The 57,671-nt window shown below is 42.8% G+C and carries 50 protein-coding genes and 1 pseudogene; 41 read left to right on the top strand and 10 right to left on the bottom strand.

What is annotated here, in order from left to right; all coding sequences use genetic code 11:
* Window positions 1-45 precede the first annotated feature (45 nt).
* From D8793_RS10370 to D8793_RS10310, 13 genes and pseudogenes are all read left to right on the top strand, one after another.
* Window positions 46-588 (top strand): annotated as a pseudogene (locus D8793_RS10370) (GNAT family N-acetyltransferase).
* 415 nt (window positions 589-1,003) lie between these two features.
* Window positions 1,004-1,675, top strand: coding sequence for a CPBP family intramembrane glutamic endopeptidase (locus D8793_RS10365; RefSeq protein ID WP_125371797.1), 672 nt, complete (start codon window positions 1,004-1,006; stop codon window positions 1,673-1,675).
* A gap of 238 nt (window positions 1,676-1,913) precedes the next feature.
* Window positions 1,914-3,683, top strand: coding sequence for a glycoside hydrolase family 13 protein (locus D8793_RS10360; RefSeq protein WP_125371796.1), 1,770 nt, complete (start codon window positions 1,914-1,916; stop codon window positions 3,681-3,683).
* Window positions 3,684-3,796: 113 nt separating this feature from the next.
* Complete coding sequence (locus D8793_RS10355) at window positions 3,797-4,108, top strand: hypothetical protein (RefSeq protein WP_125371795.1); 312 nt, start codon at window positions 3,797-3,799, stop codon at window positions 4,106-4,108.
* A gap of 312 nt (window positions 4,109-4,420) precedes the next feature.
* The gene (locus tag D8793_RS10350) at window positions 4,421-5,308 is read left to right on the top strand and encodes a DUF4300 family protein (RefSeq protein ID WP_125371794.1); all 888 of its coding nucleotides are present in this window, start codon (window positions 4,421-4,423) and stop codon (window positions 5,306-5,308) included.
* A 75-nt stretch (window positions 5,309-5,383) separates the two neighbouring features.
* Window positions 5,384-5,827: a hypothetical protein gene (locus tag D8793_RS10345; protein ID WP_125371793.1), complete on the top strand. Its 444-nt coding sequence runs from the start codon at window positions 5,384-5,386 to the stop codon at window positions 5,825-5,827.
* A gap of 134 nt (window positions 5,828-5,961) precedes the next feature.
* Complete coding sequence (locus D8793_RS10340; protein WP_125371792.1) at window positions 5,962-6,474, top strand: DUF6630 family protein; 513 nt, start codon at window positions 5,962-5,964, stop codon at window positions 6,472-6,474.
* 192 nt (window positions 6,475-6,666) lie between these two features.
* Entirely contained in the window at window positions 6,667-8,094 is a 1,428-nt protein-coding gene (locus tag D8793_RS10335) for an AcpB/EbpR/MafR family transcriptional regulator (protein WP_125371791.1), read from the top strand.
* A 157-nt stretch (window positions 8,095-8,251) separates the two neighbouring features.
* Window positions 8,252-9,760, top strand: a complete 1,509-nt coding sequence (gene glpK, locus D8793_RS10330) for a glycerol kinase GlpK (RefSeq protein WP_125371790.1) — start codon at window positions 8,252-8,254, stop codon at window positions 9,758-9,760.
* Window positions 9,761-9,801: 41 nt separating this feature from the next.
* Window positions 9,802-11,628, top strand: a complete 1,827-nt coding sequence (glpO, locus tag D8793_RS10325; RefSeq protein ID WP_125371789.1) for a type 1 glycerol-3-phosphate oxidase — start codon at window positions 9,802-9,804, stop codon at window positions 11,626-11,628.
* Window positions 11,629-11,698: 70 nt separating this feature from the next.
* Window positions 11,699-12,403 carry an MIP/aquaporin family protein gene (locus tag D8793_RS10320; protein WP_125371788.1) on the top strand — a complete coding sequence of 235 codons (705 nt, stop codon included), beginning with the start codon at window positions 11,699-11,701 and terminating at the stop codon, window positions 12,401-12,403.
* Between the two features lie 191 nt (window positions 12,404-12,594).
* The gene (locus tag D8793_RS10315) at window positions 12,595-13,632 is read left to right on the top strand and encodes a M42 family metallopeptidase (RefSeq protein WP_125371815.1); all 1,038 of its coding nucleotides are present in this window, start codon (window positions 12,595-12,597) and stop codon (window positions 13,630-13,632) included.
* Between the two features lie 188 nt (window positions 13,633-13,820).
* Window positions 13,821-14,702, top strand: coding sequence for an alpha/beta fold hydrolase (locus D8793_RS10310; RefSeq protein WP_260471123.1), 882 nt, complete (start codon window positions 13,821-13,823; stop codon window positions 14,700-14,702).
* 72 nt (window positions 14,703-14,774) lie between these two features.
* Here the strand turns inward: D8793_RS10310 and D8793_RS10305 are convergent, their stop codons facing one another.
* On the bottom strand, window positions 14,775-16,223 hold the full coding sequence (locus D8793_RS10305; protein ID WP_125371786.1) for an alpha-amylase: 1,449 nt from the start codon (window positions 16,221-16,223) through the stop codon (window positions 14,775-14,777).
* A 179-nt stretch (window positions 16,224-16,402) separates the two neighbouring features.
* On the opposite strand from D8793_RS10305, the gene D8793_RS10300 reads away from it, so the two are divergent.
* From D8793_RS10300 to D8793_RS10285, 4 genes are all read left to right on the top strand, one after another.
* The gene (locus D8793_RS10300) at window positions 16,403-19,438 is read left to right on the top strand and encodes a CocE/NonD family hydrolase (RefSeq protein ID WP_125371785.1); all 3,036 of its coding nucleotides are present in this window, start codon (window positions 16,403-16,405) and stop codon (window positions 19,436-19,438) included.
* Between the two features lie 125 nt (window positions 19,439-19,563).
* On the top strand, window positions 19,564-21,177 hold the full coding sequence (locus D8793_RS10295) for a M20/M25/M40 family metallo-hydrolase (RefSeq protein WP_125371784.1): 1,614 nt from the start codon (window positions 19,564-19,566) through the stop codon (window positions 21,175-21,177).
* 110 nt (window positions 21,178-21,287) lie between these two features.
* A complete protein-coding gene (locus D8793_RS10290; RefSeq protein ID WP_125371783.1) occupies window positions 21,288-22,031 on the top strand; it encodes an ABC transporter ATP-binding protein in 744 nt (247 codons plus the stop codon).
* On the top strand, window positions 22,021-23,661 hold the full coding sequence (locus D8793_RS10285) for a hypothetical protein (RefSeq protein ID WP_125371782.1): 1,641 nt from the start codon (window positions 22,021-22,023) through the stop codon (window positions 23,659-23,661). The genes D8793_RS10290 and D8793_RS10285 overlap by 11 nt, the downstream gene beginning before the upstream one ends.
* Before the next feature lie 119 nt (window positions 23,662-23,780).
* On the opposite strand, the gene D8793_RS10280 is transcribed toward D8793_RS10285, so the two are convergent.
* The 3 genes from D8793_RS10280 to D8793_RS10270 all read right to left on the bottom strand — a co-directional run bounded on the left by D8793_RS10280 (window position 23,781) and on the right by D8793_RS10270 (window position 25,823).
* A complete protein-coding gene (locus D8793_RS10280) occupies window positions 23,781-24,539 on the bottom strand; it encodes a CPBP family intramembrane glutamic endopeptidase (protein WP_125371781.1) in 759 nt (252 codons plus the stop codon).
* A 191-nt stretch (window positions 24,540-24,730) separates the two neighbouring features.
* Window positions 24,731-25,378 carry a PAQR family membrane homeostasis protein TrhA gene (trhA, locus tag D8793_RS10275; protein ID WP_125371780.1) on the bottom strand — a complete coding sequence of 216 codons (648 nt, stop codon included), beginning with the start codon at window positions 25,376-25,378 and terminating at the stop codon, window positions 24,731-24,733.
* A complete protein-coding gene (locus D8793_RS10270; RefSeq protein WP_185761057.1) occupies window positions 25,362-25,823 on the bottom strand; it encodes a DUF1836 domain-containing protein in 462 nt (153 codons plus the stop codon). Before D8793_RS10270 ends, trhA begins: the two co-directional genes overlap by 17 nt.
* A gap of 155 nt (window positions 25,824-25,978) precedes the next feature.
* Here D8793_RS10270 and yaaA point away from each other — a divergent pair, with 155 nt between their 5' ends.
* Window positions 25,979-26,707, top strand: coding sequence for a peroxide stress protein YaaA (gene yaaA, locus D8793_RS10265; RefSeq protein WP_125371779.1), 729 nt, complete (start codon window positions 25,979-25,981; stop codon window positions 26,705-26,707).
* 279 nt (window positions 26,708-26,986) lie between these two features.
* On the opposite strand, the gene D8793_RS10260 is transcribed toward yaaA, so the two are convergent.
* The 4 genes from D8793_RS10260 to coaA form a co-directional block, all read right to left on the bottom strand.
* Window positions 26,987-27,715 carry a TraX family protein gene (locus D8793_RS10260; RefSeq protein WP_005590134.1) on the bottom strand — a complete coding sequence of 243 codons (729 nt, stop codon included), beginning with the start codon at window positions 27,713-27,715 and terminating at the stop codon, window positions 26,987-26,989.
* 301 nt (window positions 27,716-28,016) lie between these two features.
* Window positions 28,017-28,535 carry a DNA topology modulation protein gene (locus D8793_RS10255; protein WP_125371778.1) on the bottom strand — a complete coding sequence of 173 codons (519 nt, stop codon included), beginning with the start codon at window positions 28,533-28,535 and terminating at the stop codon, window positions 28,017-28,019.
* Between the two features lie 67 nt (window positions 28,536-28,602).
* Window positions 28,603-28,839 (bottom strand): 30S ribosomal protein S20, encoded by a 237-nt coding sequence (gene rpsT, locus D8793_RS10250; RefSeq protein ID WP_001274000.1) that lies wholly within the window; start codon window positions 28,837-28,839, stop codon window positions 28,603-28,605.
* A 70-nt stretch (window positions 28,840-28,909) separates the two neighbouring features.
* Entirely contained in the window at window positions 28,910-29,830 is a 921-nt protein-coding gene (coaA, locus tag D8793_RS10245; protein WP_125371777.1) for a type I pantothenate kinase, read from the bottom strand.
* 93 nt (window positions 29,831-29,923) lie between these two features.
* Here coaA and D8793_RS10240 point away from each other — a divergent pair, with 93 nt between their 5' ends.
* The 8 genes from D8793_RS10240 to D8793_RS10205 all read left to right on the top strand — a co-directional run bounded on the left by D8793_RS10240 (window position 29,924) and on the right by D8793_RS10205 (window position 37,691).
* Window positions 29,924-30,511 carry a class I SAM-dependent methyltransferase gene (locus D8793_RS10240; protein WP_125371776.1) on the top strand — a complete coding sequence of 196 codons (588 nt, stop codon included), beginning with the start codon at window positions 29,924-29,926 and terminating at the stop codon, window positions 30,509-30,511.
* A 2-nt stretch (window positions 30,512-30,513) separates the two neighbouring features.
* Window positions 30,514-31,791 carry a pyrimidine-nucleoside phosphorylase gene (locus D8793_RS10235; protein WP_125371775.1) on the top strand — a complete coding sequence of 426 codons (1,278 nt, stop codon included), beginning with the start codon at window positions 30,514-30,516 and terminating at the stop codon, window positions 31,789-31,791.
* 17 nt (window positions 31,792-31,808) lie between these two features.
* Window positions 31,809-32,471, top strand: a complete 663-nt coding sequence (deoC, locus tag D8793_RS10230; RefSeq protein ID WP_125371774.1) for a deoxyribose-phosphate aldolase — start codon at window positions 31,809-31,811, stop codon at window positions 32,469-32,471.
* On the top strand, window positions 32,458-32,847 hold the full coding sequence (locus D8793_RS10225; RefSeq protein WP_125371773.1) for a cytidine deaminase: 390 nt from the start codon (window positions 32,458-32,460) through the stop codon (window positions 32,845-32,847). The genes deoC and D8793_RS10225 overlap by 14 nt, the downstream gene beginning before the upstream one ends.
* A gap of 71 nt (window positions 32,848-32,918) precedes the next feature.
* A complete protein-coding gene (locus D8793_RS10220) occupies window positions 32,919-33,974 on the top strand; it encodes a BMP family lipoprotein (RefSeq protein WP_061911253.1) in 1,056 nt (351 codons plus the stop codon).
* Between the two features lie 136 nt (window positions 33,975-34,110).
* Window positions 34,111-35,625, top strand: a complete 1,515-nt coding sequence (locus tag D8793_RS10215; protein WP_125371772.1) for an ABC transporter ATP-binding protein — start codon at window positions 34,111-34,113, stop codon at window positions 35,623-35,625.
* A 13-nt stretch (window positions 35,626-35,638) separates the two neighbouring features.
* The gene (locus tag D8793_RS10210) at window positions 35,639-36,733 is read left to right on the top strand and encodes an ABC transporter permease (RefSeq protein WP_125371771.1); all 1,095 of its coding nucleotides are present in this window, start codon (window positions 35,639-35,641) and stop codon (window positions 36,731-36,733) included.
* A gap of 1 nt (window position 36,734) precedes the next feature.
* Window positions 36,735-37,691, top strand: coding sequence for an ABC transporter permease (locus D8793_RS10205; RefSeq protein WP_061911259.1), 957 nt, complete (start codon window positions 36,735-36,737; stop codon window positions 37,689-37,691).
* Between the two features lie 101 nt (window positions 37,692-37,792).
* Here D8793_RS10205 and D8793_RS10200 read toward each other — a convergent pair whose 3' ends face one another.
* A complete protein-coding gene (locus tag D8793_RS10200; protein WP_125371770.1) occupies window positions 37,793-38,725 on the bottom strand; it encodes a polysaccharide deacetylase family protein in 933 nt (310 codons plus the stop codon).
* Window positions 38,726-38,857: 132 nt separating this feature from the next.
* On the opposite strand from D8793_RS10200, the gene D8793_RS10195 reads away from it, so the two are divergent.
* The 8 genes from D8793_RS10195 to D8793_RS10155 all read left to right on the top strand — a co-directional run bounded on the left by D8793_RS10195 (window position 38,858) and on the right by D8793_RS10155 (window position 47,508).
* Window positions 38,858-40,144, top strand: coding sequence for a homoserine dehydrogenase (locus tag D8793_RS10195; protein WP_125371769.1), 1,287 nt, complete (start codon window positions 38,858-38,860; stop codon window positions 40,142-40,144).
* A gap of 1 nt (window position 40,145) precedes the next feature.
* Complete coding sequence (gene thrB / locus D8793_RS10190) at window positions 40,146-41,012, top strand: homoserine kinase (RefSeq protein ID WP_005590150.1); 867 nt, start codon at window positions 40,146-40,148, stop codon at window positions 41,010-41,012.
* 165 nt (window positions 41,013-41,177) lie between these two features.
* Complete coding sequence (gene murB, locus D8793_RS10185; protein ID WP_125371768.1) at window positions 41,178-42,080, top strand: UDP-N-acetylmuramate dehydrogenase; 903 nt, start codon at window positions 41,178-41,180, stop codon at window positions 42,078-42,080.
* A gap of 203 nt (window positions 42,081-42,283) precedes the next feature.
* Window positions 42,284-43,441 (top strand): ABC transporter ATP-binding protein, encoded by a 1,158-nt coding sequence (locus D8793_RS10180; protein WP_125371767.1) that lies wholly within the window; start codon window positions 42,284-42,286, stop codon window positions 43,439-43,441.
* Window positions 43,422-44,228 carry an ABC transporter permease gene (locus D8793_RS10175; RefSeq protein ID WP_048763122.1) on the top strand — a complete coding sequence of 269 codons (807 nt, stop codon included), beginning with the start codon at window positions 43,422-43,424 and terminating at the stop codon, window positions 44,226-44,228. Before D8793_RS10180 ends, D8793_RS10175 begins: the two co-directional genes overlap by 20 nt.
* The gene (locus D8793_RS10170; protein ID WP_005590157.1) at window positions 44,225-44,998 is read left to right on the top strand and encodes an ABC transporter permease; all 774 of its coding nucleotides are present in this window, start codon (window positions 44,225-44,227) and stop codon (window positions 44,996-44,998) included. Before D8793_RS10175 ends, D8793_RS10170 begins: the two co-directional genes overlap by 4 nt.
* Window positions 44,995-46,065, top strand: coding sequence for an ABC transporter substrate-binding protein (locus D8793_RS10165; RefSeq protein WP_125371766.1), 1,071 nt, complete (start codon window positions 44,995-44,997; stop codon window positions 46,063-46,065). Before D8793_RS10170 ends, D8793_RS10165 begins: the two co-directional genes overlap by 4 nt.
* Window positions 46,066-46,356: 291 nt before the next feature.
* Window positions 46,357-47,508 carry an iron-containing alcohol dehydrogenase gene (locus D8793_RS10155; protein WP_125371765.1) on the top strand — a complete coding sequence of 384 codons (1,152 nt, stop codon included), beginning with the start codon at window positions 46,357-46,359 and terminating at the stop codon, window positions 47,506-47,508.
* Window positions 47,509-47,621: 113 nt separating this feature from the next.
* Here D8793_RS10155 and D8793_RS10150 read toward each other — a convergent pair whose 3' ends face one another.
* Window positions 47,622-48,437, bottom strand: a complete 816-nt coding sequence (locus D8793_RS10150; protein ID WP_125371764.1) for a Cof-type HAD-IIB family hydrolase — start codon at window positions 48,435-48,437, stop codon at window positions 47,622-47,624.
* Window positions 48,438-48,574: 137 nt separating this feature from the next.
* Here D8793_RS10150 and proB point away from each other — a divergent pair, with 137 nt between their 5' ends.
* The 7 genes from proB to D8793_RS10115 form a co-directional block, all read left to right on the top strand.
* Window positions 48,575-49,684: a glutamate 5-kinase gene (gene proB, locus D8793_RS10145; protein ID WP_125371763.1), complete on the top strand. Its 1,110-nt coding sequence runs from the start codon at window positions 48,575-48,577 to the stop codon at window positions 49,682-49,684.
* A gap of 96 nt (window positions 49,685-49,780) precedes the next feature.
* Window positions 49,781-51,043, top strand: coding sequence for a glutamate-5-semialdehyde dehydrogenase (locus tag D8793_RS10140; protein ID WP_125371762.1), 1,263 nt, complete (start codon window positions 49,781-49,783; stop codon window positions 51,041-51,043).
* Window positions 51,044-51,045: 2 nt separating this feature from the next.
* Complete coding sequence (proC, locus tag D8793_RS10135; RefSeq protein ID WP_125371761.1) at window positions 51,046-51,846, top strand: pyrroline-5-carboxylate reductase; 801 nt, start codon at window positions 51,046-51,048, stop codon at window positions 51,844-51,846.
* Window positions 51,847-52,173: 327 nt separating this feature from the next.
* On the top strand, window positions 52,174-52,785 hold the full coding sequence (locus D8793_RS10130) for a TetR/AcrR family transcriptional regulator (protein WP_125371760.1): 612 nt from the start codon (window positions 52,174-52,176) through the stop codon (window positions 52,783-52,785).
* 18 nt (window positions 52,786-52,803) lie between these two features.
* On the top strand, window positions 52,804-54,570 hold the full coding sequence (locus D8793_RS10125) for an ABC transporter ATP-binding protein (protein ID WP_125371759.1): 1,767 nt from the start codon (window positions 52,804-52,806) through the stop codon (window positions 54,568-54,570).
* Window positions 54,563-56,308: an ABC transporter ATP-binding protein gene (locus D8793_RS10120; RefSeq protein ID WP_125371758.1), complete on the top strand. Its 1,746-nt coding sequence runs from the start codon at window positions 54,563-54,565 to the stop codon at window positions 56,306-56,308. The genes D8793_RS10125 and D8793_RS10120 overlap by 8 nt, the downstream gene beginning before the upstream one ends.
* A gap of 115 nt (window positions 56,309-56,423) precedes the next feature.
* The coding region (locus D8793_RS10115; RefSeq protein WP_142999381.1) for a P-loop NTPase fold protein at window positions 56,424-57,671 on the top strand (1,248 nt) is incomplete at its 3' end.

Raw genomic sequence — 57,671 nt, 5'->3', positions numbered from 1 at the left:
AACCTAGGAAAAAGAAATAATTAAATTAGAATTTAAGGGGGAAAAATGATTTTAGAAACGGAAAGATTGATTCTTCGCCCATGGGAAGAAAGAGATGCCAATGATTTATTCCAATATGCCAGTAATCCAGAGGTTGGTCCGATTGCAGGTTGGCCTGTACATACCAGTGTTGAAAACAGTAGGGAGATTATAAAAAGTCATTTTTCCGCACCTGAGACATACGCCATAGTTTTAAAAGAAACAATGCAGCCAGTGGGTAGCATAGGATTGATGATGGGCTCTGCAAGTAATATAGGTATTCCTGATACTGAGGGGGAGATTGGTTACTGGATAGGAGTTCCGTATTGGGGTCAGGGGCTTATACCGGAAGCAGTTCGTGAGATTATGAGACATGGATTTGATGACCTGAATCTGGAGAAAATGTGGTGAGGTTATTTTGACGGCAATACAAAGTCAAAGAGAGTTCAGGAAAAATGTAGTTTCCGTTATCATCATAAAAAAGAGAATGTTACATGTGCATTGGAAGGTGTTCTTTGCACAGAACGCATAACCTGTCTTTCAAAGGCAGAGTGGATTTCATTTAAGTAAATCCCAGTTTGTCGAGGGAATACCTTTTAACGATAACCTTTTGCTATCGTTAAAAGGTTTATAGATATGTTTCTATATGCAGACAGGTTCACTTGACATACTTAGTGTTCACTCGTTTCATGTTGAGGCGGTATCACTGCTTGTACGAGCTGATTCATCATCCAAGTTGAAGAGATATTCTTCTCAGGCGACAACAGCGAATTGTTGAGTGTGCAACTTTGCTCGTGAAAGCCCATAGACCTTTTAGCGAAAGTTTTTTTAAGTCTTGAATTGTGCACTTAATTTGATAATTCAAGATACAAAAAATTGTTATAAAGTAAGATTTGTTAATATTGATTCCGATTCGAGAATTGGATTTATATTATTCAACAAAAGAATAACCATGTCGCCCTACTAACGTTAAGGAGAAATATTTATGCTTGATTTTGCTAAAATAGATAAAAAGTCTATATATACTACAATCATTGGTTTGTTTCTAATGGCAGTATTGTCTTTGACAAAGATAATACCTGAACTTTCTTTATCAGGTCTCACCGTACTGATTGGTATTCTCTTTTTCTTTGTTCTTGAACATTTTGATAAAAAATCACATATAGAATCAGGTTTGCGCTTTAAATCATTTTTTGATGATCTGAAAAAACAAGGGGTAATTATTTTGGTTTTACTCCCGATAGGAACTGCTGTAGCAACGTTAATTATTGGCGATTTGGTATTTAAGGGTGCATTCACCAGTCATATTGTTGGAAGAACGGATTCTATGTTATCTTTCGATAAAATACCACTCCTTATGGTTCAAGTAATAATTGCGGCTTTAGGAGAAGAAATCGCATGGCGAGGTTTCTTTCTTGGTAAGTCAATGACAATTTTTCCATTTTGGCTTTGTGCTATTGTGTCGTCTTTATTGTTTGCGGTAGCCCATATTGCTAGTGGAAGTTTTGAACTTGTTAGCTATGATGTTTTGATGATTTTTGTTGATAGTATCATCTATTCCATTATTTATAAAAAGACTAAAAATTGTTTGATTACAACCTTGTCACATATTCTGGCCAATACAATAGGTATTGTTTTTCTAATGTTTCATATGTAAAATATCTATTTAACTTTGGACTTCACTATATAGGATAGAGCCGATAACTGTCGCATACATTTCTTGAGTAATATGATTCATGTAAGTATATGGTAAAAGCCTTGTTCTCAAGGCTTTTTACTATATATCCAAAAAACACCTTGCAATCGTTTTTTTAAAGTGATATACTACTACTAGGTTTTGAAATCGTTTGCATAGGGTTCCGATGAGCTTTTAATGAGAAATCTAGGAGAGAAATATGGAATTGTCAGCTATTTACCACAGGCCAGAGTCGGAGTATGCTTATCTTTATAAAGATAAGACAATGCACATTCGCATTCGGACGAAAAGGGGAGATATCGAAGGTATAGCTTTGCACTATGGAGATCCTTTTATTTTTATGGAGGACCATTATGAAGAGAGTAAGGAAATGGTCAAAGTCACCTCCGATGCTTTGTTTGATTATTGGCAGGTAGAGGTTTCAGTCAGCTATGCGCGACTTCAGTATCTCTTTGAGATTAAGGATAAGCAAGGCCAGAGTATCTTGTATGGCGATAAAGGGTGTGTTGAAAACACGCTAGAAAACCTTCATTACGAGGGGAATGGCTTTAAGCTTCCTTATATTCATGAAATTGATGCTTGTCATGTTCCTGACTGGGTTTCAAAGACGGTCTGGTATCAGATTTTTCCAGAACGCTTTGCCAATGGCAATCCTGAGATTTCACCAGAAGGCTCTCTAGCTTGGGATTCGTCAATCACTCCTAAAAGTGAGGATTTCTTTGGTGGAGATTTACAGGGAATTATTGACCATCTGGATTACTTGCAGGACTTGGGTATTACAGGCCTTTATCTCTGTCCGATCTTTGAATCCCCAAGCAATCACAAGTACAATACGACGGATTATTTTGAAATTGACCATCATTTTGGAGACAAGGAAACTTTCCGTCAACTGGTGGATGAGGCCCATCAGAGAGGCATGAAAATCATGCTGGACGCTGTTTTCAACCATATCGGAGACCAATCTCCACAGTGGCAGGATGTTCTCAAACATGGAGAAAATTCAGTTTACAAAGACTGGTTCCACATTCAGGAGTTCCCAGTGACAAAGGATAAGCTTGCAAATCCAAGAAAGCTCCCTTACCATACCTTTGCCTTTGAGAGCTATATGCCCAAGCTTAATACAGCAAATCCTCAAGTGAGGGACTATTTGTTGAGCGTTGCGGCCTACTGGATTGAGGAGTTTGACATCGATGCTTGGCGCCTGGATGTGGCCAATGAAGTGGACCATCAATTTTGGAGAGATTTCCGTAAGGCTGTCTTGGCTAAAAAGCCTGACCTTTATATTCTTGGAGAAGTCTGGCACACGTCTCAGCCTTGGCTAAATGGTGATGAGTTCCATGCGGTCATGAACTATCCTCTCTCTGATAGTATCAAGGATTATTTTTTGCGTGGGGTCAAGAAGACCAGTCAATTCATTGATGAGATTAATGGTCAGTCTATGTATTATAGAAAGCAGATTTCGGAAGTGATGTTTAATCTTCTGGATTCGCATGATACGGAGCGTATTCTAGCTACTGCCAAGGGAGATGTCCAACTCGTTAAATCTGCCCTTGCCTGCCTCTTTTTACAAAGAGGAACACCGTGTTTCTACTATGGAACTGAGCTAGAATTAGACGGAGGACCAGATCCAGATTGTCGTCGCGTTATGCCTTGGGAACGTGTTTCCGAAAGCAATGACATGCTTAATTTCATGAAGAAGTTGATTCATCTTCGTAAGGATGCTTCAGGCATTATCCAGCATGGGAAATATGGTCTAGAAGAAATCAAGCCTGATGTGCTATCTCTGGAATGGAATTACGATGGACAAAAGGTCCAAGCTATTTTTAACCAATCAACTGAAAACTATCTTGTAGAAGACAGTGATGCTGTAGCTCTAGCAAGTCATTGCCAAATCTTGTCTGGGCAGCTTCATATCTTACCAAAAGGCTTTGTGATCTTTGCGGAAGATTTGGAATCTGCTACAAATTAATTTTTGGAAATCTAACTTAAAGACTTGTCAGAGTTACTCAAATTTCAAAAACCCAATCTAAGAGCAGTCTATTTAAGAAGAGCAAGTAACTTAGTAGAAAAGAGGAGTTCAGTATGGAATTAAAAGATTTTACCGAAAAAGAGCAGGAGCAGATCAAAGAGGGGCTTAGTACAGCCGTCATTAGCGATAAGGAAGCAGCTAAAAAGATTTTGGCGCTGGTACCACAAGAATGGCTTAAGCAAATTCCTTTCCTTGTGAGAGGGCATGCAACGACCAAGACGGTTGAGCGAGTTGCCAAGCAATACCCAGAACTTTACGCTGTGGCCAAGCAAGCAGGAGAGCTTCCTGAAAAGGAGCGTGAAGAATTGCGCGCCATCATGACGGCTATCTTCGAAGAAAAGATGAACAAGCACAAGATTAAGTAAACTTACCAGTGTATAGTGATTCATTTTCTTTAAGTTGGCATTTGGAGTTAGCTACTCTATCTTGTTCATTAATTCATAAATCAAAGTGACTGCCGTTGATAAAAGTGCAGTCATTTTTTGCTTAGGGGAAATAGCTCCATTGACTCTTGTGTTTGTTTTATAATGTTGCTCTTTCAGTTCAAATGTGATTTCAAGAACAAGGAAGTTTCTAATCAAATTAGATCTTTTCTTTCTGTTTTTCAGTATTTCTTGATATAATAACAAGAGGAACCTTTGAAATCACCTTAGTAAAAATGCAAACAGGACGAAAGAATGAAGAAAGTAAAACAGATTATGTTGATGAGTGCCTGCACTTTGGCAGTTCTTGCTTTAGCCGCATGTGGGAAGGCACAAAAGCAATCAAGCGGGAGTCAAGAGAATCCAGCAGTTGGTCAGACTAGCTCGGAAACATATCCATGGAAGGCCACTTATTCAAATATAAATAGTAAAAAAAGTGTCGAAGAAGTTAAGAGTTTACTGGCTGCCGACTTGGATAAAGACAGTGTCGATAGCTTTGTCAATCTAGTCAATGACTACAACGGTCTTGTTGGCTCGACTGGTTTAACAGGCGATTTCACTAAATTTACCAAAACCGAATATGACGTAGAAAAAATCAATCCTCTATGGCAGGCAAAGAAGGGCGATTTTATCGGGACAAATTGTCGGATTAATACCTATACTTTGCTGAAAAATAGCATCGAAATTCCTCAAATGGCAAAGGACGACGAACTCTTGTTCATCGATAATGATTCGATTGACAAGGGGAAACTCTTTGATGCCAAGGATAAGGAAGAATTTAATATCCTATTCTCAAGAGTCAAGACTGAAGCGACTCAAGATGTAAAAGTCCATGCTAAGAAGATGGAGGAATACTTCAAACAGTTCAAGTTTAATGAAAAGGCTCGGATGCTTTCTGTCATAGTTCACGACAATCTTGACGGAGATTCTCTCTTTGTAGGGCATGTCGGCGTCTTGGTTCCAGATAAAGACGGCTATCTGTTTGTCGAAAAGCTGACCTTTGAAGAGCCGTATCAGGCCATCAAGTTTGCGACCAAGGAAGATGTCTACAAATACTTGCAGACAAAATATAAAGACTACACAGGAGAAGGATTGGCCAAGCCCTTTATCATGGACAATGATAAGTGGGTAGAGGGGAAATAGAGGAAAGTTGCAACCAATCATTTTCTGCTACTTTTATTATTTTAGTGCTGATTTTAAAAAAGGAAATACTTGCTAATGGAGTTTAGTAAAGACGATTTAGAAATTATTTTATGGGAATTTATTGCTCATCAATTAGAGGAATTGTCCGTCTTCAAAGCATTATCTGAGAATTTGCCCTATCTTAATAGAGAAAAGCTAGATATGGTTGATTCATCCGAAATTCATGATAGCGACGGTCTTACTATTGTAGACTTGCAGCAGAATGATAGAGAATTGTTCATTCGCTTTGAAATGGACGTTCAACTAATGGGCTGGACATCTGCTAGCAATGACTATGCAGCCTATATCCAAGCGACTCTTGTTGGAAGTTGTCAAGTTGACTTGAAAGCAGAGCTTGCTTTTTCTGACAAGAATGTAAATTCTCTCACTAAAGCTCAATTATTGGAATATGGCGAAAAATTGATTTCAGATTTAGAATTCCACTACCGAGATGTTGAAGGTTCTGAACACTATGGATGATGAAACATTCTTAAACGAATAAGCGATAATTCCCTAAACGATCAATCCCGTGACTAAGATTAGTCGGGATTATAGATAAAATTCTTTTCAATAACGTTAAAAATATGTCCTTATGGACAAGAAAGGAGTCAGTTATGACAAATGAACTGAACAAAGAAATTTTTATGAGCATGGTTGAACTGCTTACAGAGGACACCTCTGTCCGTTCGGCTATAGAAGCTTGTCTTGCCTCACCGTGGGACTACTTTGATGAAAATCTTGAAAGGTATGACGATCGTGGGATAGAGGACGATGAATCAGAAGATACCATCGTTTGGATCGGGATTGCGGATGAGTTAATTGAGAGTGGTGATGCCATTGAGCTAGATTGGAATGCTGAGTTAGAGGATTTCACCTATTTCACGAAAGAATTGGCAGGTCAAAGGAATCTCCCGCTGCAAGATGAGTGGCTAGATGAAGATGGAGACATTCCATCATGGTGCAAGGTCTTGGATGAAAAATGGGAGGAAGCAGGCTACTGCGTCGGAGCAATGGACATTGATAGCGACAGCTATGTCATGTTTGTCTGTCGCAGGGGGACTTTGACTGAACTGACTCAATTAGGTCAAAAGGTTGGGTTCCGTTTGGATTTTGCAAAGAATATGTAAATACCATGCTTAAAAAGGTGAACTAATCCTGATGATACATAAGGAAGCCTGAGACAGCTGGGAAAAGTATCCCGCTGGTTCAGGTTTCCTTTTTTCGCTTATGCTTAAAAGGATGTGGCAGATGAAGCAGATTGCTTCGTCTTTTTTTCTTTTTGTGTTAAGCTAAGATTAGCAAACTGAAAGGGTTTTCGAATGTATCTAGCAGACTTAATGGAAAAGAGTGAAGCGGGGCAGTTTATTGTCCTGTCTTATTTACAGCAGCATTCTACATCCAGTTTGAGGGACGTTATGACTGAAACCGGCTTCTCGAAAGCAACCTTGACCAAGTACATTAGCTTGATTAACGACAAGGCTATAGAACATCATGCAGCCTTATCCATCCAGCTTCAGGACGAAACGCTCAGTCTATTTGTCGGACCTGATACCAAGGGACGAGATATTCGCAGACTCTTTTTAGGCAATGCCGTCAAATACGAGATTTTAAACTACCTGCTCTATCATCAGCAGTTTTTAGCTCATCAATTGGCCCAAGAGCTGATGATTAGCGAAGCGACCCTCGGCCGCCATATAGCTGGTCTAAATCAGATTTTATCAGAGTTTGAGCTATCTATCCAAAATGGTCGTTTGAAAGGGCCTGAGCACCAGATCCGCTATTTTTATTTCTGCCTCTTTCGCAAGGTTTGGTCCAGTCAAGATTGGGAAAGAGAACTTCAAAAATCGGAAAGAAGGCAGGAAGTTGCCGTCTTAGAAGAACTCTGTGGAGCCCAGCTCTCGCAAGGACAGCGATTGGACTTGACTCTTTGGGCGCATATTACTCAGCAGCGCCTGCGCGTCAATGCCTGTCAATTTCAAAACATTGAGCAGAAGATGCGGGGTTATTTTGAAAATATCTTTTATCAGCGTCTGCATCGCCGGACAAATGATTTCTTTGCCGGACAGCACATCACCCTGAGTCAGGAAGACGGGGAAATGATGATTTTCTTTTCATTTCTCATTTCCCATCGGATTCTGCCCTTGCACACCATGGAATATATTCTGGGATTCGGCGGTGAAATTGCCAGTCTGATTACGCAAATCATTCAAGAGATGAAGTCTCAGGACTTACTAGGTGACTACATCGAAGATCAAGTGACCTACGAACTCAGTCAGCTCTGCGCCCTTGTCTTTCTTTTCCGAGGCTATCTCTTGCAAGACAAATACAAGCATGATTTGGAATTGCGCCATCCTTACTTATGGAGCGAAGACGATTATCGACAAGTGGCAGACACTATTTTTAGCAAACTGCCTATTTTCCAGCAGGGAACATCTCTGGATAAAAAGGTGTTGTGGGAATGGCTCCAGCTGATGGAATACATTGCTGAAAATGACGGTCAAGTCATCAAGATAGGCATGGACTTGATAGATAGCTTTATAGTTGTTTCCAGGATGACAGCCATTTTAAGGCGGTACTTAGAGTACAATCGCTTTATTACGATTGAATCCTACGACCTTACCAGAAATTATGACCTCATCATCACCAACAATCCCATTCATCAGACCCAGCAGGTTCCCGTCTATTATTTAAAAAATGACTTAGATTTGGAAGATTTGGCTCAAATCCGTCACATGATATTTCATTAAGAAACTTGGAGAAATCCAGGTTTCTTTGTGATTTTCGCACAATCTCCTCAGATTTTTTTAAAATTTAAAAAAAGTTGATAAAAAAGAAAGCGTTTTATTTTATATACTAGTTACTGTAGAGGAAACATCCTCAAGATTTTTACTAGGAGGACAGTTCATGTCACAAGAAAAATACATCATGGCCATTGACCAAGGAACAACTAGTTCCCGCGCCATCATCTTTAACAAAAAAGGAGAAAAAGTTAGCTCCAGTCAAAAAGAATTTACTCAGATTTTCCCTCAAGCTGGATGGGTTGAGCACAATGCCAATGAAATTTGGAACTCAGTGCAGTCCGTTATCGCCGGTGCCTTCATCGAAAGTGGAGTCAAACCCAACCAAATCGAAGCCATCGGTATCACCAACCAGCGTGAAACAACTGTCGTCTGGGATAAGAATACAGGTCTTCCTATCTACAATGCTATCGTTTGGCAATCTCGCCAGACTGCTCCTCTGGCTGAGCAACTGAAAAGCCAAGGCTATGTGGAAAAATTCCACGAAAAGACTGGTTTGATTATTGACGCTTACTTCTCTGCTACCAAAGTTCGCTGGATTTTGGACCATGTAGAGGGAGCACAAGAAAGAGCTGAAAAGGGCGAATTGCTCTTTGGTACTATTGATACCTGGCTGGTTTGGAAATTAACTGACGGAGCGGCTCACGTGACTGACTACTCAAATGCTGCCCGTACCATGCTCTATAACATCAAGGAACTCAAATGGGACGACGAGATTTTGGAAATCCTTAACATTCCAAAGGCTATGCTTCCTGAAGTTCGCTCTAACTCAGAAATCTATGGAAAAACAGCTGCCTTCCATTTCTATGGTGGAGAAGTTCCAATCTCTGGTATGGCTGGTGACCAGCAGGCGGCTCTCTTTGGACAGCTAGCTTTTGAGCCTGGCATGGTCAAGAATACTTACGGAACTGGTTCATTCATCATCATGAACACTGGCGAAGAGATGCAGCTGTCTGAAAACAACCTCTTAACAACCATCGGCTACGGTATCAATGGAAAAGTTTACTATGCTTTAGAAGGTTCTATCTTCATTGCCGGAAGTGCCATTCAATGGCTGCGCGACGGTCTTCGGATGGTTGAAAATTCACCAGAATCTGAAAAATATGCCCTCAATTCTCACAACAATGACGAAGTATATGTCGTACCTGCCTTTACAGGTCTGGGCGCTCCCTACTGGGATCAAAATGCACGTGGATCTGTCTTTGGCTTGACCCGCGGAACCAGCAAGGAAGACTTTATCAAGGCTACTCTGCAATCCATCGCTTACCAAGTACGCGACATCATCGACACCATGCAGGTGGATGCCAAGACTGCTATTCAAGTCCTCAAAGTCGATGGCGGTGCTGCTATGAACAACTTCCTCATGCAGTTCCAGGCTGACATATTGGGAATCGATATTGCCCGCGCTAAAAACTTAGAAACAACTGCTCTCGGTGCAGCCTTCTTGGCAGGACTGTCAGTAGGCTACTGGAAAGACTTAGACGAACTCCGCACTCTCAATGAAACTGGAGAACTCTTTGAGCCGTCTATGAATGAATCCCGCAAGGAACAACTCTACAAAGGATGGAAAAAAGCTGTCAAAGCAACTCAAGTCTTTGCGGAAATCGATGACTAATACTGAAAGAATAAAGCGACTCAGTTAGAAAGTGTGTAAATATGGAATTTTCAAAGAAAACACGTGAATTATCAATTAAAAAAATGCAGGAACGCACCTTGGACCTCTTGATTATCGGTGGTGGGATTACAGGTGCTGGGGTAGCCTTGCAAGCGGCAGCTAGTGGACTGGAGACCGGTCTGATTGAAATGCAGGACTTTGCTGAAGGGACTTCTAGCCGTTCTACCAAACTGGTCCATGGTGGCCTTCGTTACCTCAAGCAATTCGACGTAGAGGTGGTCTCAGATACAGTTTCAGAGCGTGCTGTGGTTCAGCAAATTGCCCCTCACATTCCAAAGCCAGATCCAATGCTCTTGCCAGTTTACGATGAGGATGGAGCGACATTTAGCCTCTTCCGTCTCAAAGTGGCTATGGATCTCTATGACCTCTTGGCTGGTGTTAACAACACTCCTGCTGCCAACAAGGTCTTGAGCAAGGAAGAAGTGCTAGAACGGGAACCTGAACTCAAGGAGGAAGGCCTGGTCGGCGGCGGTGTCTATCTTGACTTCCGCAACAACGACGCACGCCTCGTGATTGAAAATATCAAACGCGCCAACCAAGACGGTGCCCTCATTTCCAACCACGTCAAGGCAGAAGGCTTCCTCTTTGATGAAGCTGGAAAGATTACTGGTGTTGTTGCGCGTGACCTCTTGACTGATGAAGTCTTTGAAATCAAGGCTCGCCTAGTCATCAACACAACTGGACCTTGGAGTGACAAGGTGCGCAATCTTTCAAATGATGGTGAGCAATACTCACAAATGCGTCCAACCAAGGGTGTTCACTTGGTTGTTGACTCTAGCAAGATCAAGGTTTCTCAGCCAGTCTACTTTGATACAGGCTTGGGAGACGGCCGGATGGTCTTTGTTCTTCCACGTGAAAATAAAACCTACTTTGGTACGACAGACACTGACTACACTGGTGACCTGGAGCATCCAAAAGTAACACAAGAAGATGTGGATTACCTCTTGGGAATTGTCAATAATCGCTTCCCAGAAGCAAAGATCACAATTGACGACATCGAAAGCAGCTGGGCAGGTTTGCGTCCTCTGATTGCAGGCAATAGCGCTTCTGACTACAATGGCGGAAACAACGGTACCATTAGCGACGAAAGTTTCAATGCACTGATTGCGACTGTTGAGAGCTATTTGGCTAAAGAAAAATCTCGTGAGGATGTCGAAGCGGCTGTTACTAAGCTTGAAAGCAGCACTTCTGAAAAACACTTGGATCCATCTGCCGTGTCACGCGGTTCCAGTCTGGAACGTGATAACAATGGCCTCTTGACCCTTGCTGGTGGTAAGATTACGGACTATCGTAAGATGGCAGAAGGCGCTATGGAGCGCGTGGTTGACATCCTCAAAGCGGAATTCGACCGCAGCTTCAAGCTCATCAACTCCAAGACCTACCCTGTTTCAGGCGGAGAACTCAACCCAGCTAATGTGGATTCCGAAATCGAAGCTTTTGCGCAACTTGGTGTATCACGCGGCTTAGACAGCAAAGAAGCCTTCTACCTTGCCAACCTTTATGGTTCAAATGCTCCTAAAGTCTTTGCTCTCGCTCACAGCATCGAGCAAGCGCCAGGACTTAGCCTAGCGGATACCTTGTCACTCCACTATGCGATGCGTAATGAATTAGCACTCAGCCCAGTAGACTTCCTTCTTCGCCGGACAAATCATATGCTCTTTATGCGCGATAGTTTAGATGCGATTGTAGAGCCTGTTCTGGATGAAATGGGACGATTCTACGACTGGATAGAAGAAGAAAAAGCAGCTTATCGCAATGACCTAGAAGCTGCCCTTGCAAATAATGATTTAGCAGAATTGAAAAAATAGAAAATAGAAGAAGAGGTGGCGGACCAGTTCTCCTGTCTAGCCTCCCCTTCTTTTAAATGGAGTAATATAGATGATGAAAGAAATATTTGGTGAATTTTTAGGGACCCTGCTCTTGCTCCTTTTGGGAAATGGCGTCGTTGCAGGCGTGGTGCTTCCCAAAACTAAGAGTCACAATTCTGGCTGGATTGTGATTACCATGGGATGGGGGATTGCCGTTGCCATCGCTGCTTTTGTATCTGGCAATCTTGGTCCAGCCCATCTGAATCCTGCCCTAACCATCGGAGTAGCTCTCAAAGGTGATTTGCCTTGGGCATCTGTTCTTCCGTACATCCTTGCGCAGTTTGCAGGGGCTATGGTCGGACAGTTCCTCGTCTTCCTGCAGTTCAAGCCTCACTATTTGGCTGAAGAAAATCCAGCTAATATCCTTGGCACATTCAGCACTGGCCCAGCTATTAAAGATACCTTCTCGAACCTGATTAGCGAAATCCTTGGAACTTTTGTTCTAGTGCTGACTATCTTCGCTCTTGGACTTTATAAGCTGCAAGCAGGCATTGGCACTTTTGCAGTCGGAACCTTGATTGTCGGAATTGGTCTCTCACTTGGTGGAACGACTGGTTATGCCCTCAACCCCGCTCGTGACTTAGGACCTCGCATCATGCACAGCCTCCTTCCGATTCCAAACAAAGGAAATGGTGATTGGAGCTATGCTTGGATTCCAGTTGTCGGTCCAATCATTGGTGCCGTCCTTGCAGTAGTAGTCTTCTCCCTATTTTAGAATAAAATAAACCAATCCTCTTCTCTAAGATTGATACATGCTTGGAGAAGAGTATTTTTGTATAGATTTTCAAATTTCATCGAAGACTTTGCTAAATCAATCTAAAATCAGGAGAAAAGAGCCAGTCAGGACGATATTTGACAGCGGATTTATGCTATAATTGACAGTATAAATGATCTAAAGGAGTTATGATGAATCAAACTGTTCAATATTTACAAGAATTAACGGCTATCCCTTCTCCAACAGGCTTTACGGCTGAGGTGGCGGATTATCTGGTGAAGACATTAGAAGTCTTGGGCTATGAGCCTGTTCGGACCAATAAAGGCGGCGTTCATGTTGTGGTTAAGGGTGCAAATGATGCCCAGCATCGGGTAGTGACTGCCCATGTGGATACTCTGGGTGCTATCGTGCGTGCGGTTAAGCCAGATGGTCGTCTCAAGCTGGATCGAATTGGCGGTTTCCCTTGGAACATGATTGAAGGAGAAAACTGTCTAGTCCATGTGGCAAGTAGCGGTAAGACTATCAGTGGGACTATTTTGGTTCACCAGACATCCTGCCATGTCTATAAGGATGCAGGGACGGTTGAACGTACTCAGGACAATATGGAAGTCCGTTTGGATGAAAAGGTGACAAGTGAGAAAGAAACTCGCGATTTAGGAATCGAAGTCGGTGATTTTATTTCCTTTGACCCCCGTACCACAGTTACCGAGTCAGGCTTTATCAAGTCCCGCTTTCTGGATGACAAGGTCAGCGCAGCTATTTTGCTCAATCTTTTGCGCGTCTACAAAGAGGAAAATGTTCAGCTACCAGTGACGACTCACTTTGCTTTCAGTGTCTTTGAAGAGGTTGGTCATGGGGCTAATTCCAGCCTGCCTGAGCAAGCGGTAGAGTATTTGGCGGTTGATATGGGTGCTATGGGTGACGACCAGCAGACAGATGAGTATACGGTTTCCATCTGTGTTAAGGACGCTTCAGGCCCTTATCACTATGGCTTCCGCCAGCATTTGGTAAATTTAGCCAAGAAGCAGGACATTCCTTACAAACTGGACATCTATCCATTTTACGGGTCAGACGCCTCTGCAGCTATGAGCGCAGGAGCAGAAGTCAAGCATGCCCTGTTAGGCGCTGGCATCGAATCCAGCCACTCTTATGAGCGTACCCATATTGATTCAGTTGTCGCTACGGAGCGTATGGTGGATGCTTATCTAAGAAGTGGCTTGGTGGAGTAGGAGTAGGGCATCTAGCCTTGAATAAGAGGCAGAAATCTGAGTATCCTATGGGAATCAGAATGGCTGTTCTTGTTCAATTGGTTAAATTTTCGTAGATGCCTAAAGATATTTGGAAAGTTATGATGTTCAGGTATTTGAAGAAATTCTTTCTGTGTTTGCTTTTTACAATCATAAGTGCTCTGGTCTTAATGTTTACATATCATCAAATCTGCCTGACTAAAGAGCAAAAATTGCTTGATAATCCCTCAGGTCGCCCGATTCAAGTAGACGGCAAGAATATGAATGTCTATGTAACTGGTCAAGGAAATAAGACGCTGGTCTTTTTGGCGGGTGGTGGCACAACGTCCCCTATTCTTGACTTTAAGACCCTCTATTCAAGATTGGAAAAAGATTATCGCATAGTTGTGGTCGAACGCTTAGGCTATGGCTTTAGCGATGACAGCCAAGGAGATAGTAGAGACATTGATACGGTACTTGCCCAGACGAGGCAGGCTTTACAAAAGGCTGAAATCACAGGCCCATATACTTTGGTAGCACACTCTATGGCCGGACTAGAAGCGCTTCATTGGGTTGCAAAATATCCAGAAGAAGTCCAAGGCATTATCGGACTGGATATGGCTTTGCCGAGTTCTTACACTGATCTGAGGCTCTATCCTTTAGCTTATAAAGGCTTACAAATGGCTGCTCATTTAGGATTAAGTCGGGTATTTTATGATGTTGACAAGCAAGTTCCCGCTCTTGCGGCTGGTGATTTGACAGCAGAAGAAAAGCAGATATACAAGGCTCTTTTCTATCGTCGTCCATTGTCAAATGCTGTTTATGAAGAGGTCATGCAGGTTAAGCAAAATGCTGAGCTAGTTTCGAAGGAAAAGCTTCCTGAACGACCAATCTTGCTCTTTTATTCAAATGGCCAAGGGACTGGCTATAGTCAGGGAAAATGGCAGAGCTTCCAGAAGGATTTTGCAGAGCAGTATTCACAGACAGAGCTAATTCTACTAGACTGTCCTCACTATGTGCATGATTATGCTAGTGATGAGTTGGCAGAAAAAATAAAGCAGTTTTTAAAATAGCAAGTTTTATAGAAGCTTGAAATACTAAAAAAAGGAGAGGGAAAAATTCCCTCTCCTTTTTGAATATACAGATTATTTGACAGACCAGACACTGACTGACTTTTCCTCCACTGGAAATTCTCCCCAGCCTTCTTCGTCAATGGTCACGATTTGAGAGCTCTTGCCCAGATAATCGCTGAATTCTCTACCAGCCCATTCTGAGCCGACCAGCATACGTTTGCTACTGGCTTGGTCATTGCTGACAACAACAGCGATTGGCTGACCACCGTCCTTGCCTTGACGAGTCCAGCCAATACAGTTGGCATCGTCAAAGTAGTCAGTCTGCTCACCGTAAGCTAGGTTGAGACGAATATCCAACAGTTTATCCAGTACGTCTTGGAAGCTCTCTTGGGCAAATTCCCCACTAATACCATAGTAGTCGCCGTAAAAGACGCAAGGCAGTCCTTCTTCTCGAAGCAGGATGAGAGCATAGGCTGCTGGCTTGAACCATTCTTCGACGGTGGACTCCAGAGCTTGTCCTCGCTGGGTGTCGTGATTGTCCACGAAGGTCACGGCTGATTCAGGATGATTCTTGGCAAGCGTCTGATCAAAAATCGTCCGTAGGTCAAAGTCTGCCCCAGCTATGCTAGCGTCAAAGAAATTATGGTGGAGCTTGACGTCAACAAGATCAAAGCGGTATTCAATATTTTTGAGATAATCGTTATTAGCCGTCTCATCGCTATTCCAAAATTCTCCAAAAACATAGAAATCCTCACCGTATTTTGCAGTTATATCTCGGATAAAATTTCTCATAAAGAAGGAGTCAATATGCTTGACAGCATCTAAACGAAATCCTTGAACGCCCGTTGTTTCGATAAACCAGTAAACCCAGTCGTAGAGGTTTTGAATAACCTCTGGATGCTTGAAGTCAATATCGGCATACATGAGATAGTCATAGTTGCCGTTTTCATTGTCCACAAGCTCATCATCTGCCCAGCCTTTATTGTCTCCTTGGATAAGGAAAATGCCTGACTTGTTGTTTTTGGCATCATAGTCTGTACCGGTAAAGTGGTACCAATGCCATTCAAAGTCATTGTAGGTTTTATTGCGGCCTGGGAAAGTAAAATGCATCCACGCTTCTATTTCAAATGGTTTTGAGATTTCTATGTTTCGGTCGTTGGGATCTACTTCAACGACAGTAAAACGCTCTTTGTAGTCCGCAGCTGCTTTGTGATTGAGGACTACATCAGCCATGGGTTCAATGCCATTGGCTTTGAGAGTTTGGATAGCATTTAGGTAGTCTTCTTTAAACCCATATTTGGTGCGGACAGTTCCTTTTTGGTCAAACTCGCCTAGGTCGAAGAGATCATAAACTCCATAGCCGACATCATTTGAGCCTGTTGCTTTGAAAGCTGGCGGCATCCAAATTTTGCGGATGCCTTTTGATGCTAGATGAGAAGCATCCTCCGCCAAGCGATTCCAATGTTGTCCATCATTTGGTAAGTACCATTCAAAATATTGCATTAATGTTTGATTTTCCATACGAGATACCTCACATTCTTGGGATGGGTCTATTTTACCAAAAGAAGAATGATGACACAAACGTTTATATAAGTTAATTTTATATTTTTTGCTCATAAGATAAAACTAGCATTGAAATTGAAACGCTTACATAGTATAATGGACAAGTAATATACTTTATAAAAAGAAAGGGGCTCTTTATGAAAAAGAGAGGACTAGTGAGGTTACTCTTATCAGTCTCGATATTTGCACCTTTTGCCTTAGGCCAGGTTGTTCAAGCCGATGAGGCAAGTCAGGCGAATGTCGAAAGCAAGGAAATTCTTCAAACAGAAGCTGTCGCAAAGCCGTCTGAACCGGTATCTTCAGTCCATCAGCCAGCAGTTTTAGAGGTTGAAAGCAAGGAATCGTCGGATTCTGCAAGGCCAGAAAAGCAAGAAGGGGAGTTGGTCACTGTTGAAAGACCAGATGCGAGTCCTGAAATAGCTGCTTCGTCACTGGAGTCTCCGCCTTTAGCTTGGGCTCAAGATGCTAGCTTAGTACCTTCTGCTGTGCCTGCCACTGCTAAAGGACAAGACCTGTCTGCTTATACGGGGAGTCTTTCAAATCCAGCCTTGGCTGATAAGGAATTGACCTTGCAAGAAGCAGTCGATGAACTACTGAAATGGGCAGCCGTCAATGAATCTCAGCTAGGCACCAGTGCTCAAGATAGAGTGAATCTAGCCAAGAGCATGGGAATGATTGACAAAGAGGCTGATTTGACAGCTCGCGTACAGGGAAGCAATCTGCAGACTATGTATGCAGTTGCCAAGCGCCTGCATGATGCCTATCGTGCTGAAAAGAAAGCACCGCTCTTTTTGAATGGTCGGGCACAGCCAATTTTCCCATACAGCAGTGGGGCTAAGGAAGATAAAGACTATTCGTATGAGAAAAGCGATATCGTCCGTTTTCCTGTCTATGTTGAGACGGATCATGACACGGATGGAGACGGAAAGCGTGACCTCGTCAAGGCTATCGTACAACTTCCTAAAGCAGTAGCCCAAGGTGATTTTAAGGCTTCTACAATTTTAGAAGCTCGTCCTTATGTCGCAGGGACTTTGGATGAAAACTATGTGACCTTGGAAAGTCTCAATCTGCCGACAAACGGTTCTTATGATATGAAGAGTTTGCACAATAAGCCTGCTAAGCGCCAACCGGTTTCTAGCATGGGCAGTATTGATGCGGCGAAGAAGGCCAAAGCTTCAGATTGGTACTATTATAGCCCTTATGAAGGGATTCATGATTACGAGAATTTGAACTGGTATGATTACTTCCTAGTGCGCGGCTATGCTTTTGTTTCCAGCGCTGGTCTGGGAACTAAAGGCTCAGAAGGCTTCAATACAACTGGATCTGATTTAGAAGTAGAAGCCTTTAAAAATATTGTTGAATGGGTTAACGGTAAACGGACAGCCTACACAGACAGAACTAGCAATATTGAAATCAAGGCTGACTGGGCCAATGGCAAAGTCGGCATGACTGGCCTATCTTGGGCCGGTACGACAACTTTCGGTGTGGCAACAACGGGTGTAGAAGGCCTGAGAACTATCGTTCCAGCCGCAGGAATTGCTAGCTGGTATGATTATTTCAATAGTCAAGGAACAGCCTACAGCAATCCGCCATACAGTGATCTGTCTTGGCTATCACTCTATGTTTCTACTCGGATGCTTGATCAAGACGATTGGGCTTCAATCTGGAACAAGTATGCTGATTACATTAATCAGCTAAACAAGGACCAAAAAGCTCACGGTCGCAATTATAGCCAAGTTTGGCGGGAACGCGATTATACCCTAAATTCAGGAAAGATAAAGACTAGCGCCCTGCTGGTACATGGCTTAAATGATGACAACGTCAAAACAAAACAATTTGAGCTTATGTATGATGTCTTGAAAAAAGCGGGACAAAATGTAAAACTCTATCTCCACCAAGGAGACCATGTCCATCCGGCAGCTATCTCTCGAGGGTATGGCATCAAGGCCAACAATCAAGATTTCTACGACTTGCTCAATATTTGGTTCTCTCATTATCTTTACGATGTCAAGAACGATGTTAGCAAGCTTCCTGCTGTCTTGGCACAAAATAACTACGATCCAAATAAATGGACGAGCTATGATAACTGGAAAAGTAATAATCGTTTGATTTTGACAGCTAAGTCCAAACGTCTAGAAGAAACCATCTCCAGTGACTATGCGGGGGCTGGGATTGACACTAGCAAGCGAGATGAGGCAGTCAGTCAAGGATCTTCTAAGGCTAACATGACCTTTATGACAGAAGTCAAAGAAGACACGACTATCAAGGGCCATATTCCAGTTCACTTCAAGGCAGCTTTAGCCAAGGGAAGTGGCAAAAACTTGCAGGTCAATGCACTCTTGGTAGATGTATCAGACCAAGAGTTTGATGTTGTTGGAAATGGTGCTGCTAGTGATGACAGCAAGGCTGGTGACTTCTGGATGGGTAGCAATCTCAGCAATCTGGATGTTAAAAACTTTGCGACAACCAAAACCAAATACAAGGTCATTGCTAAGGGCTGGCTAAACTTAGCCAATCCAGAATCAGGCTATACACCGTCTAGTTCAGAAAAGAGCATTAAGCCAAAAGTCGGTCAATTCCATGATTACACCATGTATTTGCAGCCGAATCTTTACACGGTGAAAAAAGGCCACAAGCTGGCTCTGGTCTTCAATACCTATGACCCTAGTGACTTGACGATTAAGCGTCAGTATGAGGTGACTTTCAAGACGGATTCTATTAGTGCGCTAGTACCGACTGTAGAAGCTAGTCGTTCTCAAAAAGCTGATTATGTAGCAAGTGCACTTGATACGGAATATGCCAACTTACCTGAAATTCTTGGGGAAAAACTAGTTGCACCAGAAATCAGAGAAGTCCCAGAATATATCTTTGATAGACAGGATCCGAAACAAGAAGCTCCGTCAGTCGATTCGAGGGTTAGAAGTAAAGAAGAGCAGCAAGGAACGACTGACCATGTGCAGCAATTAGGCAGTCAGAAAGTGGTGCCTCAGGTGCAGCAATTGGCTAGTCAACCAGAAGCGTCTCAAGTGGAGCAGGCAGCTGTTCAACAAGCTCCAGCTTCCTTGCCAAAAACTGGTAGCCATTCAGAAAAAGGAATGTTCTATCTAGGATTGGTGCTTTTTGTCAGCACATTCGGCATGTCTGGCCTCGTTAAGAAATATTCTCATCGTTAGTCATTACAAGAAAAAAGCAGCCAAACATTTCTTCCTAGGTAAAGATTGGCTGCTTTTGCCTTATCGTCTTTCAGCTGGCCTTGGCTTGCAAGTCAGAAGTGCCAGCAAACAGAGAGGTAGAAAGAATGAAAAATCATATTCAAGATATTTTTGACCAAAGTATGGTGATTGAAAGTTTTACCCATACTAGTTCTGAACGGAAGATTGAAGCCTTTCTTCAGGAACGGATAGGGGAGATTCCTTATTTTCAGGAGCATCCAGAACAGTTTGGCTGCTATCAGATTCCAAATGATTTTTATAACCGCAGTGTCAACTGGGCTCTGGTCAAGCGAGATACAGCTGATACCGTGATTCTTTTTCATCATCATGATACAGTGGATATTGAGGACTTTGGCAGTCTCAAAGACTGGGCTTTTGATAATCAGACTCTTAAAGAAAAACTGCCCTCCATTTCTTCAGATTCAGATCTTTTAGCAGATATTGCGTCGGACAAATGGCAGTTCGGTCGAGGCTCTTGCGATATGAAAGCTGCTCTGGCCTTGCAGCTGGGAGTGGTGGAAAGATACAGTAAGATACAGTCTGGTCAGGTCAATTTGCTTTATCTTTCGGTCGGGGATGAGGAGTCCTATTCCCAAGGCATGCGGGCAGCAACAGCCTTGCTTGCTGAACTGAAGGAGCGTTTCCAGCTTCATTACCTTCTGGCCGTGGATTCTGAGCCTTTTGAGAGTCAGTCAGCGGAGGAAAAGGTGCTTCATATAGGAACAGTCGGCAAGTTGATGCCAGTTGTCGTGACTCAGGGCATCCTTTCGCACATGAAAGAGCCGCTCAAGGGGATCAATGCCCTGTCCTTGCTAGCCAAGGTTGCTGAAAAAATTGACCTCAATCCAGCTCTGTCTGACATGGCCTATGGAGAACGTTCGTCTCTGCCATCATGGTCCTATCTGCGTGATTTGAAGGACAATTACGATGTATCAACAGTGCTGCGTGCTGCAGGCTATTTCAGCGTCCTTTATTTAGAAAAGAGTCCAACAGAGCTGCTGGCGACCATAAAGAATCTCAGTCAGGAAGCAGTGGAGGACTTTTATCAAAACTACTGTCAGTTGCAGAAGGTTTATGAAGAAAGCAAGCATGTACCGAAACCGCGCGTGCTGACCTATCAGGAATTACTGCAAGAATGCCAAGAAAAAATCGGTTTTAAAGCCACTTTGCAGCAAATTTATGAAGAAGCGCAGCAGGCTCTGCAAGAGGGTGCCTCCTATCAGGAAATCAGCATTCAAAATATCCAGAAGGTTTTAGATTTCTACGACCGTAAGGAAGCTTTGGTTGTCCTAGCAATCGCGCCGCCTTACTATCCATCAATGAATTGTCGTCGTCTGTCGGACAGTCCGATTAGTATTGAAAAGGTCGTTCAACTTTATGGGGATTTTCTGGACAAGGAAGCTGGTTGTCAGCTCCAAGTGGACGAATTTTTCATGGGAATCTGTGACCTTAGTTACTGTGCCTTAGAGAAGCCTGCCGCTGAATACCAAGACCTGATTGCCAGTATGCCTGTACCTGAGAATCTCTATCATCTGGATTTCCCAGAAATTGTGGCTAATCATATCCCCGGTATCAATCTCGGTCCATGGGGCAAGGACTTGCATCAGCTTACTGAGCGTGTCTATGAGCAGGATATGCTGGAAACCATTCCTAATTTCTTGCTCTATCTGCTGGAGAATGCTCAATCTTTCGAAGTTTAAAGGATGGTTCTGCCTTGTTTTAAAGCAAAATCCGAACTTTTTCGCTAGTTTCTAGACAAATGATTTTTAGGATAGTATAATAACCTTAAAACATAGCAAAGGAGATTCCCATGATTGAATTTAGAGATGTTACAAAAGACTATGATGGCAAGCTGGCGCTTAACCATCTGAATCTGACCTTGGAAAGCGGTGAGATTGTTGGTCTGATCGGTCACAATGGAGCGGGTAAGTCAACGACCATTAAATCCCTGGTCAGCGTCATTAATCCGACACAGGGACAAATTTTTGTGGACGGCAAGGAGCTATCCAGTAATCGTCTAGAAATCAAGAAAAAAATCGGCTATGTAGCTGATTCTCCTGACCTTTTCTTGCGTCTGACAGCCAATGAATTTTGGGAGCTAGTAGCGACTTCCTATGATATGACCACGGCAGAAGTAGAGGCTCGTTTGGGTGAGTTGCTGGCTATCTTTGACTTTGCTAGCCATCGTTATGAAGTAATTGAGTCGTTTTCACACGGTATGCGGCAGAAGGTCTTTGTCATTGGTGCCCTTTTGTCCGATCCAGATATCTGGGTCTTGGATGAGCCTTTGACAGGCTTGGATCCTCAGGCAGCTTTTGATCTCAAGCAGATGATGCGCGAGCATGCTAACAAGGGAAATACAGTTCTGTTTTCAACCCACGTGTTAGAAGTGGCTGAGCAGCTATGCGACAAGATTGCCATTCTCAAAAAAGGAGAGCTGATATTCTACGGAACGGTTGAAGACCTAAAAGCCCAGCATCCAGACCAATCCCTCGAAACCATCTATCTAGGTCTGGCTGGCCACAGAGAAGAGGTGAGTTCAGATGCGTCTTAAAGCGATTAAAAAATTAGTTGATATCAATATTCTCTATGCTATCCAAGCTTCGCAGTTGCAGCAATACCGCAAGAAGCAGGAAAAAAATCCAGAGGTAAAAGTCAATGTCTCCCTGCAGGCTATTCGAATGTACTTGATTTTGGGGTTGGTCTACCTGTTCTTCTTTGGTATCATGAGTGCCTTCAATCACATGGTGGGCAATCCGGGACATTTTGCCAATATGGTCTCCGTATTTGCTATATTTTCCATGTCACAGGGCTTCTTGGTTTTCTATAATGTCTTTTATGAAAGCAAGGATTTGCAGTCCTATCGGCCCTATGCCTTTAGTGAATCAGAAATCATTGTCGGAAAGAGCATCTCTGTTGTCCTGACTCTCTTGATTGCGATTCTGCCCATGTATAGCTATTTCATCGTGCTAGCTCTTCAAGGCGGAAATCCCTTAGTCGGCTTGCCTATGGCCTTGATTTCGATTGTCATTTTAAGCTCTGTTATAACCTTTATCATTTTGATTTTGGTGCATTTTATCACCAAGACAGCTTTCTTTAGAAAGTATAAGACTATTCTATCCAATGTGATTCTAGGGCTGGTTTCCCTTGGTTCGGTAGGACTCTATATCTTTATCAATCAAATGAACAGTCGTAGTATCGCCAGCAATACAGTAGCCACACCTTATTTCCCGCCCGTTGTAGCCTTTTACGACTTTATCATCAATCCTTTTAGCTTGTCTGCAATTTTAGGAATTCTAGCTTGGCTTGCCGTGGCGGCTCTGCTCTTCTTGGTGGTTAAGTTCAAGGTCATACCAGAATTTTATGAAGCAGCCTTGATGACGGGTGCAGCAAGTGGCAAACGTGAGCGGGTGCACGATATCAATATGGACGAGGCCAAGAATTTTAAGAAGTTCGTCTGGCGCTATCACATTCGGCTGCTGAGTGAAGGTTCGGTTATCTTGCAGGCTCTCTTCATGTCAGCACTGATTCCTTACATCATCATTTTTAGTATGGCCATGGGGGCAGTCAAAGCAGATCTAGATGTTAGCCCGTTCTTGATTCCGCGATTTTTACTTCCGCTTAGCTTCCTATCTATGTTTATCGCTACCCTCAATTCGGGTGGGAATAATCTGACCTCTATAGGTTTATCCTTGGAGCGGGAAAATTTTGATTATCTGAAGGTTTTGCCTTTCGAGCTCAGAAAATACGTTCGTCTCAAATTTTGGTATCTCTTTGCTATTCAGTCCATTCTACCAGTGATTCTTCTTTTGGTGACCAGTCTTATCTTCCATGTTCATCTGGTGACTTTTCTGGTTATGCTGCTGGTTTGGTTTATGGCTAGCCTAGCTTGGAGTGCTTGGGGCTATCATCGAGATTATAAGCATTTGGTGACCAACTGGTCCAATGTCAACGAGCTAATGACTCGAGATAATAGTATGGGTAAGACCCTATTGGCACTAGCCTTTACCATTGGAGTGATGATCGTGATTGGCGTTCTCTATGCGATTTCATACTTCCTGACTCTCGCAGTTCTCTATCTCCTTTCAGTTCTGCTGATTTTGATTTCTGGACTTGTTTCTTATCTAATCTATCGCTACTATATGAAAAAACTTGATAGTGAGATTGCTAGTTTTAATTGCTAATTGACCATAATAAAAAGCTTAGCAGCGAGGTTACTTGATACCTTGTTTCTAAGCTTTTTAGTTTCGATTTATTTTATAGTTTTCCGACATAAACTGTATGTCAGCTGATTTTTATCCGTTTAGGAACGCCAGTTAATCAGTACATACATCAAGCTGGAGCCAAACATATCCGCCAGGGCGTGCATGAGAAAGAAAGGCAGGAGGTTCTTGACCTTGTACTTGTAAAGGAAATAGTAAAAGAGTCCATAGACCACTCCGATAACCAGGGCCCAGAGCATTCCTTGATAAGTATGGAAAGAAATCCGAATGATAGTAGAGTAGGCCAGTGCCCACCACTTATACTTATCCTTGACAGAGGTCATAAGACCCAGAAAGAAGAATTCTTCATAGAAGCCATTGAGCAGTCCATAGAGAATAGCCATTGGTGTCAGATCAGCAAATTTCCGGAAGATTTCTAGCACATCTACATAAGACCAGAGGGTTGAATCAAAGTAATTATACCCGCCACTCAGTGTCGTCACAATGTCACCAAAGAACCCTACCACTACAAAAATAAGAGGAGTCCAGAGCAGAACCGACCAGCTCAGGCGGATAGGGAGCTGCTTAAAGTCAAAGCGCCGAAGCAATAGGTAAAGAATGGTCAAGACCAGCATCAGGAGCTGAAGATTGAAATTACTTGAGAATGCTGCGCCTTCGCTAGCTGTATTGCTGACTGTTTCAGTTGCTGCCGTCGTCGCTGTTGTTGAAAAACTAGCCAGGTAAAGCTCAGTTGATCGGTAGATGAACTGACCAAACATGAACAGAGTAATCACAAGAATGTCAAACCATTTCAGTTCTTTCAGAGGCTGTGATGGGCGGATTTTTGATAAAATAGCCATTCGTTTCCCTTCCATAACTGGCAGATTTAATTGCCAGAGATCATCTTTTCTATCTTTATCTTAGCAGAGAAAGCTTAAATTTATATTATTTCAAAGTTCCTACTTTTGAGAAGTGGTTAGTGCAGACTTGATGTAGGCTTGGTTGAAGAGCTGCCTTATGCTATAGAAAAAAACTGCTTTGAAAAGCAGTTTTACATGAAATAGACAATTGCTAGATACTGAAGAGCAGAAGCGGCTAGGATGAAGAGATGCCAAATCATGTGGAAGTAGGGCTTCTTTTTGGCATAAAAACCAGCGCCGACTGTGTAGCAAAGACCGCCTGCTAGCATGAGTCCCCAAAACACTGCTCCAGTTTGTCCGATAATTTGCGGGATGATAAAGATAACCAGCCAGCCCATAATTAGATAGAGAGCCAGGCTGAATTTCTCATTGACCTTCTTGGCAAAGATTTTGTAGAGAATACCAAAGATGGTCGTGCCCCACTGAATCGCGATAATCAGATAGCCCCGCCAGTCATTCATGAGTGAAAGGACGACGGGAGTATAGCTGCCCGCGATAGCGATATAAATCATGGAGTGGTCAATAATCCGTAGGATGTATTTGTGGGTAGAGCCATAGGACATGGAGTGGTAAATGGTAGAAGAGAGAAACATGAGGAAAAGGCTAATGACAAAGATAGAAGTGCCAACAGCAGAAACGAGGCCATGCCCTTCATAACTGTAAATAGCTGAGATAGGCAGAAGAATCAGCATCAAAACAGCTCCGACGGCATGGGTGACAGCGTTGGCAATTTCCTCTCCAAAAGAGAGTTGTTTACTGAGTTTAAGCGCGTAGTTCATCGTTATCGTCCTCCTTTTCGGGTACTTGGATAAAAGCAAGGGTTTGCTGGTAGAGTTTTAAGGTCTGACAGGCACTGGCAATAATGGGAGTCACTTCAAGTTTCCGTCCGTTCATATAATCCACAAAGTCATTGTAGAGCTCTTCAGACTGGGTCTCAGCATTGAGCATATCTAAAGTAGCAGCAATATCTTGAATAGAAAAAACAGTTTTCAAACTTGTAATGGCAATCAAGCGGGCAACTTGCTGGCGATTGTATTTTTTCTTTAGAGGTTTTTCAAGGTAGCCATGCTTGACATAATTATTGATCATGGATGCCGTCAAGCCTTTGTCGGATGCAGTAAAAGCTGGCTTACAGACCTTGTTGACGTAGAGCAGGACTTGGTCCAGATATAGGTCAAGAACAGGCAATTCATCCCATCTCGGGAACAGATTTTTCGTTTCCAAATTTCAAACTTTCTAATATCTAGTTTTGATAACTAGATATTATCATTTTTGAAAATTAAAGTCAAGAATAAATCCGATTTGTCCAAAATTTGCTATAATCATGAGTAGGGAAAACAGGAAAATGGACTCAGAATCTAAGATAAGAGAGGGAAACTATGAAGATTTTAATTCCGACTGCCAAAGAAATGAATGAAGAACAGAACTCGCTGGGGCGCTCCCAGTTGACGCCTAAAAGCAAAATCATAATAGAAGAGTTGTTGCAATTCTCAGCCGGAGAGTTGGAAAACTTATATAAAATCAGTCCGCAGATGGCTGAAATAGAACACCAAAGAGTTCAAAATTTGAGCAAGAATGAAGCGGAGACCTACCCAGCATTGCACTTATTTGATGGCCTCATGTATCGCAATATCAAGCGAAAAGATTGGACATCAGAGGAGAGTTCCTACATTCAGGAGCATTTGCTTTTAACTTCTAGTCTATATGGGGTCATTCCTGCTCTGAGTCCGATTGCCCCTCATCGATTGGATTTTTTGGTGGGACTGAAGCCCAATGGTCAAATGCTGAAAAAATTTTGGCGGGAAGAGTATACAAAAGCGGTAGCGGATGAAGATATGCTGCTTTCTCTCTTGTCTAGTGAATTTGAGGATGTTTTTGAAAAATCGGTCAGAGAGAAGATGCTTCGGTTCAAGTTTTTAGAAGAAAAATCTGGGAAACTTAAAAGTCATTCTACTATTTCTAAAAAAGCGCGTGGGCAGTTTTTGACTGCTTTGATGGAAGCCCAGGTCGATCATCTTGACCAAATCAAACAGCTCTCTTTTGCAGGTTTTGCTTATCGAGCAGATCTTTCAGATGCTAAAGAATTGGTTTTTGTAAAAGAAGAATAAGAAAAGGAGGCTGGGACAAAAGTCCGACCTCAAATATAGAAAGCGAACAAAACTAGTTTTCTGGTAATCAGAATTCTGCTTTGTTCGCTTTTCGCATTTAATTGTAGATTTGAAGGGCTTAATAATTAAGATTTTTAAAAATTGAAATATTTTTGTCCCAAACTCTTTTTTGTAGCAAAGAGACTATTGTTCCAGACTCTTTTACTCTATTATTTAGACTTATCAAAAGAAAAATTAACTTAACAGGTATTCTACTGCAACTTTTAATACATTCATTAACTACATTAGAAATAAGAGAAAGGCAATTCGAAACAGAGACAAGGCGAGCAAATGAAGGGGATAAAACCAGTAAAATACTTTTCCAATATTGGCCCCTTTTTGACCGTTGTAGAAAGAGGTCACGAGGAGAAACAGAAGACAGGTGGCAGCCAGATCAGCCAGACCATCATAGGAGAAATTGAAGGCCAAAATTAGGATTTGCACACTGTTCAGTGCCAAGACACCGCCAATTTTTCGGAAGATTGGGTCTTTAATCTTTGCAAAGGAATAGATACCAAAAACTCCTCCCGTCAGTCCGCCGTCAGCGATAATGGACAGAGTAAAACAGAGTAGAATAATTAGAACTTTTCTCCAGGTTGCTGTTTGCTGATCACTGTAATAAAGAGCACAGAGCCCCAAAAAGAGAGTAACAACCGTATTTTGCATGATAAAGCCAAGACCAGTAACCCAGCCCATCAGAGAGAAAGGGATGATACTGATAAGAGCCAGCAGCCCCAATCGTCTCATATACTTGCTCACATCATGACTGTGCCGATAGCCTTCCGCAATACAAAAGGCAAAGACTGGAAAAGCCAGGCGGCCTATTATGTGCATACTATTGGCCAGCCAGTTAGGAGAGAGAATATTCATATTGGTAGCAAGTGGAAAAGATACCCAGGCGATATGGTCAATCAGCATTGCAAGCATAGCAAGCAGTTTCAAACTGCTATTGTCAATCATTTTTTTCATAGGATTCTCCTTTTTCCTTTCCTATGATACAAGAAAGAGTTTCTTCTTTCCATTTCTTTAGCTTACATTTCTCTCATTTTTCTTACAATTTTGTAAGTTGGAATTTCACCTTTTTACCTCATCGATGAATACTTCTGATTTTTCTTGACAAATAAGACTGAACGAGGCTGGGACAAAAAGATTTTGATTTTAGGAATTCTTTATTATAAATTTTTAAAATTGATAGATTAGACAAAAAAGTGAACAAGACAGAATTCTGAGTGTCAGATAACTCCTTTTTGTTCGCTTTTTATATTTAAGGTTAGACTTTTGTCCCAGATTCTTTTACATAGTCTGATAATTGCTTTTGATTCTGCAATTCGATAAATTTTTCAGGATAGGTCTGACGAACTTTTTCATAGAGACTCTTAGTCTCTCTTGTCCTGCCATCCCAAAGGATCCAGCGGATGAATTCCCAATCCAGTTTTTCAGTACAGCCAGAAGCCATACTCTCTCGCACTTGATTTCGGTATTTGAGGTAGCGTTTGAAGGCGCGATAGAGGCAGTTCCAGCGAGAAAAGTTCATAAAGATAATCTGATCAGCCTGCGCCATGCGCTCCTCAAAGCAGGCGAAGGAGTAGTTGCCATCGATGACCCAGGATTGTTCTCGCTTGAGGAAATTCGCTAAATCAGCCTTGACTTGGTCTTGACTACGAGTCTGCCAGTTTTCTTCAAACCGAATCGTGTCCAGATGAAGCACAGGAATATGGTGAAAGTGGCCTAACTGCTGGGCCAAGGTTGACTTGCCAGAGCCGGAGTAGCCGATGATAGCAATCTTCATATACATTCTCCTAATTACAGTGAGCAACAAAAAAAGCTCCGTGGAGCTCCTTTGTATGCGCGATGCATTATTTAGCAAGTTTAGCTGAAAGACGTGCTTTATCGCGGCTTGCTTTGTTTTTGTGGATCAAACCTTTTGTTTCTGCTTTATCGATAGCTGAGCTAGCAGCACGGAAAAGTTCTTCAGACGGGTTTGCTTCAAATGCTTTGATTGCAGTACGCATAGCTGATTTTTGAGCTGAGTTTTTTTCGTTTTGTTTAACGTTCAATTCAGCGCGTTTGATAGCTGACTTAATGTTTGCCAAGTTATTCACCTCCATTGAAAATACTAACTATCTAATTATATATGAAAAGTTGTGATTTGACAAGCCTAAATTATTTTTTTAGATAGATTTCGTCAATTTCATGATTTTTAGCCTTATGCAAAATCACTTCGGCCCTATTACGCGTTGGCTCAATATAGTCTAATAGGTTCACCAGATTGATTGTTTCCCAGATATTATGGGCCAGCGCCATGACTTCTTCTTCAGGCTGGGTCGTAAAGCGATGGTAATAATTATGCGTATCATGCTTGGCTAGTGCCAATAATTTTTTAAAGCGATCCAGATACCAAGACTCGATATTTTCGACTTCGGCATCTACATAGATTGAGAAGTCGAAGAAGTCAGTCATATAAAGGCGTTCATTTTGCGGATTTTGGAAAACATTGATACCTTCTACGATGACAAAGTCAGCTGCCTTGATTTCCTGTTTTTCATTTGGGACAATATCATAAATTTCGTGCGAGTAGACGGGAATTTCATAGTTTTGACCATTTTTAATGCGGTCTAAAAAGTCTAGCAAGAGTTCCATATTATAGCTTTCAGGGAAGCCTTTGCGATTTAAAATCCCCGTTTCAATCAAAGTTTGATTAGGATAGAGAAAGCCATCTGTCGTCACTAATTCAACGGTGGCATTTGTAAAAGTCCGTGATAGGAGGATTTGCAATAGGCGGCTAATCGTTGATTTTCCAACGGCAACACTGCCAGATACTCCGATGATAAAGGGCTGTCTTTTACTCTCCTTTTGTAGAAAAATACCTTTTGAAAAGGCGAGATCTTCTTTGGAACGTTTATAAATCTGAATGAGATTTGTCAGAGGCAGATAAACATCTGTCACATCCTGTAGACTGATTTTGTCATTGAAACTCTTGATAGAATTGAGTTCGGACTCAGTGAGCGGTGGATTTTTCTTTCGATGCAGATTTTGCCAAGTTTGGCGGCTGATTTTTTCAAAATGAAGAAATTCGTTAGTCATAAGTTACTCCTATATGATGGATTTTAGTATAACATACTTTTGGAGAAATGAAAACGATTTACAAATCTAGAAAAATTATGATAAAATGGTTTTATGACTAAAATGTATTTTGCAGAAAATCCGGATGCCAAACATGACATTCATGAATTAAAAGTGGAATTATTAGGACAACAGATGACCTTTTTAACGGATGCTGGTGTCTTTAGCAAAAAAATGATCGACTATGGCAGTCGAGTTTTGTTGTCTGCCTTGGAATTTAACAAAGAAGAAACGTTGCTGGATGTCGGGTGCGGTTATGGAACATTGGGCTTGACTCTGGCTAAAGCGCAAGGGCTGGAGGTCACTCTCGTGGATATCAATCAGCGGGCGCTCGATTTGGCTAGAAAAAATGCGGATGCGAACCAAGTATCTGCAGATATTTTCCAGTCCAATGTTTACGAACAGGTGACCGGACAATTTCACCATATTATCAGCAATCCACCGATTCGGGCTGGTAAGCAGGTGGTGCACGAGGTTATTTCAGGTAGCTATGATCACTTACTAGCGGATGGGGATTTGACGATTGTTATCCAAAAGAAACAAGGAGCTCCTAGTGCTAAAGCCAAAATGGAAGAAGTGTTTGGCAACTGCGAGACTCTCAAGAAGGACAAAGGTTATTATATCCTAAGGAGTGTGAAGTAAAAATGCGGGCAGTTGATATTATTCAAAAGAAACGAGATGGACTAGAGTTGTCCAGTCAAGAGATTGAATGGCTGATTGAGGGCTATGTAGCTGGAACAGTACCAGATTACCAGATGTCAGCTTTTGCTATGGCTGTTTACTTTAAAGGAATGACTACTCGGGAAATTTCAGATTTGACCATGGCCATGGTAGGTACAGGCCAGCAGTTTGACCTGTCAGCTATTTCAGGGATTAAGGTCGACAAGCATTCGACTGGTGGAGTGGGAGATAAGGTTACCTTAATCTTGGCTCCTCTCGTAGCTAGCTTTGGAGTACCCGTTGCTAAGATGAGCGGTCGAGGCTTGGGGCATACGGGTGGTACCATAGACAAGCTCGAGTCTGTCAAGGGCTACCAAGTAGAGCGCAGTCAGGAAGATTTCATCAAGCAGGTTCAGGAAATTGGTGTATCCGTCATCGGTCAGTCAGACCAGCTGGTCAAGGCAGACAAGCTTCTCTATGCTTTGCGTGATGTGACTGCTACAGTTGATACCATTCCTTTGATTGCCAGCTCTGTTATGAGCAAGAAAATCGCCGCTGGTGCAGACAGCATTTTGCTGGATGTAACCGTCGGTGAAGGTGCCTTTATGAAAAATCTAGAGGATGCCCGTGTCCTAGCCCGTACCATGGTAGATTTAGGTAAGGCTGTCGGACGCAGAACAGTTGCAGTTATTACGGATATGAGTCAGCCTTTAGGTACCAGCATTGGCAATCGTTTGGAAATCCTAGAAGCGCTGGAAATCCTTCAAGGACAAGGACGCGAGGATATTACGGAGTTTATCTGCGAGCTCGCTCGGATTATGCTTGATTTGGCTAATGTTGAGAAGTCAGTTTCTGAAATTAGAGAGCATTTGACAAATGGAGCGGCTTTGAAAAAATTTGAAGAGATGATTGCGGCTCAAGGTGGTGATCTGGAGGACTTGTATCGGCCATCCCAGGCGGCTTATGTGGCTGAAGTGAGAGCAGAGCAATCTGGCTTTATCACAGAGCTTCCAGCTATAGAATTTGGCTTGTTTGCGATGAGATTAGGAGCAGGTCGAGCCGTCAAATCTGACGAACTAGATTATGAAACTGGTATCGTGTTTGAAAAAAAGGTTGGCGAAACAGTCGAAATTGGGGAAATTGTTGCAAAAATTTACGCAAATGAAAAAATTTCTCAAGAACTAGTTACAGAATTCCAAAAAAATGTTAGAATAGGTAGTGAAAGCCTTGCAGTAAGCGAGATTGTCGAAGTAATCGCTTAATTCTAGGAGAATCCAACATGAAATTAAACAAATACATTGACCATACGCTTTTGAAACCTGATGCAAGTCAGGAGCAGATTGAAACCTTAATTGAGGAAGCAAAGAAATACGACTTTGCGAGCGTCTGTGTCAATCCGACTTGGGTGAATTTTGCTGCGCAAGCACTAAAAGCTACGGATGTAAAAGTCTGTACGGTCATTGGTTTTCCTCTGGGAGCAAATACTCCGGAGCTCAAAGCTTTTGAAACGAGTGATGCCATCCAAAACGGAGCGAATGAAGTTGATATGGTCATCAATATCGGTGCTCTAAAGTCTCGAAACTTTGACTTAGTTGAAAGAGACATTCGAGCTGTTGTGGAAGCTGCTAAAGGAACCTTGGTCAAGGTCATTATTGAGACCTGCCTCTTGACAGATGATGAGAAAGTGAGAGCTTGTCAAATTGCTCAGAAAGCTGGGGCGGATTTTGTCAAGACATCTACTGGTTTCTCAACTGGTGGTGCAACCGTTGCGGATGTAGCTTTGATGCGTAAGACCGTTGGGCCAGATATGGGAGTCAAGGCTTCTGGCGGTGCCCGTTCTTACGAAGATGCACTTGCCTTTATCAAAGCTGGTGCGACTCGCATTGGAGCATCCTCTGGTGTAGCGATTATGGAGGGAGACGTGGCTAATGGCGACTACTAATTTGATTGATTTAGTTGTAGAAACCACGAAGAATGCCTATGTTCCATACTCTCATTTCCCTGTCGGAGCCATTTTAGTAGCTAAAAATGGACAAGTTTTCACAGGTGTCAATATCGAAAATGCTAGTTTCGGCTTAACCAATTGTGCAGAGCGAACAGCCATTTTTAAAGCTGTTTCTGAAGGTTTCTTGGACTTTGAGGAATTAATTGTTTACGGAGAAACGGAAAAACCGATCTCTCCGTGTGGTGCCTGCCGCCAAGTAATGGCAGAGTTTTTTAATCAGGATTTACCAGTGACCTTGGTCGCTAAAGATAAATCGACGGTCGTGATGACGGTCAAGGAGTTACTTCCATACTCTTTTACAGACTTAACTTGAGTCTGTTGCTGGTCAACTGACCAAAATTAAACTTGCAACTAAGTTGCACATCTTATATAGGAGGTTCAGAAATGAACAAGAAACAATGGCTAGGTCTTGGTCTAGTGTCTGTCGCAGCAATCGGACTTGCTGCATGTGGGAATCGTGCGTCTAAATCAGATAGCTCTAACGCTAAAACTGATTTAAAAGCTGCTATCGTAACCGATACAGGTGGTGTTGATGATAAGTCATTTAACCAATCTGCATGGGAAGGTTTGCAAGCTTGGGGGAAAGAAAATGGCCTTTCAAAAGATAACGGCTATACTTACTTCCAATCAACAGACGAGTCACAATACGCGAACAACCTAAACCAAGCTGCTACGGATGGTTACAACTTAGTATTTGGTATCGGTTTTGCCCTTCGTGATGCCGTTGAATCTGCTGCAAAAGATAATTCAAGTATTAACTACGTTATTATTGACGATGTAATTGAAGGTCAAAAGAATGTTGCTTCAGCAGTCTTTGCAGATAATGAAGCAGCTTACCTTGCTGGTGTTGCAGCTGCAAAAACTACTAAGACAAAACAAGTTGGTTTCATAGGTGGTATAGAAGGTGCAGTTATCACACGTTTTGAAAAAGGTTTCGAAGCTGGTGTGAAATCAGTTGACCCATCTATCAAGATTAAAGTGGACTATGCTGGTTCATTCGGCGATGCAGCTAAAGGTAAAACAATTGCAGCTGCTCACTATGCTGGTGGTGCGGATGTTGTTTACCAAGTAGCTGGTGGTACTGGTGCTGGAGTATTTAACGAAGCTAAGTCAATCAACGAAACAAGAAATGAAAATGAAAAAGTTTGGGTACTTGGTGTTGACCGTGACCAAACTGAAGAAGGTAAATACAAATCTAAAGATGGTAAAGAGTCTAACTTTGTTTTGGCATCAAGCTTGAAACAAGTTGGTAAGACTGTCCAAGACATTGCTAATCAAACTGCTAAAGGTAAATTCCCAGGTGGTAAAACTACAACCTTTGGTTTGAAAGACGGCGGTGTTGATTTGACAACAACCAACCTTTCTGAGGATGCTAAAAAAGCTGTTGAAGAAGCGAAAGCTAAAATCCTTGATGGTAGCATCACAGTTCCTGATAAATAATTGAATGTTGAGCGATCCGACCTACTAGGGTCGCTCATTTTTAAATTCTGACGCCTTTGCATCGATTAAGCCTACTAGGATAGGAGTCCGAGGAGGTTGTATCGACATAAAATGAAATTCTGGAAAGGAAAGAGCCATGACACATGAAAATGTCATTGAAATGCGAGAAATTACCAAGATTTTTGGTGAATTTGTGGCCAATGATAAAATCAATTTGGAACTCCGAAAAGGTGAAATTCACGCTCTTTTAGGAGAAAATGGTGCCGGGAAGTCAACCTTGATGAATATGTTGGCCGGCCTACTTGAGCCGACTAGTGGTGAGATTGTAGTAAACGGAAAGCCAGTTAAGCTGGACTCTCCATCAAAGGCGGCCTCACTTGGTATCGGGATGGTGCATCAGCACTTTATGCTTGTGGAAGCCTTCACTGTTGCTGAAAATATTATTCTTGGAAGTGAGATTACAAAAAATGGTATCTTAGACTTGAAACGCGCTACGCAAGAAATTAAGCGTTTGTCTAAGAAATATGGTTTGTCGGTTGATCCATCTGCCAAGATTGAAGACATTTCCGTCGGAGCACAACAACGGGTTGAAATTCTGAAGACCCTTTACCGTGGTGCAGATATCCTCATCTTTGACGAACCAACAGCTGTTTTGACACCATCTGAGATTGATGAATTGATGAAAATCATGAAAAACTTGGTCAAGGAAGGTAAGTCTATCATTCTTATTACTCATAAGTTGGATGAAATTCGTGCAGTTTCTGATCGAGTGACCGTTATTCGTCGAGGAAAATCAATCGAAACAGTTGAAATTGCTGGTGCAACCAACCAAGATTTGGCGGAAATGATGGTGGGACGGGCTGTTTCCTTCAAGACTGAGAAGAAACCTTCTAATCCGCAAGAGACGGTTCTTTCAATCAAGAATCTTGTCGTTGAAGAAAATCGCGGCGTTCCAGCTGTTAAGGGACTTTCACTGGATGTTCGTGCTGGTGAGATTGTTGGGATTGCAGGAATTGACGGCAATGGTCAGACTGAGTTGATTCAAGCTATCACAGGACTTAGAAAAGCGAGCTCGGGTGAAATTTTGATCAAGAATCAGTCCGTGCTTGGTAAGAAACCACGTCAGATTACTGAGATGAAGGTCAGCCACGTTCCTGAAGATCGTCATCGCGATGGTTTGGTGCTGCAGATGTCCATTTCTGAAAATATTGCTTTGCAGACTTACTACAAGGAGCCACTCAGCAAACACGGCATCTTGAATTACAATAATATTTACTCTTATGCGTGCAATCTGATGAAAGAGTTTGATGTGCGGGCAGCTAGCGAGTATGTACCTGCTTCAGCCCTCTCAGGAGGAAACCAACAGAAGGCTATCATTGCTCGGGAAGTGGATCGTGATCCAGACTTGCTGATTGTCAGTCAGCCAACCCGCGGTCTTGATGTCGGAGCAATTGAGTATATCCATAAACGTTTGATTGAGGAGCGTACTCAAGGTAAGGCAGTTCTTGTTGTCAGCTTTGAGCTAGATGAAATACTCAATCTTTCTGACAGAATCGCCGTTATCCATGATGGCAAGATTCAAGGAATTGTGACACCAGAGAAGACCAATAAGCAAGAACTTGGTATTCTCATGGCTGGTGGTAAGATTTAGAAGGGAGATTCAAATGTCTAAAAAAACACAGCAGATCGCAGTTCCCTTAATCTCAGTTCTTTTAGGGATTTTATTGGGAGCGATTGTCATGGCTATCTTTGGCTATGATGCCATCTGGGGATATGAATCCCTCTTTAAAACGGCATTCGGTTCTTTGAGAAGTTTGGGTGAAATTTCTCGGGCGATGGGACCTCTAGTTCTCATTGGTCTGGGTTTTGCCGTTGCTAGTCGGGCTGGATTTTTCAATGTCGGACTTCCAGGCCAAGCCTTGGCTGGTTGGATTCTAGCTGGTTGGTTTGCCCTTTCCTTCCCTGACCTACCTCGCCCATTGATGTTGCTAGCAACTGTAGTGATTGCAACAGTAGCTGGTGGGATTATTGGTGCTATTCCAGGGGTTCTGCGTGCCTATTTAGGAACGAGCGAAGTCATCGTTACGATTATGATGAACTATATCGTCCTCTTTGTTGGAAATGCCTTTATCCGCAGCTTCCCAAAATCTGTGATGCAGAGTGTTGACTCTAGTAAGCGTGTTGGTGCCAATGCTATTTATCAAACAGAATGGCTGAGAAGTTTGACAGCTAACTCTCGGATGAATATTGGTATTTTCTTTGCTTTGATTGCAGTTGTGCTGATCTGGTATATGCTGAAGAAAACAACACTTGGCTTTGAAATCCGCGCTGTAGGGCTGAACCCGAATGCATCTGAATACGCAGGGATGTCTTCTAAACGGACCATTATTTTGTCTATGATTATTTCTGGAGCCCTTGCAGGACTTGGAGGAGTAGTAGAAGGACTAGGTACTTATCAGAATGTCTTTGTACAAGGAAGTTCATTGAGCGTTGGTTTCAATGGTATGGCAGTTAGTCTTTTAGCAGCAAACTCCCCAGTTGGTATCCTTTTTGCGGCTTTCCTCTTTGCAGTTCTAAGTGTTGGTGCGCCGGGTATGAACGTGGCTCAGATTCCGACAGAATTAGTCAATATCGTGACAGCTTCGATTATCTTCTTTGTTAGCGCCCATTACTTGATTGAGCGTCTGACTGGTAAGACAGTTTTTGAATTATTTAAAAACCGTAAGCAAGAAGCTGGTAAAGTGAAAGGGGAAAACTAGGATGAGTATTGTAACGATATTAGGTTTATTAGTATCATCTATGCTGATTTATGCGGCTCCCTTGATTTTCACAAGTATCGGTGGAGCTTATTCGGAGCATGCTGGAGTCGTCAATGTCGGCTTGGAAGGGATCATGGTAATGGGAGCATTTACAGGCGTTCTCTTTAACTTGACTTTCGAAAGTAGTTTTGGCAGCTTGACTCCGTGGCTCTCCTTGATTGCTGCTGGCTTAGTCGGAGTGCTCTTCTCCCTTATCCATGCTGTAGCAACCATTAATTTCCGCGCAGACCACGTCGTTAGTGGTACGGTTCTAAACTTACTAGCACCAGCCTTGGCGGTTTTCCTTGTGAAAGCTATCTACAACAAGGGGCAAACAGACAACATTCAGCGTTCATTTGGTAAATTTAATTTTCCTATTTTGTCTGATATTCCCGTCATAGGAGATATATTCTTCAAACATACAAGTCTGATGGGATATTTGGCCATCGCCTTCTCTTTCCTTGCTTGGTTTATCATGTTTAAGACAAAGTTCGGATTGCGTCTTCGCTCAGTTGGAGAACATCCGCAGGCAGCAGATACATTAGGAATCAATGTTTACCTCATGCGCTATTGCGGTGTTATGATTTCTGGTTTGCTCGGCGGTATTGGTGGAGCTATCTATGCTCAGTCAATCTCCGTTAACTTTGCTGTGACAACTATCATAGGTCCAGGTTTTATCGCCTTGGCAGCTATGATTTTTGGTAAATGGAGCCCTATTGGTGCCATGTTGGCAAGTCTCTTCTTTGGAGCTTCTCAAAGTTTGGCCGTTATCGGAAACCAGTTGCCTCTTCTTTCAAAAGTACCAACAGTTTATCTGCAGATTGCACCATACGTTTTGACGATTGTGGTTCTTGCAGCCTTCTTCGGTAAAGCTGTTGCTCCGAAAGCAGACGGTATCAACTACATCAAGTCTAAATAAACCTTTACACCAGTTCTTTGGAGCTGGTGTTTTTTGTGATTGGCAAAAGCTGCTATCGGAAATAGAAAAAGCCTGCTTCGTCTGAAGCAAGCTTTCTAAGATTAATTTGTAGCGATTTCGTTTAATAAATCTTCTGCAGTAGTGGTTGGGTTCACTCGAACACGATTGAGCGAGAGTAATCCGTTAGACAGTGAAGCCAGGCCGTTATTGGTCGTCAATCCCATCTTATAGCCCAGACTTTCAGCGATCTGCAAGGTCGTATCACTATAGCGGCCAGATGGATAGGCAACAGTCGTCGTCTTCTGTGATAGATTGTCATCTAAAAAGGCTTTAGAATCACGTAGTTCAAGGGTTTGTTGATCAGCAGTAGCAGTTGATAGATCAGGGTGGTTGACGGTATGGTCTTCAAAGGACATTCCCTTTTCCTTCATTTCTTTGATCTCATCTAGCGTCAGTATATCTTCACGGCCAGCTTGGACAAATCCAGTAATGACATTGTTGGTTGCCTTCATCTGGTATTTTTGAAGTAGTGGAAAGGCATTGGTATAAAAGTCTTTCAAACTATCGTCAAAGGTCAGCCAGACTACTTTTTTATTTTCAGGTAGGACATTTTCTGTCAAAGCTTTGTAAGCTTCATCTGGGGTTAAAGTATAATAACCAGCTTCTTTCAGGGCCTGCAAATGACTTTCAAAAGTAGTTGGATCTACAATCAAACCAGCATTGGCTGCCTCAGAGGGATCCATTACATGGATCGCATGGTACATCAAGATTGGGATCTTAACAGGCTCGTCTTGTTTTACCCATTTGATTTTTGAAGCTTCTTCATTTGTTGAGGTAGAGTCTGGCTTGGAGGTGGATTGCACAGTTTGGTTGCCTGCAGAGGATTGTTTGCTAGGGGAGAACTGAGTCTTCCAAAGATAAATCCCGCCTACGATTAGGGCAAGGAGCAGGAAAAGATTGATAATAGAAAAAAGGAATGCTTTTTTCTTAGCTTTATGTCTTTGCATGCGTCTTCCAATGTGTTTATCTGTCATGGTATCTNCTTCTAATCTCATGAGTTTAAAATTTTTACTTACATTATAACAAATATACAAATAGATTTGTAGGCATTTCTATATATTTTTGTTATAATGTTTTTTATATAAGAAATATTCAAGGAGTTCCTCATGTCTATTAAAATTGCTTTACTTGGTTTTGGAACAGTTGCTAGTGGTGTTCCTTTCTTGTTGAAAGAAAATGGAGAAAAGATTGTTCAGGCTGCTCATTCTGAGATTGAAGTTGCTAAAGTCTTGGTCAAGGATGATGCTGAAAAAGAGCGTCTTTTGGCAGCTGGAAATGATTACAACTTTGTGACCAATGTGGATGAAATCTTAAATGACAGTGAAATTGCGATCGTAGTGGAGCTGATGGGACGGATTGAACCAGCAAAAACCTTTATCACGCGCGCACTTGAAGCAGGTAAACATGTGGTGACAGCCAATAAAGACTTGCTGGCAGTTCATGGTTCTGAATTGTTAGACATTGCTCAGAAAAATGGCGTTGCCCTTTACTATGAAGCTGCTGTTGCAGGTGGTATCCCAATTTTGCGCACCTTGGTTAATTCATTGGCGTCTGACAAGATTACCCGCGTTTTGGGCGTGGTCAATGGAACATCTAACTTCATGATGACCAAGATGGTAGAAGAAGGTTGGTCTTACGAGGATGCTCTTTCAGAAGCGCAACGTTTAGGATTTGCCGAGAGCGATCCAACTAACGACGTTGATGGGATTGACGCAGCCTATAAAATGGTTATCCTCAGCCAATTTGCTTTTGGTATGAACATCAAGTTTGAAGATGTCAGCCACCAAGGCATTCGCAACATCACGCCTGAAGACGTTGCTGTTGCTCAAGATTTGGGCTATGTAGTGAAATTAGTTGGTTCGATTGAGGAAACGCCATCAGGAATCGCTGCGGAAGTGACACCGACTTTCTTGCCAAAAGCGCATCCGCTGGCTAGCGTAAACGGCGTAATGAATGCGGTCTTTGTCGAATCAATTGGTATTGGAGAATCCATGTATTATGGCCCAGGTGCAGGTCAAAAACCAACTGCGACCAGTGTCGTTGCAGATATCGTCCGTATCGTCCGTCGCCTAAATGAAGGCACGATTGGCAAAGCCTTCAATGAATTTAGTCGCGAGCTTGTCTTGGCTAAACCTGAGGATGTTAAGAGCAACTATTATTTCTCTATCTTGGCTCCAGATGCCAAGGGTCAAGTCTTGCATTTGGCTGAAATCTTCAATGCTGAAGAAGTTTCCTTCAAGCAAATTCTGCAAGAAGGTACAGATGGTGAAACAGCACGTGTGGTCATCATCACGCACGCTGTCAGCAAGACTCAGCTAGAAAATGTAGTGGCCAAGCTCCGTGAGGTACCAGAGTTTGAATTACTCAATACCTTTAAAGTATTAGGAGAATAAGATGAAAATTATTGTACCAGCAACCAGTGCCAATATCGGGCCTGGTTTTGACTCAGTTGGTGTCGCAGTCTCCAAATATCTAGAAATCGAAGTCTTGGAAGAAAGTCAGGAGTGGGTCATTGAGCATGACCTCAATCCTCGAATTCCAACGGATAAACGGAATTTACTAATCAAGATTGCCCTGCAATTGGCCCCGGACCTTCAGCCTCATCGCTTAAAAATGACTAGCGATGTTCCTTTGGCGCGCGGTCTTGGCTCTTCTAGCTCTGTTATCGTTGCAGGGATTGAACTGGCTAATCAGTTAGCAAATCTGAACTTATCAGATCATGAAAAGTTGAAAATTGCGACAAAAATCGAAGGGCATCCCGACAATGTCGCACCAGCGATTTATGGAAATCTAGTGATTGCAAGCTCTTTCCAAAATCAAGTTTCAGCTGTTGTATCAGATTTCCCAGAGGTCAGCTTTATCGCTTTTATTCCAGATTATGAGTTGAGAACAGTTGAAAGCCGCCGTGTCTTGCCTAATCGCCTCTCATACAAGGAAGCTGTTGCAGCAAGCTCTGTAGCCAATGTCGCAGTTGCAGCGCTCTTAAAGGGCGATATGAAAACAGCTGGTCGTGCTATCGAATCCGATCGTTTCCATGAGAGATATCGCCAACCGCTTATCAAAGAATTTTCTGACATTAAATTCTTAGCCAGAAAACAGGGCGCTTTTGCGACTTACATCTCTGGAGCTGGTCCGACTGTTATGGTTTTATCTTCAAAAGACAAAGCTGAGCAGATTTATCAGCAAATCAAGGAACAAGGCTTTGATGGACAAGTCTTTCAGTTGCAAGTCGATACTCAGGGTGTACGTGTAGAAAAATAGAAGAGAGTTTGAGGATGACGAACTTGTGGACGCAGTGTTGGTCTACAATCTTCGTTCTCCTCTTTCTTTTTGCTTTGAAAAAGAATCTTTATTTCCCTTAGTCTATCGTAAATATCATTTAATTTTGATATAATAGAGTGTAATTTGTAAAGAAGAGAGTAAGTCATGCAAAACCTAGAAAAATTTTCTGCGGAATTAGAAGGAATCGACATCCGTTTTAATGAACCTTTGAGTCAATACACTTATACGAAGGTAGGCGGAGCTGCCGATTTCTTAGTTTTTCCACGCAACCGTTATGAATTGGCTCGGATTGTCAAGTTGGCCAATCGTGAAAATATTCCTTGGTTGGTGCTTGGGAATTCAAGCAATATTATCGTTCGAGATGGCGGTATTCGAGGCTTTGTCATCATGTTTGACAGTCTAAATAACGTAGCAGTAGATGGCTATACGATTGAGGCAGAGGCTGGTGCTAATCTAACTCAGACTACTCGTATTGCCCTTCATCATAGTTTAACTGGCTTTGAATTTGCCTGTGGCATCCCGGGTAGTGTCGGCGGTGCTGTCTTTATGAATGCTGGCGCTTATGGCGGAGAAATTGCTCATGTGCTTGTTTCTTGCAAGGTCTTGACCCCTGAAGGAGAAATTAAGACCTTGGATGCACGTGATATGCGCTTTGGTTATCGCCATTCACTTATTCAAGAAACTGGCGACATTGTGATTTCAGCTAAGTTTGGTCTGGCACCAGGTGTTCACCAAAACATTCGTCAGGAAATGGAACGTCTGACCTATCTGCGTGAGCTTAAGCAGCCTCTGGAATACCCATCTTGCGGGTCGGTCTTTAAGCGTCCTCTGGGACATTTTGCTGGCCAGCTAATCAGTGAGGCTGGTCTAAAAGGCTACCGAATCGGTGGTGTAGAGGTTTCAGAAAAGCATGCTGGTTTCATGATTAACGTCGATCATGGTACAGCTAGCGATTATGAAAAGTTGATTGCTCATGTCATTAAAACCGTCGAGGAGCATTCAGGTGTCACTCTGGAACGAGAAGTTCGAATTATTGGAGAAGCATAAGAGTCCAATATGTAATTATCTGATTGCTTTTCTAAGATTTGTCTAAGTCTTTGGGATAGCCCATATCCATGTGTCATTAGTAAAGGGGGTGAAAGCCTATCGATATCGCAAGTATGCAGGGCCATAGTAGCCCTCGAGAGGTTTTTTTGGTCTGACAGAGCCAAAAATCTGTTAATACATGGAAAAGAAGGAATTTATGCCAATTGAAAAAACCAATTATTGAGTTCAAAAACGTTTCAAAGGTTTTTGAAGACAGTAACACCGTCGTTCTCAAAGATATCAACTTTGAATTAGAAGAAGGAAAATTTTATACGCTTCTAGGAGCTTCTGGCTCTGGGAAGTCAACCATCCTTAATATTATTGCAGGACTGCTAGATGCGACAACGGGAGACATCTTTTTGGATGGTGTCCGCATCAATGACATTCCTACCAATAGGCGGGATGTTCACACCGTATTTCAGTCCTACGCTCTTTTCCCGCATATGAATGTTTTTGAGAATGTGGCCTTTCCTTTGCGGTTGCGGAAGGTGGACAAAAAAGAAATTGAAGAACGGGTTGCTGAAGTTCTGAAAATGGTTCAACTGGAAGGATATGAGCGTCGTTCAATTCGGAGACTTTCAGGCGGTCAACGTCAGCGGGTAGCCATTGCCCGTGCCATCATCAATCGGCCGCGGGTTGTCCTACTTGACGAGCCTCTTTCTGCGCTGGATTTGAAGTTGCGGACGGATATGCAATATGAGCTCCGTGAACTCCAACAGCGTCTGGGGATCACTTTCGTCTTTGTCACCCACGACCAGGAAGAAGCCCTGGCTATGAGTGACTGGATTTTTGTCATGAATGAAGGGGAGATTGTCCAGTCAGGAACGCCAGTGGATATCTATGATGAACCGATTAACCACTTTGTTGCGACCTTTATCGGAGAATCTAATATCCTGCCAGGTAAGATGATCGAAGACTACTTGGTCGAGTTCAATGGCAAGCGCTTTGAAGCAGTTGACGGAGGCATGCGACCAAACGAATCCGTTGAAGTGGTGATCCGTCCAGAGGATTTGCGCATTACCTTGCCTGAAGAAGGAAAACTGCAGGTTAAAGTGGATACCCAGCTTTTCCGCGGGGTTCATTATGAGATTATTGCCTACGATGAGCTTGGCAATGAATGGATGATCCACTCGACCCGTAAGGCCATCGTCGGAGAAGAAATCGGTCTGGACTTTGAACCAGAGGATATCCATATCATGCGCCTCAATGAAACCGAAGAAGAATTCGATGCTCGGATTGAAGAATACGTAGAAATCGAAGAGCAAGAAGCAGGGCTAATCAACGCCATTGAGGAGGAAAGAGATGAAGAAAACAACCTCTAACCTTTTTATGCTTCCATATTTTCTTTGGATTCTGCTTTTTGTCCTAGCTCCAGTGATAATGATTGTCTGGAAATCATTCTTTAATATCGAAGGGCAGTTCACGCTGGAAAACTATCGGATTTATTTCACTTCGCAGAATTTGACCTATCTGAAAATGAGCTTTAACTCAGTATTTTACGCAGGCATCATCACCTTGGTGACCTTGCTCATATCCTATCCAACCGCTTATTTTCTGACCCAGCTCAAGCATCGCCAGCTCTGGCTGATGCTGATTGTCCTGCCGACTTGGATCAATCTTTTGCTTAAGGCTTACGCCTTTATCGGTATTTTTGGACAAAACGGTTCGGTAAATGAATTTTTGACCTTTATCGGTATCGGTCCCAAGCAGATTCTTTTCACTGACTTTTCTTTTATTTTTGTTGCTAGCTACATTGAGCTGCCCTTTATGATTCTGCCGATTTTCAACGTCTTGGATGATTTGGATCCCAATCTCATCAATGCTAGCTATGACTTGGGTGCCAATCGTTGGCAGACTTTCCGCAATGTCGTCTTTCCACTTTCAATGAATGGCGTGAGAAGTGGCGTGCAGTCTGTCTTTATTCCTAGTCTCAGTCTCTTCATGCTGACGCGTTTGATCGGTGGGAACCGTGTTATTACACTGGGTACAGCCATTGAACAGCATTTCTTGACGACGCAAAACTGGGGAATGGGCTCAACCATCGGAGTGGTTCTGATTATTGCCATGCTCTTCACTATGTGGGCAACCAAGGAAAGGAGAGAACGATGAAAAAATTTGCTAATCTCTATTTAGCGATTGTGTTTCTAATCCTTTATCTTCCGATCTTTTATTTGATTGCCTATGCCTTCAATGCTGGCGATGATATGAACAAATTTACAGGCTTTGATCTGGTTCATTTTCAAAAGTTATTTGAAGATTCGCGCTTGATTTTAATTTTGGCGCAGACTTTCTTCTTAGCCTTTCTTTCTTCCCTCATTGCTACCATTATCGGAACTTTCGGTGCTATTTATATTTACCAAGCCCGCAAAAAATATCAGGATGCTTTCTTATCCATCAATAATATTTTGATGGTGGCTCCTGACGTTATGATTGGGGCTAGCTTCCTGATTCTCTTTACCACGGCTAAATTCCAGCTGGGCTTTGTGTCCGTTTTAGCCAGCCACGTTGCCTTTTCAATTCCAATCGTTGTGCTAATGATTTTGCCACGGCTAAAAGAAATGAATGACGACATGATTAAGGCTGCTTATGATTTGGGAGCTAGTCAAGTCCAGATGCTCAAGGAAATCATGCTTCCTTATCTGACACCAGCGATCATTGCCGGCTACTTTATGGCTTTCACCTACTCACTAGATGACTTTGCTGTGACCTTCTTTGTAACAGGAAATGGCTTCTCGACACTCTCGGTTGAAATTTATTCCCGTGCACGGCAAGGAATTTCCTTGGAAATCAATGCCCTGTCTGCTCTGGTCTTTCTCTTTAGTATCGTTTTAGTCATTGGCTATTACTTTATCACGCGTGAGAAGGAGGAAGCAGCATGAAAAAACTCTATTCGTTTTTAGCAGGGATTCTTGCGATTATCCTGATCTTGTGGGGAATTAGCTATCGGATTGAGAGTAAAGCCAATAGCAAGGGCAGTGATAAATTGGTTGTTTATAACTGGGGAGATTACATTGATCCGGAATTGCTGACAGAGTTTACCAAGGAAACAGGCGTGCAGGTGCAGTACGAAACCTTCGACTCTAACGAAGCCATGTACACGAAAATCAAACAAGGTGGTACAACCTACGATATCGCAATCCCAAGTGAGTATATGATCGCCAAGATGATGAAGGAAAACTTGGTGGAGAAATTGGACCATAGCCAGATCAAAGGCTTGGAAAATATTGGTTCAGACTTTTTGGATCAGCCATTTGATCCAGGAAATCAGTATTCTATTCCTTATTTCTGGGGAACCCTGGGCATTGTTTACAATACTAAAATGGTCGAGCACGCGCCTGAACACTGGAACGATCTCTGGAAGCCAGAATACAGAAACTCCATCATGATGATTGACGGAGCCCGTGAAGTCATGGGGATTGGTCTGAACTCGAATGGTCATAGTCTTAACTCCAAAGATGCTGACCAGCTGCAGGAGGCTGTCGATAAACTTTACACTCTGACGCCCAATATCAAGGCCATCGTCGCTGATGAGATGAAGGGCTACATGATTCAGAATAACGCGGCTATCGGTGTGACTTTCTCTGGTGAAGCTCGTCAAATGCTGGAGGCCAATGAAGATCTGCGCTATGTTGTGCCTACAGAAGCTAGCAACCTTTGGTTTGACAATATTGTTATTCCAAAGACGGTCAAAAATAAAAAAGCTGCCTATCAGTTTATCAATTTCATGCTGAGACCAGAAAATGCTTATAAAAACGCCCTTTATGTTGGCTACTCAACGCCAAACCTTCCTGCCAAGGCCATGCTGCCAGAAGAGGTACAGGAAGATGAGGCCTTTTATCCAACAGAAGAGACTATGAAGCATCTGGAAGTCTATCAGCAATTAGGATCAAAATGGCTCGGAACATACAATGACCTCTATCTTCAAGTCAAAATGTATCGCAAGTAGCCAAAGAAGAGGCTGGGACAAAAGTCCTAGCCTCTCAATTGTCTTTGGATTATCGAGCAAGGCGCAGTGGTTGAGTGGGCTCTACTAGGCTGATTTCATCAGCTTTTACAGCCCTACTCAACTGTGCGGAGGTGGGACGACGAAATCGAATTCTAACGAATTACCGATTTCTGTCCCACTCTCTTTTTTCTATTTTGACTTGTATAATTATTTGAAAAGCAGTAGAGAAAGTAGTAAAATTATGTTAACATATTCAATAGGGCTTTGTGCTCAATTAAGGAGGAAATCATTATGTCAGTTTTCTACGTTCCATCAGTCAATTTGATTGGTAAAGGTGTCATCAATGAATTTGGCGGTCATGTCAAAGAGCTGGGTTTCAAGAAAGCTCTCATCGTTACAGACCACTACATTGCCTCCAGTGACATTTTACCAAAAGTCATCAAGTCGCTAGAAGCAGAAGGCATTGAATACGTGGTTTTTGAAGATGTAGACCCAAATCCTTCTTGTAAGAATGTCTACGATGGCTTAGCTACTCTTCAAGAAAATGACTGTGATTTTATCATCAGTGTAGGTGGTGGCTCTCCTCAGGATGCTGCTAGCTGTATTTCCATTATGGCGACAAATGGAGGCAAGCCGCAGGATTATGAAGGTCTCCACAAGTCTAAAGAAAAGGGCCTACCAGTCGTAGCCATCAACACTACGGCAGGGACTTCTGCCGAAATCACTATCAACTATGTTATCACGGACGAAGAGCGTAAGGTTAAGATGGTGATGGTTGATAAAAATAGCTTGGCTCTCATCTCTGTCAACGACCCAGAGCTCATGGTTTCCAAACCAGCTAATTTAACAGCAGCGACTGGGATGGATGCTTTGACCCATGCTGTGGAAGCCTTGGTAACTCCTGGTGCTTATGGCGTGACCAAGAAACTGTCTATCGGTGCCATTGAGTTGATTAAGGAATATTTGCCGCGAGCAGTTGCTAATGGTCATGATATAGAAGCCCGTGAAGCTATGGTTAATGCTATTTTCCTTGGCGGCATGTCCTTTAACAATGCAGGTCTGGGCTACGTGCATTCGATGGCTCACCAGCTAGGTGCGGTCTATCATTTGCCTCATGGCGTTTGCTGTGCTATGCTCCTGCCAGTAGTTGAGCGTGAAAATGCCAAACGTGTACCAGCAGCCTTTAGAAATGTAGCTAAAGCTTTAGGCTTGCATACCGAAGGCAAGACTGATGAAGAGTGTGCAGCATATACCATTTCGGAAATCGAAACCTTGTCTGAAACGGTCGGTATTCCTAAGAAACTGACCGAGCTTGGCATTGAAGAAAAGGACTTTGACTTTGAATACCTTTCTAAGAATGCCTTGATTGATGCTTGCGCACCGGGCAATCCTTTCATGCCGACTTTGGAAGAAACCATTGCTTTATACAAGGAATTATTTTAAGCCAAAGGAAAAAGGCTCTCCTTCTAAACTTAGTTGATTTATATCAAAAAAAGACAGTTGCTCTCTCTCCTACAGCTGTCTTTTTAATTTATGGAAATATGTTGAGTACAGGATTAGTGCTCTAGAATAAACTTATCAATAGCTGTGGCGACGCCATTTTCTTCATTGCTATCTGTTACATAGTCGGCCAAGTCTTTGACATGCTGGCTAGCATTTCCCATGGCAACGCCCAAGCCAGCAAACTGTAGCATTTCAATATCGTTATTCGCATCGCCCAGTGCCATGATTTCCTCAGGATTGATCTCTAAGCGTTGTGCTAGACGCTCTAGGGCAAAGGCTTTGGTAACACCTTTTGGCATCGCCTCGTAGATGACAGGCTGGGAACGGACGCCACTGAATCGTTGGCAGAGCTCTTGAGCGAACTTGGTCTCAAAATCGTCTACCTGTTCTGGATTTCCTAGAAACATAGCTTGAAACATTCGATGCTGGCCGCTGCAAGCTTCTTCAAGGCTGATTTCAGTAGGAGTCGTAAAGACGAGGGCAGCATCATCTGTCACAATTTTGCTGGCCTTTTCCCCTACGACGAAGTAATGCTCTTCATTAAACAAGGTTAACTGTACTTGGCTCTGCTCGGCTAAACTGTAGAGGTAGCGAATATCATCTGGATTTAATTCTTGCCAGTCAACGACCTGCCAATCGCTAGTCTGATGGATGGCGCAGCCATTGTCTACGATGACATATTCATTTTCATTCTCCAAGCCCAACTCCTGATAGTAGGGCTTGACACCCACGAGCGGTCTACCTGTACAGAGGACCAGCTTGACTCCAGCTTGGATAGCATGGTGAATGGCATCAATATGAGCTTGAGGAATCTTTTTTTCCTCAGTCAGCAGGGTTCCGTCCATATCAAGGGCAATTAGTTTAATCATAGTTTTTCTCCAATAGTATTTGTGAATATTATAGCATATTTTCTATTGCTAGGAGAGTAGAAATAGGGAGGATTGTTTTTTTTAATTTTCCTGTCCTTATGGTATAATAAGAAAATCTAGTAAGGAAAAGAGAAGCTATGAAAGCAAAGCGTATTGTATTTAAAGTTGGAACGAGCTCGTTGACAAATCCTGATGGTAGCCTGTCGCGGGCAAAGGTGCGGGAAATCACGCATCAATTATCGGTCTTACACGAAGCCGGACATGAGTTGATTTTGGTATCGTCTGGAGCCATTGCGGCAGGTTTTTCGTCTCTGGGCTTTAAAAAACGCCCAACTAAAGTAGCCGATAAACAGGCTTCGGCAGCTGTTGGTCAGGGCCTTCTCCTAGAGGAGTATACTACCAATCTGCTTCTGAAGAAGATTGTATCTGCCCAGATTTTGCTGACGCAGGATGATTTTGCGGATAAACGGCGTTACAAAAATGCCCACCAAGCTCTGTCAGTCCTCCTTAATCGGGGTGCCATTCCCATTATCAATGAAAATGACACAGTTTCTATCGAGGAGCTAAAGGTGGGAGACAATGATACGCTCAGTGCTCAGGTGGCAGCCATGGTTCAGGCGGATCTTTTGGTACTTTTGACAGATGTTGATGGGCTTTACACTGCTAACCCAGCTTCAGATCCAACCGCCCAACGTCTTGAAAGAATTGAGACAATCTCTAGCGATTTGATTGACATGGCAGGCGGGGCAGGCTCCAGCAATGGTACCGGTGGCATGCTGACTAAGATCAAAGCAGCAACTTTGGCGACCATGTCGGGTGTACCAGTTTATATTTGTTCGTCGCTAAAAAGCAATGCTTTATTGGAGGCGGCGAGCCAGACTCGAGACGGGAGCCTTTTCTCAGCGCAGGATAAGGGCTTGAAGACACAAAAGCAATGGCTAGCCTTCTATTCTAAGAGCCAAGGCGCTATCTATGTGGATCAAGGTGCGGCACAGGCACTCCGCTACGATGGTAAAAGCCTTCTGGCATCAGGAATTGTTAGGTTAGAGGGGCATTTTTCTTACCAAGATACGGTAACGGTGTACGAAGAAGAGACTGGTGCGATTTTAGGAAAGGGGCGCGTGCGCTTTGGTAAACCTGCCCTCAAAGACATGTTGCGATCTAGCAAGCCAAAGGGAGTCGTGATTCATCGTGACGATTGGATTTCTATTACTCCAGAGCTCCAATTGCTCTTTTCTGAATTTTAAGAGGAAATAGGAGTTTACTTATTTCCTTTACCCGAACTCTACGAGATCTTTATCAATTGTAAAAAGAAATTATTGTATCTTACGAAAGGAGGCGCCATGACCTCAACACAAGAATTATTTGAAATTGTAAAAAAGTCAAAAAAATCAATCAACACAGCTACAACTGCTGAGAAAAATCAAGGATTAGAGGAAATGGCAAAGCAGCTCTGGCTTTCGCGTGCGGACATTTTGGCAGCTAATGAACTGGATATGGCAGCGGCTAAAGGTAAGATTTCAGATGTCATGCTGGACCGCCTTTATCTAGATGAGAAGCGGATTGCTGCCATGGCAGAGGGTATTCGCCAGCTGATTGCCTTGGAGGATCCTGTAGGGCAAATCTTGGAAAGGACTGAGCTTGAGAACGGCCTCGTCATCAGTAAAAAGCGAGTAGCAATGGGTGTGATTGGAATTATCTATGAAAGCCGGCCTAATGTCACTTCAGACGCTGCGGCTCTGGCTCTAAAGAGTGGTAGTGCAGTCGTTCTCAGAAGCGGCAAGGATGCCTATCAGACAGCGCAAGCTATTGTCACAGCTTTGAAAAAAGGTTTGACTCAGACGGAGATTTCGCCGGATTGTATCCAATTGGTTTCTGATACCAGTCGGGCTTCAGCTCAGGCAATGATGAAGGCCAAGGGCTATCTGGATTTGCTCATTCCTCGTGGTGGCGCGGGATTGATTCAGGCAGTCGTGGAGAATGCGACTGTGCCGGTTATTGAGACAGGTACTGGAATTGTCCATGTCTATGTAGATAAGGATGCTGATCAGGACAAGGCTTTGGCGATTATTGAGAATGCTAAGACCAGTCGCCCTTCTGTCTGCAATGCCATGGAAGTACTGCTGGTTCAAGAAGAAATTGCAGCTGAATTTTTGCCACGTTTGCAGAAGATCTTGGTGACTGATCGTGATGCTGTACAAGAGAAGTCTGTTGAATTACGTTTGGATGAGAAAGCGGCTCAGTATATCTCGGGAATACAAGCTAAATCGGAAGATTTTGATACCGAATTCTTGGACTATATCTTAGCAGTCAAGCTGGTTTCCTCGCTGGAAGAAGCGGTGGAGCATATTGAAGCTCACAGCACCCATCACTCGGATGCCATTGTGACGGAGAAGGCTGCAGCGGCGGCTTACTTCACAGAGCAGGTGGATAGCGCAGCAGTTTATGTCAATGCCTCAACCCGCTTTACAGATGGCGGTCAATTTGGCCTTGGCTGCGAAATGGGGATTTCTACTCAGAAATTGCACGCCAGAGGCCCTATGGGGCTGAAAGAGCTGACCAGCTATAAATACGTCATCCAAGGGACGGGTCAAGTGAGGAAATAAAGATGAAAATTGGATTTATCGGTCTGGGAAATATGGGTGGTAATCTCGCTCGTCTAGTTGCCCAAGATGAAAGATACAGAAGCGAATTGCTACTGGCCAATCGCAGTCGTGACAAGGCTGAAAAGATTGCTGCAGAACTTGGTGGTCAGCCGGCCAGTAATGCAGAAGTTTTTTCTGAGGCAGAAGTGATTTTTCTGGGAATCAAACCAGCTCAATTTGCTGACTTGCTGGCTGATTATCGGAAAATTCTAGAAAAACGAGATTCTCTTCTCCTAGTTTCAATGGCTGCTGGTTTGTCCTTGGAAACGTTAGAAAAATTGACACCTCGCCACCATCGTTGGATTCGGATCATGCCTAATACACCAGTAGCTGTTGGCGAGGGTGTTATTAGCTATGCTTTATCCCCAGAAGCGAATCAAACGGACGAAGACTTGTTGCGTGAGCTTCTGTCTTCGGCTGGCCTTTTGGTCAAACTAGAGGAAAAGCAGTTGGATGCGGCGACAGCTCTTGCTGGCTGTGGACCAGCCTTCGTTTATCTCTTTATAGAAGCTTTAGCGGATGCAGGTGTCCGAGCTGGACTTAGTCGCGACATATCGCTTGAACTGGCCAATCAAACCCTTTTAGGCGCTGCTAAACTAAGTCAGATCAGTGGCCAACATCTGGCTCAGCTCAAAGACCAGGTCTGCAGTCCAGCCGGTTCGACCATCGCTGGGGTAGCCAGTCTGGAAGAAAATGCCTTTCGAGGAACGGTCATGGCTGCCGTTCAAGCCGCCTACAAGAGGACGCAAGAACTTGGTAAGTAGGGTAATTGACATTTTGCTTCTTTTGAAGAAAAAATAGAATCGTAAAGCGATATGATACATCATCATATAAGTAGTACATAGAGACACTCGTAGATGGCTTGTTTAAAGTCAGTACGAGTGTGTCTTTTTGTTTTTCAAAAAATTATCCATGCTAGGTCGAGTGAAAGTAAACCTGTGGATGGCATGGATGGAGACTTTGCTCTAAGAAGAAGTGGATGTTAAAATCAACAGCTTATCCCATTTTTCTTTTGTTTTTCCTTGACAGTTAAATTGTCAGAATTTATAATAAAAGAAGAAAGGTGATAACAGTGTTATCTAGTTGAAAGCATGAAAAAAGAAACAGATGAGTTAAACGAAAAAATCTTGGAAAGCGCAAGGAGTGAATTCTTGGCTTATGGCTATCAGGATGCTTCACTGCGGAGAATTTGTCGCGCGGCTGGCTTGACGACTGGGGCTCTTTATAAGCGCTATGAGGGTAAGGACAGTCTCTTTGTTGCCCTGCTTGAGCCTACTCTGACAGCTTTAGACCAGTATGGGCAAGAGCAGAAGCGACGTGATTATGCTTTCCTAGAAGAGGGACACCTGTCTGACATGTGGGCCCATCGCTTAGAGGATCTCCAGTCCCTGATGCGGATTCTCTATGAGCATAAGGATATTATGCAACTCTTGCTCTTTAAATCTCAGGGGTCTTCGCAAGCGGACTTTAGGATGCGTCTGCCTTATTTGGCTGCAGACGAGACTTATCGCTATTTGGAGCTGGCTTACAAAGAGGGGAAGATCAATCATTTGGTCAAACACGAGTTTCTGCGATCGTGCATGACAGCTTATTACACAGCTGTATTTGAGCCCTTGGCTCAAGACTGGCCCCAAGAGCAGGCGCTGGAATTTTGCCATTCCATCATGGACTTGTTTGACTGGGGAGGTTTGCTAGGTTTTTGATAGAAAGAAGGAAATTCTATGAAGAAAAAATCTGTTCTTGCTTGGATCTGGGACTTTGTTTCCCTTCATAAGATATATTTTGTGCTCAGTCTGATCTTTGCCTTTGCCTCTGTGATTTCAGGATTTCTGCCTTATTTCTTTATTGGCGGAATGATTAATCAGCTCTTGGCGGGCAATAAAAACTGGGATTTCTACCTGCTGCAGTCAGCGTGGGCAGGTCTGGCCTGGATTGGCTACTGGGGATTTCACGGTATTTCCACCATGCTGTCGCATACGGCTACTTTTAAGATCTTAGCGGAAATGCGGCACCGCCTGACAGACAAGCTGGCCAGGCTGCCTCTTGGTACAGTACTCAGCCAGTCATCAGGCAGTTATAAAAACATCATTGTCGAGCGGGTGGATGCGACCGAAACGACCTTGGCTCACTTGATTCCAGAGTTCACCGCTGGGATTTTTGGTCCGATTATTGTTCTCATTGCTATGCTGGTTATCGATTGGCGGCTGACCTTACTGTCTCTCCTGACTATTCCCATCGTGGCGCTGGCCTATATGCGGATGGCTGTCAATAGCGAAGCGGACTATCAAAATACTCTGGTCAAGACCAAAAAACTCAATGATACAGCGGTGGAATACATCAATGGGATTGAAGTCATCAAGGTTTTTGGTAAGGAAAAGTTCTCTTACGATAAGTTTGTGACGGCTGCTAGAGAAGGAGCAGACTGCTTTATTGAGTGGATGCGCAAGTTCAATCTGGAGATGGGCATTGTGACTGCATTTTTGCCATCAGGCTTACTCTTTCTGCTGCCGGCTGGCTGTTATTTTTATCTGCAAGGTAGTTTGACTGATGGCAATTTCATTCTGATGATTATTCTTTCGCTCAGTCTTCTGACTCCTCTGATTTTAGTGGCTAGTTACATGGACGATTTACGGAAAATCGGGACTATTTTTGGCCAAGTCATTGATATTTTGGAAAAGCTTGATTTGGAAAGGCCTAAGGAGCTGCGAGAACTTCCAAAAGGAAGGGATCTGGTCATGACGAATGTCAGCTTTGGCTATACAGATGAAGAGGAGGTACTGCATGGTATTTCGCTAGATATTAAAGCTGGCAGCATCAATGCTTTAGTTGGGCCATCAGGCTCAGGTAAGTCTACAATTGCCAAGCTTCTAGCTTCTTTCTGGGATGTCAGTTCTGGTCAGATTACCTATGGTGGTTTGGATATTCGCCAGCTTCCGCTAGACTATTACAGTCGGCAGATTGCTTACGTGACTCAGGATAACTATCTCTTTGATGAGACGATTATGGAAAATATCCGGATGGGAAATCCAGCAGCTTCTGATGAAGAGGTTATCGAAATTGCCCGTCGCTGTGGCTGTTATGACTTTATCATGAACTTAGAAGATGGTTTTGAAACTCAGGTAGGCTCTGGCGGCGGTCATCTATCTGGTGGGGAGCGTCAGAGGATTGCCATCGCCCGTGCCATGCTTAAGGATGCGCCGATTCTTATCTTGGATGAAGCGACTGCTTATACAGATCCGGAAAATGAAGCACGGATCCAGTCCAGTCTAGCTCGTTTGATTGAGGGACGGACCTTGATTGTCATTGCTCATAGGCTGTCTACGATTATGAGTGCAGATCAGATAGTCCTGGTCAATGATGGTCGGATTGAAGCTAGAGGCCGGCATGAAGAATTGCTGACAGCAAGTCCGCTTTATGCTTCCATGTGGCGGGCCCATATTGCTACCAAGGATAATAGTGAGATGGAAGGAGGGCTGACTCATGCTTAATATACTGAAGAAATTCTTTGATTTCTGTACGGCAGAGGACCGTAGGAAATTTTATCAATCCATTTATCTGGGCATCATCAAGTCCTTTATCATCGCTCTGCGTATTCCAGCGATCGGCTTAGTCGTTATGGGACTGATTGAGAAGAATCTCTCTATGCAGACTTTCTGGCTGGCTCTGGCTATCATGTTGGTATCCACTGTGCTAAACGTCTGTATTACCCTGAAAATCACTATGCTCCAGACGGAAGCAGGCTATCATACCTGTGCTCAGAAGCGGATTGAAATTGCCGAGCACATGTGCTATCTGCCCATGGGTTACTTTAATCAAAATAGCCTAGGCAAGATTACCAGTGTTACGACAAATACGCTGGAAGGCCTGTCTGATGTGGCTACGCGAGTGGTTATGATGACTGTGCAGGGTTTTCTGACGACTGGTCTCATCACCGTTTTGGTCTTTCTCTATGACTGGCGGGTTGGACTGGTTCTCTTGGTGGGTCTCGTCCTCTTTCTCCTGCCCAATACCCTCATGCGTTGGCAAGTTGGCAAGGTTTCTTATGACAAGTATCAGGCGGATATGGACCTAGTAGCCGTTGTTTTAGAGTACAGCCAAGGGATTGCAGAAGTTAAGAACTACAATCTGGTCAACCGTTCTGCCAAGAAGCTGTCCAAGGCAATTGAAGGCAAGAGTCAGCTAGATACCAAAATGACACTTGTGACCTCACCTTACATTGCCCTCCAAGGCATAGTGACCAAGCTGACCGGTCTCTTTATGGGTCTTTTCTCTATCTATTTTTATCTCAATGGCAGTATGGAGCTGCTGGTAACCATTATGATGATTGTCAGTGGTTTTATGATTTATGAAAATCTAGACGGCGTTGGCTCTTTCTCTTCTCTCCTGCGCATTGTTGATTTGTCGGTTGATATGGTCAATCAAGTCTTAGCCATCCAGCCGATGGACATCAGTGGTCAGGATATTGAGCCTAAGAGCAGCCGGATTGAGCTGAGAGATGTTAGCTTTTCTTATGGAAATAAGAAAATCATTGACCGGGTTTCCCTCACTATTCCCGAAAAAACGACAACTGCCCTGGTTGGACCTTCTGGATCAGGCAAAACAACGCTCTGCAACCTCATCGCCCGCTTCTGGGATGTGGACCAAGGAAGTATCAGTCTGGACGGACATGGTGTTAGAGATTACAGTTATGACAGCCTAATTCGTAATTTCAGCTTTGTCTTCCAAAGCGTCTATCTCTTTGAGGATACTATTGCTAATAACATTCGTTTTGGCAAGCCGGAGGCCAATCAGGAAGAAGTGATAGGGGCTGCCAAGAAAGCTGCTTGTCATGACTTTATTCTCTCGCTACCTGATGGCTATGATACCAAGATTGGTGAAGGAGGTGCCAGTCTTTCTGGAGGTGAGCGCCAGCGTATTTCCATCGCGCGGGCTATTATCAAGGATGCGCCTATTATCATTTTGGACGAAGCGACAGCCAATGTTGACCCCGAAAACGAAGAAGCCCTCATGCAGGCTATTCAGGCTCTGACTCGCGATAAGACCATTATCATGATTGCCCACCGACTCAAGACGGTTGAGCATGCAGACCAGATTTTGGTGCTGGATCAAGGCCGCATTGTTGAGCAAGGCAAACACCAAGACTTACTAGCCAAACAAGGCATCTATAGTAAGTTTATCCAAGAAAGAAAAACAGCCGCCAGCTGGCGGATTGAGATGGGGAATTAACAGTTTATACAGTGAGCTTCTGTGGCTTGCTGTTTTTGCTTGCAGGAGCTGTATTTTGTTGCTATGACAGACCAGCCAAGTGTGCTATAATGATTTAGAAGAATAGGAAGGGCAGATGTTAAAAATGGAGAAGATTTTTCTTAATGATTTTGAGAAAAATCTATTGCAAGAACTGAAAGAACAATTGGAAAGAGCTCGATATCGGAGGAAGCGAAAGCTCGTTAGTGAGGGAATTATGAGTAAAAATAGAGAGATTAATTCAATAGAGGAAGATAGGTTTGGTTTAGAAAATCATGTTAAAGATTTTTATGAACAATATATTGATTCAGACTATACAGGTACAGTTCTTTTAAGTGGTAATTGGGGCGTCGGAAAGTCTAGCTATATTAATTTAGTAGAAAATTATTCAATTAAGAACAAAGAAATTAAATTTATTAGATTAAATTTTTGGTCGTTTTCAGGTGAACAAACGATATATCGTTATATCTTTACTAATCTATACCCTAGAATTAATATTATTCTGAATTGGCTAGCTCCGATTATGGTTGCTCTATTTTTTCTGTTAAACAATATTATAAATTTGATTTTTTCTAATCCAGTCAATTGGAATTTATTAGCTCCGCTATTGATCTTAACTTCGATAGTAACTGTTTTTCAAGATAAAGCCATAAAAGAAGGATGGTATGAATCTTCTGTAACTAAAAAATTTAAAACTAAAACACAGAAATTAATAATAGTTGTTGATGATTTCGATCGTATTCCTTCCAATATCAGAGATGACATATATGCCGTTTTGTCTAATTTAAACGCATTTAACAATCATTTAATCATTATTATTGGGGAATATGAGAGATTGAAGGGAAAAAGTGAGGAGTCTCTTTTTATTCAGAAAATCATCGATAAAATTATTATAATGCCACATAGCATGTCATCTCGAAATGTGTGGTATCATTTCCGTGAGACACTTGAATCAATGAGTGGTTTTGCAGATATCTCTGAAACAGATATTATTCTGTTAGGAGATATTCAGAATGCATTTATTGTAGAACAGCGTAATATGAGAGATTCGATTCATCTTTTAGAAGTTTTTAAAAAAGAATACGCTAATAAAAAAGAAAAAGTAAATTTTAGCGAATTACTTTTAATTTGTTATGTATATGAATTTCATCATGGATTTTATAATGAGATTGTTCATGATAAAACGAAGTTTTATGAAATGAATAACACAAATTATTCTGAGATTATAACGGATTTAATTAATAAAGCGCTCAAAAATAAAGAGAGAAATGTTTTCAGGTATTCTAGTTTTACTGAAGTACAATATTTTGAAAGGTACTTAATAGGAAATGATGTAGATAAAATT

Origin of the sequence: Streptococcus cristatus (assembly GCF_003943465.1) — a bacterium.
GTDB lineage: Bacteria > Bacillota > Bacilli > Lactobacillales > Streptococcaceae > Streptococcus > Streptococcus cristatus_C.
This window is presented reverse-complemented; position numbering and strand designations above follow the sequence as displayed.

What these genes read in the sequence shown, in the direction of transcription:
- proB (WP_125371763.1), top strand. Translation starts at nt 48,575, where the DNA reads ATGAAAGCAAAGCGTATTGTATTTAAAGTTGGAACGAGCTCGTTGACA.
- D8793_RS10205 (WP_061911259.1), top strand. Translation starts at nt 36,735, where the DNA reads ATGAGTATTGTAACGATATTAGGTTTATTAGTATCATCTATGCTGATT.
- D8793_RS10165 (WP_125371766.1), top strand. Translation starts at nt 44,995, where the DNA reads ATGAAAAAACTCTATTCGTTTTTAGCAGGGATTCTTGCGATTATCCTG.
- D8793_RS10120 (WP_125371758.1), top strand. Translation starts at nt 54,563, where the DNA reads ATGCTTAATATACTGAAGAAATTCTTTGATTTCTGTACGGCAGAGGAC.
- D8793_RS10305 (WP_125371786.1), bottom strand. Translation starts at nt 16,223, where the DNA reads ATGGAAAATCAAACATTAATGCAATATTTTGAATGGTACTTACCAAAT.
- D8793_RS10240 (WP_125371776.1), top strand. Translation starts at nt 29,924, where the DNA reads ATGACTAAAATGTATTTTGCAGAAAATCCGGATGCCAAACATGACATT.
- D8793_RS10215 (WP_125371772.1), top strand. Translation starts at nt 34,111, where the DNA reads ATGACACATGAAAATGTCATTGAAATGCGAGAAATTACCAAGATTTTT.
- D8793_RS10350 (WP_125371794.1), top strand. Translation starts at nt 4,421, where the DNA reads ATGAAGAAAGTAAAACAGATTATGTTGATGAGTGCCTGCACTTTGGCA.
- D8793_RS10290 (WP_125371783.1), top strand. Translation starts at nt 21,288, where the DNA reads ATGATTGAATTTAGAGATGTTACAAAAGACTATGATGGCAAGCTGGCG.
- D8793_RS10280 (WP_125371781.1), bottom strand. Translation starts at nt 24,539, where the DNA reads ATGGCTATTTTATCAAAAATCCGCCCATCACAGCCTCTGAAAGAACTG.
- D8793_RS10360 (WP_125371796.1), top strand. Translation starts at nt 1,914, where the DNA reads ATGGAATTGTCAGCTATTTACCACAGGCCAGAGTCGGAGTATGCTTAT.
- D8793_RS10285 (WP_125371782.1), top strand. Translation starts at nt 22,021, where the DNA reads ATGCGTCTTAAAGCGATTAAAAAATTAGTTGATATCAATATTCTCTAT.
- D8793_RS10340 (WP_125371792.1), top strand. Translation starts at nt 5,962, where the DNA reads ATGACAAATGAACTGAACAAAGAAATTTTTATGAGCATGGTTGAACTG.
- D8793_RS10255 (WP_125371778.1), bottom strand. Translation starts at nt 28,535, where the DNA reads ATGAAGATTGCTATCATCGGCTACTCCGGCTCTGGCAAGTCAACCTTG.
- D8793_RS10200 (WP_125371770.1), bottom strand. Translation starts at nt 38,725, where the DNA reads ATGACAGATAAACACATTGGAAGACGCATGCAAAGACATAAAGCTAAG.
- D8793_RS10320 (WP_125371788.1), top strand. Translation starts at nt 11,699, where the DNA reads ATGATGAAAGAAATATTTGGTGAATTTTTAGGGACCCTGCTCTTGCTC.
- D8793_RS10195 (WP_125371769.1), top strand. Translation starts at nt 38,858, where the DNA reads ATGTCTATTAAAATTGCTTTACTTGGTTTTGGAACAGTTGCTAGTGGT.
- D8793_RS10315 (WP_125371815.1), top strand. Translation starts at nt 12,595, where the DNA reads ATGAATCAAACTGTTCAATATTTACAAGAATTAACGGCTATCCCTTCT.
- D8793_RS10355 (WP_125371795.1), top strand. Translation starts at nt 3,797, where the DNA reads ATGGAATTAAAAGATTTTACCGAAAAAGAGCAGGAGCAGATCAAAGAG.
- D8793_RS10170 (WP_005590157.1), top strand. Translation starts at nt 44,225, where the DNA reads ATGAAAAAATTTGCTAATCTCTATTTAGCGATTGTGTTTCTAATCCTT.
- D8793_RS10345 (WP_125371793.1), top strand. Translation starts at nt 5,384, where the DNA reads ATGGAGTTTAGTAAAGACGATTTAGAAATTATTTTATGGGAATTTATT.
- proC (WP_125371761.1), top strand. Translation starts at nt 51,046, where the DNA reads ATGAAAATTGGATTTATCGGTCTGGGAAATATGGGTGGTAATCTCGCT.
- coaA (WP_125371777.1), bottom strand. Translation starts at nt 29,830, where the DNA reads ATGACTAACGAATTTCTTCATTTTGAAAAAATCAGCCGCCAAACTTGG.
- glpO (WP_125371789.1), top strand. Translation starts at nt 9,802, where the DNA reads ATGGAATTTTCAAAGAAAACACGTGAATTATCAATTAAAAAAATGCAG.
- D8793_RS10235 (WP_125371775.1), top strand. Translation starts at nt 30,514, where the DNA reads ATGCGGGCAGTTGATATTATTCAAAAGAAACGAGATGGACTAGAGTTG.
- D8793_RS10150 (WP_125371764.1), bottom strand. Translation starts at nt 48,437, where the DNA reads ATGATTAAACTAATTGCCCTTGATATGGACGGAACCCTGCTGACTGAG.
- deoC (WP_125371774.1), top strand. Translation starts at nt 31,809, where the DNA reads ATGAAATTAAACAAATACATTGACCATACGCTTTTGAAACCTGATGCA.
- glpK (WP_125371790.1), top strand. Translation starts at nt 8,252, where the DNA reads ATGTCACAAGAAAAATACATCATGGCCATTGACCAAGGAACAACTAGT.
- D8793_RS10220 (WP_061911253.1), top strand. Translation starts at nt 32,919, where the DNA reads ATGAACAAGAAACAATGGCTAGGTCTTGGTCTAGTGTCTGTCGCAGCA.
- D8793_RS10365 (WP_125371797.1), top strand. Translation starts at nt 1,004, where the DNA reads ATGCTTGATTTTGCTAAAATAGATAAAAAGTCTATATATACTACAATC.
- D8793_RS10310 (WP_260471123.1), top strand. Translation starts at nt 13,821, where the DNA reads ATGTTTACATATCATCAAATCTGCCTGACTAAAGAGCAAAAATTGCTT.
- D8793_RS10125 (WP_125371759.1), top strand. Translation starts at nt 52,804, where the DNA reads ATGAAGAAAAAATCTGTTCTTGCTTGGATCTGGGACTTTGTTTCCCTT.
- D8793_RS10295 (WP_125371784.1), top strand. Translation starts at nt 19,564, where the DNA reads ATGAAAAATCATATTCAAGATATTTTTGACCAAAGTATGGTGATTGAA.
- yaaA (WP_125371779.1), top strand. Translation starts at nt 25,979, where the DNA reads ATGAAGATTTTAATTCCGACTGCCAAAGAAATGAATGAAGAACAGAAC.
- thrB (WP_005590150.1), top strand. Translation starts at nt 40,146, where the DNA reads ATGAAAATTATTGTACCAGCAACCAGTGCCAATATCGGGCCTGGTTTT.
- D8793_RS10210 (WP_125371771.1), top strand. Translation starts at nt 35,639, where the DNA reads ATGTCTAAAAAAACACAGCAGATCGCAGTTCCCTTAATCTCAGTTCTT.
- D8793_RS10140 (WP_125371762.1), top strand. Translation starts at nt 49,781, where the DNA reads ATGACCTCAACACAAGAATTATTTGAAATTGTAAAAAAGTCAAAAAAA.
- D8793_RS10225 (WP_125371773.1), top strand. Translation starts at nt 32,458, where the DNA reads ATGGCGACTACTAATTTGATTGATTTAGTTGTAGAAACCACGAAGAAT.
- D8793_RS10155 (WP_125371765.1), top strand. Translation starts at nt 46,357, where the DNA reads ATGTCAGTTTTCTACGTTCCATCAGTCAATTTGATTGGTAAAGGTGTC.
- D8793_RS10300 (WP_125371785.1), top strand. Translation starts at nt 16,403, where the DNA reads ATGAAAAAGAGAGGACTAGTGAGGTTACTCTTATCAGTCTCGATATTT.
- D8793_RS10175 (WP_048763122.1), top strand. Translation starts at nt 43,422, where the DNA reads ATGAAGAAAACAACCTCTAACCTTTTTATGCTTCCATATTTTCTTTGG.
- trhA (WP_125371780.1), bottom strand. Translation starts at nt 25,378, where the DNA reads ATGAACTACGCGCTTAAACTCAGTAAACAACTCTCTTTTGGAGAGGAA.
- D8793_RS10260 (WP_005590134.1), bottom strand. Translation starts at nt 27,715, where the DNA reads ATGAAAAAAATGATTGACAATAGCAGTTTGAAACTGCTTGCTATGCTT.
- murB (WP_125371768.1), top strand. Translation starts at nt 41,178, where the DNA reads ATGCAAAACCTAGAAAAATTTTCTGCGGAATTAGAAGGAATCGACATC.
- D8793_RS10130 (WP_125371760.1), top strand. Translation starts at nt 52,174, where the DNA reads ATGAAAAAAGAAACAGATGAGTTAAACGAAAAAATCTTGGAAAGCGCA.
- D8793_RS10335 (WP_125371791.1), top strand. Translation starts at nt 6,667, where the DNA reads ATGTATCTAGCAGACTTAATGGAAAAGAGTGAAGCGGGGCAGTTTATT.